Source organism: Psychrobacter halodurans (assembly GCF_017498075.1).
In the GTDB taxonomy this organism is placed as follows: domain Bacteria; phylum Pseudomonadota; class Gammaproteobacteria; order Pseudomonadales; family Moraxellaceae; genus Psychrobacter; species Psychrobacter celer.
The window spans coordinates 1-53,718 of sequence record NZ_JAGBKN010000019.1; the positions used below are offsets into that span (position 1 = coordinate 1).

Genomic DNA, 53,718 nt, shown 5'->3' on the forward strand with positions numbered 1-53,718 from the left:
GAATGTAAAACTGTTATGGATTTAAACGCGCTACTGGTATAAATTTTACTTGCGTGCTGCGTTCCCAGAGGCTGCGCAAAATTCATCCCAGTAGCGCTATGACATTTTTAGAGTGTATCGACTATAACCCATTTAGATGGCTATTGATTGAATTGAAGAGGTGTCCTAGACCAAAAGACGTTACCAAAAACCTGTGAAAGTCGTTTTGATATCACAGTGAAAGAAGACGATGATGGTGAGACAGCGTTTATCTTCAAAGAGTTGACGATATAGATAGTTGGCGACATGAATAAGGAGTCAGACATGCATATCTTAATCAGTGGTGGTTCAGGGTTTTTGGGTCGAGCATTTAGCGACGAAATCATGGCGCGGTATCGTGAGCGAAAAAAGGCACTACAAGTCACTTGGCTAACGCGTGATAGTAACCAGGCGCACCCTGACGATATCGCTATGATGACTTATGATGAGCTTACAAAGACTGATAAACGCTTTGATGTGATAATAAACCTAGCGGGGGCAGGTATTGCCGACTCGCGCTGGAGCGATAGTCGCAAGGAGCAGCTGATGGCGAGCCGTATCCGGCCTACTGAGGCATTGTTGGCATTTATCGCTCGCAGTCGCAGCAAGCCCAAGTTATTGATTAGTGGTTCAGCGATAGGGTGGTACGGCACACAAGGCGATAAACCATTGACAGAAAGTAGTGGTTTTGAGACAGATTTTGCTCATAAATTATGTGATGACTGGGAGCAGTTTGCGCTTAAAGCCACTGAACATGGTGTGCCTGTGGCAATCGTGCGCACTGGTGTGGTGATTCATCCTGATGGCGGGATGCTTGCCAAGCTTTTGACCCCATTTAAAATGGGCGTTGGTGGACAATTGGGCGATGGCAAGCAAATCATGAGCTGGATCAGTCGGGCAGACTGGGTCGGCGCTGTGATATTTATCATTGAGCAGCACCTTGCTGATTATAACAACAGTCAAACCACAAATGATAACTCACTAAAAACCACAAATGATACGCCAGCCATGGTCTATAACTTGACCGCGCCTACTCCTGTGACCAATCATGCTTTTACCAAAACCGTAGGTACATGGCTACATCGTCCAACATTCTTTACTTTACCAGAATTTTTACTAAAGCTGATATTTGGTGAGATGTCGACACTACTAGTTGATGGTCAAAAAGTATTGCCACAGGCGTTATTAGCGGCGGGTTATGAGTTTCGACATCCTACGCTCATGCAAGCCTTAGAGGTGAAATAGCGCTAAATAAAAGAACGGTCTACGGAGTTGTTTCATGTGAAACAAATACAACCCGTTCACCATCCGCCTTGATATGATAAAACTGGTGCTTAATTATGGCTGTCAAAAAAAGCAAAGACTCAAGTATCACACTAACAAAACAGTACGCTCGCAAGTCTTATCCGTGGTTAAGGATTGTTGTCAGCTTTGCGCTACTTGGTGGGTGGATCGGGGCCAATGCGATGAATTTTATATTGTTTTTGCTGGCCGGCGCTTTACCAAGAAATATGCAAGGGTTTGATTTTCAGTACTTCATAGCACACATGTTCGAAGGTCTTGGTTTTAAGATGATAGCGGGTCTATTTCCTGCTTTGATAACTGCAGGTGTCGTTATATATTTTAAGCTGCATCTTAAAACAATCAAAAGCTGGCTTGCGTTAGGAGTATTGGGATTTATGGCGACTGTTCCGTTTAGCCTCATCGTAATGCTGATAACGGAGTCGGTAGATCTTGAGCTCTTTTATTTGGCGACATTGGTGGGTATGTCAGGGTTATGTAGCGCCATCATAGTAGGCGGTTTAACGATTCCCAAATCGTAGTGCTAAACGAATGGATATATTTGACTTTGCTGTGAGAAGTTTTAATTTAGAGTTGTTTCACGTGAAACCATATAACTGACTTATACCGGTTACGCGTTTAAATGAATAGCCACGTTACTTTGAGCGACCCGAGCGCCGTGCAGCTGGTTTATTTGGATTCGACTATATAGTCGATGCACTCTAAAAAGCGCATAGTGCTACTGGGATGAATTTTGCGCAGCCTCTGGGAACGCAGCACGCAAGTAAAATTTATACCAGTAGCGCGTTTAAATTTATATAACAGTTTTATTTTCAACTGACTATATGAGGTTTTATGTAAAAAGCGTGAAGCATTGATGAAAGAGCGTCTAAAGGCCAAAGTCGGCTCGCTTTTCGCGTAACATAGCTCCACCGTTATTTGATTAGATTTTACTATGTGGGTATTTATCGTTTTTACGCAGCTGCTTACCTTATTGACCAGCGCGATACTTTATTGGTTTATAAGACCGTATCGCAAGGTTAATAAGGCTGCGGTGCTCGCCGCGGTCTTTGTTGTCAATAATGCAGCGCTGATATACGGGTTGACGGAGTTTTGGTATGAGCGCTTTCATGTATATCTGGTTATTAGTATATTTCAAGGGTTTATGCTCTATGCCGCTGCATTAACGGCGGTAGGCTGGCTGCTAAACGCCCAGCTATTTAAGTACGTATGGCAGCCAAAACAGGCACGAGGTGCGGCGAGTATGATGTATGTCTGCATCGTGGGGCTGGCGGTATTTAACGCCTACTCGCCAGTCGTCCATCACCTAACGGTTATGACCGACAAACCACTTGCTGAGCCAATGACGATAGCACTGCTATCAGATACTCATCTGGGCAGATGGTTTGGCAATCGCCAGCTCGATAAGCTGGTGCGCCTAGTCGATAGCGAGCAGCCAGATGTGGTGCTCATCGCTGGCGATATTATGAATGATACCACCATCGCTTATGACCATCATAATATGCATGAGCATTTATCAAAGCTCGACGCGCCGCTTGGCGTTTATGCCACGTTGGGCAATCACGATTACCGCGGCTATGATAAGCAAATCGCACAGGCGGTAACGGCTGCTGGTATCACCGTGCTTGATAACCAAAGCGTGCTATTAGATGATTCGGTGTGGCTCATCGGCCGCTCGGATGATGTGGATCAGAGCAGACTGTCAGCGCAGGCGCTACTGACTCAGGTAGATACCGATTTGCCTATTGTCTTTTTAGAGCATCGCCCATCTATGATGGACGAAATCAGTTCTTTACCGATAGATTTGCATGTAGCAGGGCACACGCATGGCGGCCAGATATTTCCATTGACGTTATTGATGCGCGGGCTTGCGCCCCTACATTATGGCGCTAAGGTGGTAGGGGAGACGCAGTTTTTGGTGACATCGGGATATGGCTTTGGGCCGGTACCGTTTCGACTGGGGACGCGCTCTGAGATTTGGATGATTACCCTGACGCCCAGTGATGCCGTGGCTGAGCCGTCGTCACAGTCAGCGCGCTAAGGCGGTCAGTCATTAGGCTGCCAATTGCCCCTGCTCACGAATGACCTCACGGACAAAACTGGCAAAACCGTGGATGATTTTGCGGGTTTCTAATCCTAGCCCCTGATGAATGCTCATAAAGTGAATAAAACCATGCGGCGCACCAAGTACCGTATAGTTTCGCACCGATACACTATGTGTCTTTAGTTGCTCTGCATACGCAAACGCTTCATCACGTAAGACATCCAGCTCTGAGGTGACGATATAAGTGGGACAGACGTGGCTGTTGTCCCCCAGCATAGGCGAGTTGAGAATGTGTTGCCGCGGTAAGGGGCTGTTTTTTAGACATGCCGCGTCAAACACCGCCACATCGGCATGATCTAACAACAAGCCTTCGCCGTATAGCTCCCAGCTTGGATAATCTGTCTCGATATCGGTAACAGGATAAAGCGGCATTTGCGCAAGCGGCTGAGGCAGACGCTCTAACAGTGCAAACATATCTTGCCCCGCTTCACCTAGGTCTGCCCAAGCTTGTTTGGCAGGGGCGGTGAGCTGCTGAGCAATAAGGGTCGATAAGCCGCCACCCGCGCTGTCACCTGCCAAGACGATACGTGAAGGCAGCGCGCCAAACATATGACAATGCTCGGCCAGCCAAGCATAAGCGCTGATACAGTCTTTTAGCGCGGCTGGGGCGGGATGCTCAGGTGCCAATCGATAGTCGACACTGACGACAGGCCAGCCAGTCTGCTGGCTCAGCGCATGACAAAATTCGTGATGTGTATCGATACCGCCGATACAAAACCCGCCACCATGAAAAAACAGCAACACGGTCTCATCAGGATTGTGCACGCTGCCTTTTTTGATTGTCTTTCTATAAGTGCTAGCGTCTGGCTGATAGCAGCGAATGGTCATATCGCCATCATCAGCATTTGCAATCACCTTATCAGTCCAACGAACGCTGACCTCACCTTTTTTGCGAAAGCGCTTTATATTACTCATCAGCGTATCGCCCGTCTGTTGCCAAACCTTTGGGGATTGCATGGCCACAGCATCGGCAGCGAACCTCTCACGCAGCTTAGGCATCGGCGTCAGCTCAAGCGGGGTTTTTAGCTTACTATTTATCGCCAAAATCAGCCGCAGATGGGCATCGGCATGCAAGTATTGCTTAGAAGTGGGGCCGCCAAGGCAGCTGACCAAACTTTCTAATAGCGGCAATGGCAAATAACCCAGCCCTTTCATCGCATAATGCAAGGTATGCGCTTGATGATTAACGACTTGCTGATAACCCAAACACGTATTTTTTAACGCACAGCATTGACGCACAGCGCTATCTTTTGGTACAGCTTCTATCTCAGGCGCTAGCTCGTTCTCAGGCGCTAGCTCGTTTGAGCGCTTTAGATTGATCAACGCTCTATTTAATAAGGTGTTGAGCGATATGGTTGAGTGAGACATAACACCTCGGATATATGATGGTTAGTGTTTGAAATAACAGATGTTTTTGGCCATAGTAAAGTAAAAGAAAATAAAATTGAGTATATTTTGGTAATGGATTGAATGAAAACAGTAAAAATTTTGGAATAAACCAAGGGTTTGGTAGCGGGTGTGAGCTATAAAGGTAAATCAATACCAGTAGGAGGGTACCTCTTGCAAAATAGATTGGCTAGATTTGCCTGTTTGTTCCAACGTTTTATTTCAATGTTTGGCCTCACCGTTTATGTCATTGTCATCACCATGTCTTTAGAGGTCCCACGCTCGTTGGTACAGCAATTGTTGTAAATGGGAAAAAATCCTCAGCTCAAGGCTTGAAATTTGTCCTCATCACCTTTATCAATCAGCTATCAAAGCATATTCGCAAAAAATCAGTGATATCTGTTGATTATCTAATAAAAGCGCAGACTAATAAGAGCACAGCACGACTTGCTGCCAGCAGGTTTGTTGTGCCATACCTCAATCGTCATTATTAAAATTCTAAGGAGCTATCATGAGCGAGCAAAACAATAACCACAAATCCCCTGAGCACAATGTGGCGCACGACAATGTCGAGCATAATGACAGTATTTTAGAAGAAACCATGCAAGAATTTGATCCAAAAAACAATTCAGCTGAAAACGTCACCATTGACAACGAAATTGATATCGACACTTTCAAAGCACGTATTGCTGAGCTCGAAGGCGAGGTCAAGCACGCCCGTGAGACCACCGCCCGTGCCAATGCCGAAGCTTACAATGCGCAAAAACGCATGGAGCAAGAAGCTGATAAGAGCAAAAAATTTGCCCTACAAAAATTTGCCAAAGAGCTATTGGAAGTCGTCGATAATCTAGAGCGTGCGATTGAAAACGCAGACGCCAGCGATCCGGTTGCCGAAGGCGTGCAGCTGACGCACAAAGCCCTGCTGTCTGTCCTCAACAAAAACGGTATCGAAGTGATTGACCCACAAGGTGAAAAGTTCAATGCCGATGTCCATGAAGCGGTGGGTATCGATGCCGATGCCGACGCTGATGTGGTCGGTACAGTGCTACAAAAAGGCTATAGCCTAAATGGTCGCCTACTACGCCCAGCGATGGTACGCGTGGGTCAGTAGGATTTTTTACTTGATTTTAAGCGTCTAAACCTTACTTATATAAAGGGTTTTGACAAAAAATCACACAAAAGACAATTTTTGCTTGATGATTGCCTTGAAAAAACCGACAGGCAAACCGATATATAGCAACAAGTGACCGACTATGGTCTGAAGATATAAGTAGTTATATTTAAAATATACATTAGGAGCATTTGATTATGGGTAAAGTAATTGGTATTGACTTGGGTACAACCAACTCATGTGTGGCAGTGATGGAAGGTGACAAAGTCAAAGTCATCGAAAACGCTGAAGGTACCCGTACCACACCTTCTATCGTCGCTTATAAAGACGAAGAAATCCTCGTTGGTCAATCGGCTAAGCGTCAAGCGGTCACCAACCCAAAAAACACTTTGTTTGCGATCAAGCGTCTGATCGGTCGCCGTTTTGATGACAAAGTGGTACAAAAAGACATCGGCATGGTGCCATACAAAATCGCCAAAGCGGATAACGGTGATGCTTGGGTAGAAGTAAACGGTAAAAAACTAGCGCCACCACAGGTTTCTGCTGAAATCTTGAAAAAAATGAAAAAAACGGCAGAAGACTATTTGGGCGAAAAAGTAACAGAAGCGGTCGTAACCGTACCTGCTTACTTCAACGACTCACAGCGTCAAGCCACCAAAGACGCCGGTAAAATTGCCGGTCTTGATGTAAAACGTATCATCAACGAGCCAACTGCCGCCGCGCTTGCTTATGGTATGGACAAAAAGCAAGGCGATAGCACAGTTGCCGTATATGACTTGGGCGGTGGTACATTTGACGTATCAATCATCGAAATTGCTGACGTCGATGGCGAGCAGCAGTTTGAAGTACTAGCGACCAACGGTGACACATTCCTTGGCGGTGAAGACTTTGACTCAGCATTGATCGATTACTTGGTCGATGAATTCAAAAAAGAGCAAGACGTCAACCTAAAAGGTGACTCACTTGCGATGCAGCGTCTAAAAGAAGCAGCCGAAAAAGCAAAAATCGAGCTATCAAGCGCTCAAAGCACTGAAGTGAACTTACCATACATCACCGCTGACAGCAGTGGTCCTAAGCACTTGGTCATCACTATCAGCCGCTCTAAGCTTGAAAGCCTAACCGAAGATCTGGTGCAGCGTACCATGGGTCCTTGTAAGATTGCCCTTGAAGATGCTGGCCTAAAAGTCGGCGACATCAACGACGTGATCTTGGTCGGTGGTCAGACGCGTATGCCACTTGTGCAACAAAAAGTACAAGAGTTCTTCGGTCAAGAGCCACGTAAAGACGTAAACCCTGACGAAGCAGTAGCAGCGGGTGCCGCGATTCAAGGTGCGGTATTGTCTGGTGACAAAACTGACGTTTTATTGCTTGATGTGACACCATTGACGCTTGGTATTGAGACGATGGGCGGCGTAATGACCCCAATCATCGAGAAAAACACCATGATTCCTACCAAGAAATCGCAAGTGTTCTCAACAGCAGAAGACAACCAGCCTGCGGTAACCATTCAGGTTTATCAAGGCGAGCGTAAAATCGCTAACCAAAACAAACTGCTTGGCCGCTTTGACTTAACAGATATTCCACCAGCGCCGCGTGGTCTGCCACAAATCGAAGTGACTTTCGATATTAACGCTGATGGTATCATGAACATTTCAGCGACTGACAAAGGTACTGGTAAAGCGCAAAGCATCCAGATCAAAGCAGACTCTGGCTTGTCGGATGAAGAAGTTGAGCAAATGGTACAAGACGCTGAAGCCAACGCAGCTGAAGATGAGAAGTTTGCAAATCTGGCGCAAGTGCGTAACGAAGTGGATGGTCGTATCCATGCGGTACAAAAAGCGCTAAAAGAAGCGGGTGATAAAGTCACTGAAGAAGAAAAATCATCAGTAGAAGCGGCAATCTCTGAGTTAGAGACAGCGACTAAAGAAGATGATCATGACGACATCAAAGCCAAACTTGAAGCGCTAGACAATGCTTTCTTGCCTATCAGCCAAAAAATCTATGCTGATAGCGGTGCAGGCGCAGAAGGTATGGATCCAAGCCAGTTCCAGCAAGGCGCGGATGCAGCAAGTAACAACCAAGCCGACGATGATGTTGTCGATGCTGAGTTTACGGAAGTAGACGACAAAAAATAAAACGGCTGATAAGCTGACCGTTGATTAATGTGACATAAAAACGCACCTTTCGAGGTGCGTTTTTTTTATGGCAGTTACTCATTTGATCAACGACCGATATTTGGTTCAACGATCGATATTTGGTTCAATAAGCTGGGCGCTAATAATCAGTGCTTCATAAGTGAGTATGACACCAGCATCTATCGCCGAAAACTGCTGCCAGTAGCGCCGCTCAAATTGCTGTAAGCTCGATTTGTTCCAAATGAAAGCCACGCGCGGGCTGGCTTTGTTTTGCGTTTGATTGGTCGATACACCAGTGAGTTTCATGTGTTTGAGTACCGCATAAGGACTAGAAAACGTCACATCAAAGCGCCGTGTCGATAGCGCAATATTGTCAAACCCAGCGTGATGCAATGCCAAGCGCCATTGCTGCATATCAGGATAGTGAAGACCTTGGCCAGTCAGGGCTTTGATTTGCAAAAAATTATTGGGCGTAAAGGTGCTAAAGGCCAGCTGGCCACCTGCTTGGAGGCGAGAGGCAGAATGGGCAACAAAACTGAGAGGATCATCAAACCATTGTACGGCGTTGGCACTGATAATCAAACTATGTTTACCTTTGAAGTCGATAGTTTCGGCGTCGCCGATGGCGATCTGAGCATTTGGCAAAATGCCTTGCAGGGTAGCTGTTTGCTCGGCGCATAGCTCATTGATCAGCCAGTGCTGGCTTTGAATGTGCTCGGCCAATAGGCGGGTCATTTGACCTGTACCTGCGCCAATCTCTAAGACGCTGTCTTGCGTTCTTTTGGGGATGGTCGCCAGCAAGTCGTGACAGATCTTTTGCTGGATAGTGGCGTGCTCATCATAACGACTGGCATTGGCAAAATGGCGCGCGATGGTTTGCTTTCTGTGATCTAGCTTGAGTGCGGCTGAGTGTGTCATCTATGCTATTACATCCTATCTGTCGGCGAGCCATTTTTCCTAAACCATATCATCGTCTTTACCTGATCGTAAAGTACCTGTACGTCAGTCATCGCCAGTAGCGATTCAACCTATATTTAAGACAACTACAGTTGCTGAATTAACCGCTCACAGTCATCATAGGTTAGTTTGGCATTCATCACGAGACGAATGCGCGCGCTATTGGCAGGCACGGTAGGCGGCCTAATAGGCAGTGCATAAAACCCAGCGGCCTGTAGCTGCTGGGCTTTGGCCAGTGTGCGCGCATTATCGCCCAATATATAAGGGACGATAGGTGAGGTATAGGCGCTGCTGGCTGCGCTGGTAGAGTATTTGAGGGCAATGGCCTCGCTCAGCTCGGTAGACAGTAGCGCCAAATGCGTCCGTGCCGACGTCAAGCTTGGCATTTTGGCCAACACAAAACGTGTCCAAGCATGGTTGATGGGCGGCAATGCGGTACTAAAGATAAGTGAGCGCATGTGATTGACCAGCCAGCGCTTGATGGTTTCATCGCACATGATATAAGCGCCAACGGAAGCAAATGCCTTGCCAAAGGTACCAACCAAATAATCAATTTGCCCGAGTGTCTGCGTTTCCTCTGCCAGCCCAAGCCCTGTCTTACCTAAAACTCCGATGGCATGAGCCTCGTCAACATACAGCTCAATGCGCGCATCTTGGGCTTTTATTTGTACCAGCTGTTGTAAGTCTGCGCGATCACCATCCATACTAAACACGCTTTCGGTCACGATAATGATGCGCCTGATATCGTCATCGGCTTGCTCGATAAGCCGAGCCAGATGAGCATAGTCATTATGACGATAACGGCGATAGCCAACGGTTTTGTTTTGGCTAAGGCGCAGCCCATCGATGATACTGGCGTGCACCAGTTTATCTGCTAACACCAGCGTTTTGATGGGTAAGGCGGTCAGCGCAGGCAAAATACCGATATTGGCATGGTAGCCGCTGTTAAATACCAACACAGATTTTGGCCTACTCAAATTGTTAGGACTATTAGAGGCATCTTCTTGACACACTGCCGTTTGATACCACGCTTGCATCTCAAGCTCTAATGCTTGTAACTGCGTGTCGTCTCCTGTGAGTAGCCGTGAGGAGGTGGCACTCATTTTAGGATAATGCGTGTCAGCCAACTGACCCATCTGCTCAAAAAACGCCCTTTGTAGCCTACTGTCGCTGCCCAAACCCAGATAGTCATTACTGGCGATATTTAGTAAGCGTTTGCCTTGATAAACAACATAGCGCCCATCATGCGCCAGCGCCGGTATCTGTCGATACTGCTCATTTTTCTTTAACGTCTGTAGTGCTTGCTCCAGCTCGTCCTTGAGGGTCATCATCTATTTTTTCCTGTTATTTTGATAAAACAAAGCGATTTTTTGGCCCTTTTCGGTCTCTTTGTCCCTTGCGGCTAGGGCCTGTCTTTTATTCAATCGATAATCGTCTAACTAGGTGAAACATGAGGATATGCTCGGTAAAACCTAGTGCTCAGACACACACGCTGCCTTCGCTTTCAATGAGATAAGTAGGGATTATTGCACAAAAACGGAGATTGTAACAAAAGATTTCATATCTTTGCCTTTGTAACCCACGCGCTGATAAATACTTGCAAAACTTAACTCTCACACCATCAAACACTGACAGAGAGTTTGAAATAGTTTGTTACTATATATTCATCGTTAGCAAACAAGGCGATAAGGCCAAAAGCCTATATAAATAGATAACTTGTTTGTCACAATTTTAAGGAGCTTATCATGAATACTCTACAAAAAACCCTACTTGCGCTAGCTACTGGTTCATTGTTGACAGTCAGTGCTCAAGCTGCGACGACTTATAGTAACGGCTACACAGGCCAACCTTATGTGGGTGTAAAAGTCGGTCAGTTTGACTTAGATATCGACAATGCTGATGACCCAACAGCTTACGGTATATACGGTGGCTATAACTTTGACCAAAACTTCGGTATCGAAGCAGAATATGTTGGCTCAGACGATGCTGACTACAGAAATGGTGACCTAGATGCCAAAACGTATGGTGCTTATGGTACGGCTCGCTATCAGTTTCCAAATACGGGTTTATACGCCAAAGGCAAACTAGGGGTAGCCAAAACTGAGGTTGAAGGCGACTACACGGTTGGTCCATTAAAAGTGTCAAACTCAACCAGTGATACTGGTATCGCAGGTGGCGTGGGCCTTGGTTATTCAGTGAACCCAAACTTTGGGGTTGAAGCCGAGTATGCCATGATGGATAGCGACGTTGATGCCAAACTATTAACAGTGGGCGCTCATTTAAAATTCTAAATCGATGATGAGATGACTAAAAGTCTACCGGATTAGGAATTTATAAGAGAAACACAGTCATAAATAGTTATGCAGTCATTGAGAAACGACAGTTGTCTATCTCGTTTCTCAAACAAATACTCTATATAAGATTGACGAACTACACTATCTTAGGGGAATATTATGAAAACTTTACAAAAGACACTATTGGCTTTAGCGGCAGGTTCACTACTCACCGTAGGCGCGCAAGCAGCCGTCACTTACGGTAATGGTTACACCGGTCAAGCTTACGTCGGTGCCAAAGTCGGTCAATTTGATCTAGACGTCAATGGTGCTGATGATCCAACGGCTTATGGTATCTATGGAGGTTATAACTTTGATCCTAACTTTGGTATCGAAGCTGAGTACGTCGGCTCAGATGATGCAGATTATCGCGGTGGTGATATTGATGCTAAGTCTTATGGCGCTTATGGTACTTACCGCTATCAGTTCCCAAATACAGGGTTATACGCCAAAGGTAAATTAGGTGTGGCAAAAACTGAGATAGAAGGGGACTATACGCGCAGTATCGGCGATACTGAAATCAGAACCGAGACGTATTCGGACAGTGATACGAGCCTAGCTGGCGGTGTTGGTCTTGGTTATTCAGTAAATCCTAACTTTAGCGTTGAAGCTGAATACGACAAGTTGGGAAGTGATGCTGATCTAATGACTGTTGGCGCTCAGCTGAAGTTCTAAGACATTGATTGATTACAATTTATATTTATATATCAGACAAAAAACGATCGCTTTGGCGGTCGTTTTTTTATGTGGCAAAGGTTATTCGGCGCTTTTTGATTTCATCTAAGGTATGGGCGCTGTGTTATGAGTGGTGTATATTGATGATTTTTAAGAGGTTATAAACGCTCAAAGTATGCTACATTGAAAGCTAGGATGATTCAGACAGGGTGGGTGGCAATGATGGAGATGTTTTTGATGATTGAGCCTTGGCATTGGTTGGTACTGGGCTTTTTGTTGCTGATTGTTGAAATGTTTGTGCCGACATTCGCCAGCCTGTGGTTTGGTGCCGCGGCCATTATCGTCGCAGCATTGGCTTGGCTCTTGCCGATTTCTCTTTTTGTGCAAGTTGTCATTTGGTTGGTGCTGTCGGCGGTGTTTTTAGTCGCATGGTTTAAGTTTATCAAGCCTTTATCAGTGGACCGTACCAAAGCTGGATTGGGCGGTGGTGTGATCGTAGGTGAGACAGGGATGATTGTGCTATCACCGCAGCCCGAGCGTGCAGGTATCGTACGCTTTAGTGTCCCTATCGTTGGCGCGGCAGAGTGGATGTGCCGCACCACAGGAGAGGAGATTGCAGTTGGTGAGCGGGTGGTGGTGACAGATATCGTGGGCAATGAGCTGATCGTCAGAAGTATGCAATCGCCTACGCTGAGCCAAAAAAATAGGCAAGTTTGACTGCCAGTCAAATACAATTATCAATTATAGGGATGAATTATGGAAAGCTTTAGCATTGTGATGGTGGTGTTGATTGCGCTGGTAGTCTTTACCGTGTTTAAAGGGGTGCGTATCGTACCGCAAGGTTATAAGTGGGTGGTGCAGCGACTGGGTAAATATAGCCAAACGCTAGAGCCTGGTCTCAATCTTATTATCCCTTATGTCGATGATGTCGCGTATAAAGTCACCACCAAAGACATCGTACTCGATATTCCATCACAAGAAGTCATCACCCGTGATAACGTGGTAATCATCGCCAACGCGGTGGCTTATATCAATATCGTCCGCCCCGATAAGGCGGTCTATGGTATCGAAGATTATGAGTATGGTATCCGTAATCTGGTACAGACCTCCTTGCGCTCGATCATCGGTGAGATGGATTTGGATAACGCACTATCTAGTCGCGAGGAGATTAAAACCAAGCTCAAGCACGCCATCTCAGAAGACATCGCTGATTGGGGTATCACACTCAAAACAGTCGAGATTCAAGATATCAACCCCTCAGATACGATGCAAGCATCAATGGAAGAGCAGGCCGCAGCAGAGCGTCTGCGCCGTGCGACAGTGACGCGTGCCGATGGACAAAAACAAGCCGCTATCTTAGAAGCAGATGGCCGCCTAGAAGCCTCCCGTCGTGACGCTGAAGCGCAAGTGGTGCTGGCCAAAGGCTCTGAGGAGTCCATTCGCCTGATTACCGCCGCGATGGGCGATGAAGAGATGCCGATTGTTTATCTGCTCGGTGAGCAATACATTAAGTCGATACGTCAGCTTGCAGAGTCCGATAACTCAAAAATGGTGGTACTGCCTGCCGACATCTTGAGCACGGTCAAAGGTATGGTCGGCGACAAGTTTAAGGTGTAACAACGCTACGGTTGAGCGCTCATATTGACATAACAAAAGACCTCAAAAACGAGGTCTTTTTTGTGCATAAAGTATTTTTTTAAGTACGTTAAATCACTTTAGAAAAGCGGTTTTTGTGCTTTTTGTCCAAATATTCATCAAACACCATGGCGACGTTGCGAGCGAGTAGGCGGCCTTTTGGCAGCACACGGATACCAGCGGCATCCATATCGATCAGTCTGTCCTCTTGCATCGCGCCTAACTGCGCAATCTCATCAATAAAATAGGTGATGGCATCGATACCAAATTTTTGATTGACGTCTTTAAAGTCGATGTAGTCGTGACACAGCAGATTCATGATCACATACTCGCGCAAGCGATCTTTGATAGAGGTTTTGATCACTTTGACCGCAGGCATGATGGCCAGATTGTGCTGCGCGGCATCGATGGTCGCTTGATAAGCTTGCAGGTCGGTATCGTTTTGTAAGATATAGCGGCTATTGGCATTGGCGATTTGACTGATCGATGAGACCCCAAAGCCGAGCAAATCACAGTCGCCCATGATGGTATAGCCCTGAAAATTGCGATGCAATTTACCCTCGCGCTGTGCCACAGCCAGCTCGTCATCGGGCTTGGCAAAGTGGTCGATGCCGATGTATTGATAGCCTGCCTCGGTGAGCGTGTTAATGGTATTGCCCAGCATGGTCAGTTTGGCCGCAGGGCTAGGTAAATCCGCTTCTTTGATTTGACGCTGGGCTTTAAAGCGCTCTGGCAGATGCGCGTAGTTAAACACCGACAGCCGATCGGGCGCCATCTCGATGATGCGGCGTACGGTTTGCTCCAATGTCTCAGGCGTTTGATGCGGCAGACCGTAGATCAGATCGATATTGATAGAATGAAAACCCAATTCGCGTGCTTCAGTAAGTACGTTTTCGATCAACTCTGCTGAGTGTACGCGGTTGACGGCGATTTGGACGCTCTCATCTAAGTCTTGTACCCCTAAGCTGATGCGGTTAAAGCCCAGATCGCGTAGGACCTTGAGGGTGTTGCCGCTCAGCTCACGCGGATCAATCTCGATAGAGTAGTCGCCTTCATCATCACTCAAAAATTCAAACTGCGTCTGTAAAAACTGCCAGAGCTGAACCATCTCTTCATCACGCAAAAAAGTTGGCGTGCCGCCGCCTAGGTGTAGCTGCTTGACGACAGGCTTGCTACTGCCCTCTGGCGCCGACAACAAGCGGCGCTTGTGCGTAATCTCTTTGATTAAGTACTGTAGATAGTCGCCTGAGTCGCTGTTTTTTTTGGTGATGATTTTATTGCAAGCGCAGTAATAGCAAAGGTGGCGACAAAACGGAATGTGAAAATACAAAGACAGCGGCGCCCGCGCTTCGCGATTTTTTAGAATTTTGGTCTCTAACTCTACAGCTATCGGGGTAAACTCCAGCGCTGTTGGATAAGAGGTATAACGTGGCCCTGAGCGATTGTATTTTTGGATCATCGTTTCATCAAACGCTGGCAGCTGTTTGCTGGTGATACTGCCGCGCGTACTGGCATATGGGTTGTCAGGCTGCATGACAGGGCGCGTGGTCGTCGGCTGCTCGTCAGCGCGGTTGTAGGGCTGCTGAGTATCTGGTTGTGAGTATTCTGTCATACGGCATTCCTCGGGTTGACCATACAGGCTGCGGTTTTGGGTATCGCTTTTGGTTGTATAGAGATGACTGATTTACTGCCGCTAGTATAACAAATCCCTACCAGTAGTGGGGAGACGACTTATAGCAGAGGGGTAAGGACTTGGATGTGGAGAGGTAATAGTGGGGGGTTAAAGGCTTAGAATTGCTACGCTCTTGAAACGGCGCGCTCAGCAGAAAAAAGACCTCAGCGGTGTGATCTGAGGTCTTTTGATAAGGTTAAATAGCAGTTGGTTTTACTCGGTTAATTGCAGCGTATCGTCCACCGCTTGAGCTGCAATCTCACCGGCACTAAACGGCAGGCGAATCCAGTCTTTTGCAGCGTAACGCCGCGTCTGGTCACGGTGATAAGGGCGTGTGCTATCCGCGGATTGCGAATACGCCAGTAAGGCGTTGACCACAGGGCCTTTGTCATCAAACGTCACCGCTTGCATATATGTCGGGCCGTTATTGATAAAGGCATACTCACTGGCATCGGCGTTTGGTGCTGGGCCGCGCGCTACGTTAAAGACGCCTTCACGTCCTTGGCCACCATGCATCGGAATACGCTCGTTGTTTTTGCTGGCATCAAGGGTGTATTGTAGCTCGCCCAATGTGGCATCGAGCGCCACGCCATTGTTTTGAAAATAGGCAATCGCATCTGCCAAGGCGGTACGGGTGCCCGCTGTGATTTTAAGATCGCGCGGTGTGTTGATAGGGTCAGACTCATCAAACGGCACAGCAAAGGCATCATCAGTGGTTTCGGTAAAGTCGACATTGCGCCAAAACTCTCTAAAGACATGAGCGCCCCTACTGCCTAAGTTATTACGGCGGTCCCAATTGCTCAGCACTGTGCAGGCTTGGGTCGCGTCGATACTGCCACCGCTCGATAACGTCAGCACCGGATTGGCGACGCAGTCAGCGAGGACATCGTCAAGCACTAGCTCCGCGACATAACTGCGGTTGCCATAGACCACTTGTTGGAGGTTTTCTAGAGTAAAGGTGTCGCCGCCTAACCCATCTGAGTTGTCCAAACGGTCAAATATTTGCTGAAAACCCATACGCGTGCGCATCAATAATGGTACGCCATCTGGTAGATTGGCCGAGATAAAGGGGGCTAAGCGCCGACGCAGTAGTGGTGAAAAATCAGTCAATGGCTGGTTTGGATTGCTAAACCAATAGCTGTCATTGGAGTTGGCCACATAATCATCACGTATCAAAAAAGGTAGGTTTGATGCGCCAAAAATCCCAGCTTGCGGCGAATCTGCATCATTGCCCCATTCACAAGCGGCCTTACTACCATTGAGCGCGGGTAAATCAAAACTGACAATGCCTTGTAAAAACGGCTGTCCTGCGATGCAGCTCTTTAGCTTGTCTGCGGTCACATGAGGGACGGTTGAGATATCAGCGTACAAGGCTTTGCCATGTCTATCCGCAGCGATGGTATTAACAAACCCAAGCCCGACGGTGTCTTGCATACGCTCTTTTAAATCTTCGACACTATCGGCTTTATTCATACTAAGCCATTGGTTAAGTGAGCGCGGGTTTTCTGAGGCAGCATCACGAATGGTAAAGGCCAGATTGTTACTGCCCCATGCTGGCAGGAGACCATTGACGGTGTTGACCGCGAGCATCGGGCCATAGTGCGACAGATAGATGGGCTGAGTCAGGCTGTCGTTGTCAGGCAGCTGGATTGTCACATCGACTTTTTTGATGTCGCGCTTCTCAACAGTACCTTCAGTGTTTTCATAGGTATATTTCATCGGATTGCCATCGACTAGGTTAAGCTGATAGAGCGTAAAGCGTTTGGCGGTAGAGACGGTATGACTCCAAGCGACGTCTTTATTAAACCCAATATTGGGAAATGGCTGACCTTGCTGAGCGGCACCCATGACGTCTAGCTCGCCCGGCAAGGTGAGATGAAATTGATAAAAACGCTGTACGCCATCCCAAGGCTCGTGCGGATTGCCATAGAGAATGCCGCGCTGGGTGCCGGTGACCTCACTGCCCAAGGCATAAGCATTACTGCCGCCATCCATCACATTGATGGTGGTCATATCAAAATCAAAGCCCGCCGCCAGCTCTGATGCTGAGGCCGATGAAGATGAGGATGAAGATGAAGAGGAGTATAGCGATGTCTCTGATGCCGCACCTGAGCTGGTAGGCAGCCTACGGCTCGTCATAGCAGTATCTACTGCAGGCGGGGCTGCAGCGATGATGGGCGCAACAAAATTGGCAAGACCGCCGCGCAAGTTGGCCTTGCCATAAAGCGCAAGCAAGTCATCGGTATCGATTTCTTGTACCCATGGCGCGCCTGCACATTCAGGGTCGATGTTGTCCACCCCTGTATCGCGCAAGTAGCGGCTATAGCCTGCCGCATAGCCTGCTACGGCATCAAGTACTTCTGGCTGTTGGGCAGTCAAAAACTGCTGGCGTTTGGCAGGCGAGTTGTACCAGGTATAAAACACGTCGCTGGTGACATCACCGTCCTCGCCCAGATAGAGCATACTCTGACCACGAGCGACCACGATTTCGCGGGCCAGCGAGCAGATATTGTCTTCGGCAAAGGCATAACCAACGCCGTATCCTAGGCTTTTATAATCTTTTGCGGTGATATGCGGGATGCCAAACTCGGTGCGCTGGATGTCCACCTCGTAGGTGGTCGTGGGCTGGGCGGTATCAGCGTTATTAAAACTATTGTCACTATCCGAACAACCGAATAGAGCTAAGGAGACGGCCACTGTCAGTAGCGTAAGGGTCGGCACACGCCGATTAAGCGCATTGATGCTCATAACTTATCCATCCTTGGTTGGTTAAAAAAAGCGTGGTACATAAAGCTCGACTCAGCCGGCTTTATGAGGCAATAACATCCTTTTATTGCTCATGCGTTTAAGACTAGGGTTGAGATTAAGACGCATCTATTCATCATATAACAATATAGAAGCGTGATGCTAGCGCTTACGCCTTATTTAATGCATCAGTATTGAGTGATATTAAAACCGAAGATGAAGAGAGTGAAACACGACATTTGCGCACTGATAAATAATGTTTTATTATCGATTGATTCCCTATGTTAGGAAGTACTGATGTCGTTTGCCCAAGTCTATACCCGCTCAGTCGTCGGACTGCATGCCCCCAAGGTCATCATTGAGGTGCATTTATCGCAAGGATTGCCTGCACTCACCATTGTGGGTTTGCCAGAAGCGGCCGTCCGTGAGAGTAAGGATCGCGTACGCTCCGCCATCTTAAACTCGGGCTTTCAGTTTCCCAATCGTCGTCTGACCATCAACCTAGCGCCAGCGGACCTGCCAAAAGATGGCGCGCGGCTGGATTTGCCGATTGCGATTGGTATCTTAGCGGCGAGTGGTCAGATCGAACCTGAAGGCTTGTCCGCGTTTGAGTTTATCGGCGAGCTGGCGCTAAATGGCGAGCTGCGCCAAGTCAGCGGCAGTCTGGCAGTAGCACGGGCGATAAAAGCAGAGGGGGTAACGGCGCGGTTAGGGCAAATGACCACGACAGCTGACCCAAAAGGCGGCGCGCAAAAACTGCCGCAGTTGATCGTGCCCATGGATAATGGTGCTGAGGCCAGCCGCGTCGAGGGTGTAAATGTATTGGCCGCCGAAAGCTTACAGGCAGTGTGTGAGCACTTACAGTCACTGACTGACCCAAGCGCGACCTCTCAGCGTTTGCCCATTGTCACGCCCAGTACCGTGCAGCGGCATGTCGGCTATCAGGTAGATTTGGCTGATGTCAAAGGCCAACATCATGCCAGACGGGCATTAGAGATTGCGGCAGCAGGCGGTCATTCATTATTATTTACAGGGCCGCCTGGCTCTGGCAAGACGTTGATGGCATCGAGATTGCCGACCATCTTGCCAGATTTGAGTGATGAGGAGGCGCTGGAGGTAGCCAGCACTTACTCGGTGGCAGACAGTGATTATGACTATGGTACACGGCCCTTTCGTCAAGTGCATCACACCATATCGGCGGTGGCACTGGTGGGCGGTGGCTCACGTCCGAAACCTGGTGAAATAACACTTGCTGATAAGGGGGTTTTATTTCTCGATGAGCTACCAGAGTTTGATCGTACTGTGCTCGAGGTCTTGCGTCAGCCGTTGGAAGCCAAGCAAATCACCATCAGCCGTGCCAACTCACAAATGACCTTTCCGGCCAGCTTTCAGCTCGTAGCGGCGATGAACCCTTGCCCATGTGGCTATGACGGTGATGGCTCGGGCCGCTGCCGCTGTCGACCTGAGCAGATCAAGCGCTATCAAGACAAACTCTCAGGGCCGCTACTCGATCGTATTGATTTGCACATCACTGTACCTGCACTACCCATCGCAGACTTGCAGAGCGCGCAGACAGGCGAAACCTCCGCCCAAGTCCGCGAGCGTGTCGCCGCCGCGCATCAACGTCAAATAACGCGGCAACACAAGGTCAATAATGCACTGAGCCCAAGCGAGATCGATAAGTATGTGCCACTGGGCGAGGGCGAGCAGCAACTGTTGCAGTTGGCTCAGCAGCGACTTAATTTATCGGCGCGTGGCTATCATAGAGTCTTACGCGTTGCTCGCACCATTGCCGATCTTGCCGCTAGTCAGGATGTCACCAGCGCTCATTTGTCCGAGGCGCTCAGCTATCGAGGCAAAGCATAACAGCAAATCAGGATCGCTTAAGTTAAAGTCTTATAGGCTGTGTTTTATTGCTTACGCATCGTTTTGCAAGATCCATTGCACCAAGGCGGCAAAGTCATCGAATGCATGGGTGGGATTTAGCTTACGAATATCTTGTCCATAGTTGTAGCCATAAGACAGCCCCAGCGTGTCCATACCGGCGTTTTGGCCGGCCAAGATATCATTTCTAGAGTCGCCTATCATGATGGCTTGTGCTGGCGTGACGCCCAGCGTTTGGCAGACATGTAGCAGCGGCGCGGCATCTGGTTTTTTTTGCGGTAAGCTATCGCCGCCGAGCACGGCACTAAACAGCTCTTGCCAGCCGAAAGACTGTAAGATTTTTGGGACAAAACCAATGGGCTTGTTGGTGACCAAAGCCAGTGTGTAGCCCGCTGCTCTTAGTTGTTTGAGACCATCATCGACGTCTGGATAGGCGACCGTTTTGCTACCGCTAATGTCTTTATAAGCCGTAAAAAACACCGCTTCGGCGTGATCTAGAGTGTCTGTATTCAGCTCGTCTTCTAGCACCTCTATTTTGCCGACCAAGGCACGTGCCACCAGCATGCGTGAGCCGTTGCCGACCCAATTACGTATGGTATCAATAGGGTAGGTGTCCTTGCCAAGTGTGCTCAGCATGGCGTTTACGGCATCGGCCAAGTCTGGTACGCTATCGATGAGCGTACCATCAAAATCAAAAATCAACAGTTGCTTATCCATTATTCCTCTCGGTTCCGTGTTGCTATAGCGGATTTAAGATAGCTTCGATGTCAAACAATACCAAACAATATAAGGCAAGGCAGGCAAGCGACAGTGTGCAATGAGTTGGGGCGCTGCAAGCGAGCCAAGCGCTGTATCGATTTTATACAAGGATAGCTATCTTGATCGTCTGTGCTACCATAGCACAGCTAAGCTTTTGCACCCACTTTTATGCAGGCTTGAATACCGCTAGTCGACATCTTTATAGCGCTCGCGGTGTGCTTTTTTCATTTGTAGATAGGTGTCATTTTTACGGCACGCGTCCCATTTTTGCTTAAAAATACGAGCGGACTCTGCTTTGATAGGGTCCTCTTGCTGCCGCGGTAACGCTTCGCGGCCATGCGCGCCGCTTTGGCCTTTTTTATCGTCAGGTACCGGCCCTTTGTATTTTTTGCCGCCCTTGTGATTGGCGTAGCGCCGCGCGCGTGTGTAGCCCATTTGGATAAACTTGCGCGCCATGTCAGCACCGACAAAATCATCCTTTGCCAAGTAATCCAAAAACATCTGATAAATCGTCTCGCTGCTTTGCTTGGCAACCTCAGGAGTGGCAAAGCGCCAGTATGGCAAAATCTCAGACTTATAAGGCTCGACCAACAGCACTCCTTGCTCGCCGCGCCCGACTCGGTATAGCTCAGGCTGCGCGCGCAGGTCTAGGTTTTTATAATCTAAGTCATAATCAAACTCTCGCATCGTGTGCCCTTATCCTTTGTATGATGTTTACGGCTACTATCGAGTATACTGAGCGCAGCTGTCTAAAAAACAGCGCAAAAGTGTTATACAACCGTGACAGTGAGTGATTACTATATGAATCACCGCTGCTGGCTTTATCGCTAAGGGCAGCATTAGATAGCGTTTGATGATTACTGAGTAGGTCAAAACCATGACAATAAAACGTATAAAACCATGTGGCATCACCTCGATTTTATGTTCAAAATACAGGTTGGGTGTCGCGGCGCTACTCATCAGTGTACTCAGTACCACGGCGGCATATGGCGCATGGTTTGAGCGTTTTATCCCGCAGGGTGAGACCTATACCGTACGAGAGATAGACCGTGACTTGGCCTTTGTGATTGATGGTTTTATCTATGATGCGCGCACGTCGTGTTTTTTGGCGGTGGGGGATCGGGTGGTGTTTTTTGAGGGGCGTCATGGTATTGATTACCGCGCGACGGTGTATGATTTGGATTCACGCGAGCGCTGTGAGCTGTTATTGCGTGATAGGCTATACCAGCGTTAAGTGAGTATTAATCCATAAAAGTTAGCCATAAAAAAACCCCAAACATTTCTCAATGTTTGGGGTTTTAGAATCTAGTAAACGAATGGTGGCTCGAGGCAGGATCGAACTGCCGACACACGGATTTTCAATCCGTTGCTCTACCTACTGAGCTATCGAGCCGTCTTCGTTGAGGCGCTATTAAACTAAATATCGCCGCTGCTGTCAAGGGGTTTTTGCATTATATGTGATAAAAGTCTCTATATCCGTCAATATAAGCGAAATAATCGGGTTTTGTCTTGATATAAGTGATTGGTTTAGTCTTTAACGCGCAGCAGCTCATATTCGCTCATGATACGATGAATAGCATCATCGGCAGGGACGAACTCTCGCACGCCTTTTTTGACCTCGGCATCATAGACCAGTTTGATAAACTTGGCATCAATCGCGCGTTTGCGGTTTTCTGGATGTACGGTGAGGTACTGCAGGCGTTTGGCATTGGTTTGCCCGTCGTCGAAGCAAGCCACCGCAGCGATGGGCTTATCATTAAACATACCGACGTATAGATATTGCCCACGGCTAAACCCTTGCTCAACGAGCCGAAGCACCTCTGCACCACTAGGCTGGGTCTCATCGCTGTCATATAGTGCCGCCAAGCGCTCGGCCAGCTCATTGTCGCGTGCAGGTTTTTTGATCAGCGGGGCGTCTAAGCGGTTGATGGCAATGGCTTCTAAAGGCATGGCAGTTGTTCCTATCAAAAATGGAATATTATAAATAGACAGTGATAAGGTCAGGTCGGTATAAACAAGATAGCACGCGGCATCACAGCGTCACAGCATTGATGATTGATAAAACTCAATGCACTATTTTAGCAGAATGTGCAGATTTTGTGCGTGGTTTGGCGCTTGGCCGTGGCGGTCGTGGTTAGGGTTTGCTATGATGCAGGTAGGCCGCGTATTGTCTCTGGCAGACAGACTGCATTTAGCTCATGCGCGCCAGCCATATTTTAGTCTTTTTTAATCTTTTGTAATTGACAGACTTTGTTGACACCGCTCGCAACGTACGAGTGTTTATTGGACGTTTATCGTCCTATTTTATTGAGCACATTTTATTGACCGCTTTTATTGATAGAGAGTAGCCATGACAGCCAATTCGACCACCCATACCCCTGAACAATCCCTGCCACAAACCCCAAACCTACATGGCCGTCCAGCGCGCACCGCCACCGTCGAGCGCAATACCGCTGAGACCCAAGTCAAATGTACGGTCAATCTCGATGGCACCGGTCAAGGCATCGTCGACACAGGGGTGCCGTTTTTGGATCATATGATCGATCAAATCAAGCGTCATGGCTTGTTTGACTTAGATATAAAATGCACAGGCGATACCTATATCGATGACCATCACAGCGTCGAGGACACCGGTATCACCCTTGGGCAGGCATTTGCCAAAGCGCTCGGCGACAAAAAAGGCATTCGTCGTTATGGGCATTTTTATGCGCCGCTCGATGAGTCATTGACTCGCGCGGTCGTCGATCTCTCAGGGCGTCCAGGTCTGCATATGGATATTCCATTTACCCGCTCACATGTCGGCAAGTTCGATGTCGATCTGTTTAGTGAATTCTTTTATGGCTTTGTCAACCACTCATGGATGACCGTGCATTTGGACAATCTTAAAGGCAAAAACAGCCATCACCAGATCGAGTCGACCTTTAAAGCCTTTGCTCGCGCCCTGCGTATGGCCTGTGAATATGATGAGCGCGCGCTAAATACCTTGCCGTCGACCAAAGAGGCGTTTTAAATGCAGCGATCTACAACCCTTGTATTAGCTGTCATTACAATGGTTGTCGCCAATACTGGCTTTGCTCAATGTCCAGTGATCCAGCACAGCAAAGTGCCTGCTATTACTGATCTAAGCTATCACGATGCTAGAACTTCACTGCTAAGAGCAGGCTGGCAACCGTTAAATAGTATTGATTATAACGATACTGATGATTCAGATATCCGCTATGGTAACGAAGCAATATTTTGGAATAAAGGTTATAGCGAAACTGAAACCTGTGCGGGAACGGGGCTTGGTCAGTGTATATTTAACTTTGCTGACATCTATGGTAATAACCTCAAGGTTGTCACCATAGGCGAAGAATCACCCGAATATAATAGTTATGCAACGGTTAATCGTTATTGGTTAGTATGTGAGGAATTATGAAAGTAGCACTATTAGATTATGGCATGGGTAATTTGCACTCAGCTGGCAAAGCATTGTCAGCGGTAGGGGCAGACGTCTCTATCACCAATGACCCAAAAGTCGTCGCTGCTGCCGACAAAATCGTCTTCCCCGGTGTCGGTGCCATGCGCGATTGCATGGCTGGTATGGCCGCTGCGGGTATCGATGATGTCGTACGCGACGCGATCTTTAACAAACCCGTGATGGCCATTTGTGTCGGTATGCAAGCGCTGTTTGAGCAATCGGCAGAAAATGGCGGCACAAATTGCCTAGGCATCCTAAACGGTAGCGTAGAAGCTTTTGATCCCATGTGGACAGACAAGCAGGGTTCGACGATTAAAGTGCCGCACATGGGCTGGAATACCGTTAGCGGTATGGACTTTCACCATCCATTGTGGCGCGGTATCGATGATCATGCGTATTTTTATTTTGTGCACAGTTATTACTGCGCGCCTGCCGATAGCGCACAAGTGGCCGCTGTCTGCGACTATGGCCAGCCGTTTTGTGCCAGCGTGATCCAAGACAACTTGTTTGCCACCCAGTTTCACCCCGAAAAAAGCCATACTGCAGGCTTGCAGCTATTAAAAAACTTTGTGGAGTGGGATATATAGCCTGACAACGCTGTCTTTTTCATCAGTAGTCACGCTGAACAGATATCAGTTTGAAAGGCGAGTCGACGGCGTTGCTCATTTTTTATTGGCCGCAGCTATTGCTTGCTGTTATATACGGAAAACACCAGTGGATTTTACCGCCTTTAAAATCAATATCATCGACGTCACAGGCCTAGCCAAAGATGCGCTGCACATCTATGTCGGTGTTGGTGTCTATCTGCTGTGCCTACTGATACTGCGCCCTCTTATCAAAAACCAAAATCTCAGAGCTTTTATGGCACTGCTGGTGGTGGTGAGCGTGGCGCTGCTCGGGGAGTATCTGGATAATCGCCATATCATCATTCCAAAAGGGGTGTTTGCGCTGGGAGTCTTGGATATCAAAGCCAGCCTACACGACCTGATAAACACCTGCCTGCTGCCCTTGGTGCTTTATGCGGCCAATAAATGGCTAAAAATATTTCAGCCCACCCCCCATACCAAAGCCTTACTCAAGCGCCATAAAAAAATGGACGGCTAGCTTTTGCTGTCGCCCGTCACTATAGTCAATCCGATATAAAAACGATACAGCGAGAAGACACGTGGTTTCTCGTAGCCTTGAGCGGCGCAGGCACAGCACGCCAGAAAAATTGTGCCAGTTGCAGGCTCATAAGCGGCCTTATCTTTACAAAGCTTACGAAACATAAAAAGTCTCGTCTATTTCACGTCTCCTTATTTTGCTACTTTACAGGTGTCATCTTTTTTGATGAGGCCAATACAAGTCATAAAACTATAAGTAATAAAAAAGGAAGTACGATGAATATCCAAGACCTATTAGACAAAGCCAAAGACAGGTTAGACAAGGCCAAAGACACCTTGGGGTTAGAGCCGCAAGAGACAGAGGCAGGCATTTTTATACCCTCCACATCTTCGCTAAAAATAGCCGCGCCGAGCAAGACCAACTACGATCATACCGAGTACGACGACCCCTATACCGGTGATAAAAAAATCATGATGGTCTGTACCCAAGAGCAGTATATGACCATGGAAAACGGTAATAAATTTAAGACCGGTAATCACCCTGTAGAGATGATGGTGCCGTTATTACACTTTAAGCAAGCAGGCTTCGATGTCGATGTATTTACCCCAACCGGTGAGTCTGTAAAAGTCGAGCAGTGGGCGATACCAGAGGATGATGACGACGTCAAACAACTCTGTAGCGAGTACGAGTCCAAGTTTGAGAGTCCAAAAAGTATCGCGGATTTTGTCAAAAATGACATGGCTGATAGCGATGCCAGTGATGACTATGCAGCGATTTTTATCCCTGGTGGTCATGGCGCGATGCTCGGCCTGCCGGAGGATAAAAACCTTGGTGAGTTGCTACGCTGGGCGTATAAAAACGATTTGTTTACCTTAGCGATTTGTCATGGACCAGCGGCGTTATTGGCGGCTAATCTGGATAGCCCTGACCGCTCTGATAAAAAGGCAAATCAAGACGATGCTGGCAGTCGCGACTTTATCTATAAGGGCTATAAAATGGTGGCGTTCCCTACTGCGATGGACAAGCAAATGCCAAAAATTGGTTATTTGCCGGGTGATTTAACGTGGTACTTTGCGGATAAGTTAGAAGATTTAGGCGTTACCATTGACAATAAACTGGCCTCGGGGCAAACGCATCAAGATCGTAAGCTAATCTCAGGTGATGGGCCGCTCGCAGCCAATGACTTTGGTAAGATAAGCGCCAAAGCGTTGCTAAACGCGCTTAATTAACAGGTTTTGATGCGTTTAATCCAAAAAAAACGGACTATTTATTAGTCCGTTTTTTACATTCAAAAAGAGCAGGTTTTACTTAGCCTCATCATATAGCTTTCGCACCACCTCACCAATCACCGCAATGCCTTTGGCCAACGTGTCCTCATCCGCCGCGATACTCATGCGAATACACTCATGCGCGTGTTGATAGTCACTGACATCGACACCAGGGAAGAAATACTGACTTGGGACGATAAGCGTGCCTTTTTCTTTTAGGCGCTCGTACAGCTCAAGTGTGGTAATCGGCAAATCCTTAAACCACAACCAAAAGAATATCGCTCCCTCAGGCTTATGAATCATCAATGGATAATCACCCAGCTCGTTCTTTAGTAGGGCAACCGCGGTTTGTGCTTGCTGCTGATAAAACGGCTTAATCTCGTTATCGGACAAGTCTTTAATCGCATCGTTTTCGACTAGAGGCGTGGCGATAGACGCCCCAAAGCGCGTGGGCGAGAGATTCACCACCGCATTCATGGCGCTGACTGCTGCGATGACCTCAGGCGCGGCCACGATAACTCCCGTACGCACCCCCGGCAAGCCAATCTTGGACAGGCTAAAACACAAAATGGTATTGTCATCCCAATTGAGCGTGACGTCTGAATAAATAATATTGGGGAAGGGCATACCGTACGCGTTATCGATGATCAGTGGTACCTCATAGCGACGCGCAATCTTGGCCAAGCGCGACATCTCTTCATCGGTCAAGACGTTACCGGTTGGGTTGGTCGGGCGTGAGCAGCAAATCGCGCCAATACGGCCTTCGGTCAGCGCAGGCAAGCTCTCTAACGCCTCAAAATCCACGCGATATTTAAAGAAGCCTTCTTCGCCCTCATGCGTCACTTCTTCAATATGCGGCAATACAGCGGTAAAGTGCTGACCCTCTATATGCACGTCACTATAGCCGATATATTCAGGCGTCAGCGGCAATAAAATGGATTTATCGCTAGACGCGTTTTTTTCGTCAACGAAAGCGCCGCCAAACAAATTAAACAAAAAGAAAAACGCATTTTGTGAGCCATTGGTCAGCGCGATATTGTCCGCCGTGAGATTCCAATCATAATGGCGATTAAAAAACCCCACCAACGCCTCGATAAAGGCGGCATCGCCTTGCGGATTGGAGTAATTGGCCATACTGATGATTGAGGTACTATTTGCTTCGCCTGTATCGTTATCATTGCCAAGCTCTCGATACGTCTGCAAAAACAGCTCGTTGACCGCATCGATCCGCGCCGGATTGCCACCACCGAGCATATTGACTGGCTGATCGCTTTTGAGCGCATCGCCTAGATCGTCCATAAGCTGAGAGATGCCCGTCGGCTGGGTAAATTTCTGACCAAACTTGGAGAATTTCATAAGGTTACCGTGCTGTTTTAGAGAAGCGTAAGGGAGAATTTAATCGATAAAGTTAGGCTAGTATAGCAAAAGGTTTCTATAAAATAAGCAATCTGCGCGGCTGATATTGGTTTATATAATTGTGCGGTAAGTAAAAAACGCCCACTATATCCATAGTGTGCGTTTTGGTTTGAGGGTTTAGGAATTCAGGGATTTGAGGCGGAATTCTTGCAAAGCTAAAATTGAATACAGTTTTTTAACGCTTCTCAAACCATCGCCCGCACTCGAGCCATAATCCCGCGTCCAATCACCAAGCGTACATAAATGATCGCAATACCAAATAACAAGGCAACTAATGCTGCACCGCCAATGCTTAAGCTCATCCACGGCACACTATAGCGTAAGTCAAACCATTGGGTAATCGCAAACCACGCGCCAACGCTGGCGATAACCACCGCAAATGTCGCCGCACTAATCCCAAGCACGCCAAGCTCTAAGATATTGAGCATATATAAATCGCGCTTTTGCATCCCCAGCAGGCGAAATGAGGCGCTCTCGGTCATACGGTCCTGTGAGGTGGACAGCAGCGAGCTGATCAATACCATGACGCCTGTTAGCAGTGCCAGTAGGGTGAAGACATAGACCAAGCGGCTCATTTGCACGACCAAATCTTGGACTTGCTCGGCGATAGCGGTACCGTCAATGGTGGTGACAGCAGGGAACTTGCGTACCACCTGACCTTGTACCTCGGCGATACGGTCCTCAGGGATATGCGCGGTGGCAAACTGGATTTGCGGCGCGCTGGACAGCACCGATGGCTCAAACAAAAAATAAAAATACGGACTCGGGCCACGCTCGAAGCGCGAGCGGATACTGGTGATTTGCCCGACGATTTTGATCCCTTGGATATTAAAAATGATCTCGTCGCCCATGTTGACATTGAGCAAACTGGCGGCCGTATCCAAGATAGATAGGGGCGCTATGGTCTGCGCGGCGTTGTTATTATCGGTATGATCGGTGGTGATAGGCGCATAGAGCGCGTTTTTTTCTAGAGAATCAGTGATGAACTCAGTATCCATCACCGTGTCGGCGTAGCTTAAATTAAACACTCGCGCCGGATCATCAAAACCTTCTGTAGGCTCGATATCTTGTACAGGCACGCCGCCTGCTGCCACCACCCGCGCCCGAATGACTGGGTAGTAGCTCACTGGCGCATCGATAATGGTGCCGATCGCCTCATGCTGCGCGCTTTGCACATCGAGCAAAAATATATTGGGCGCGTCTGCAGGGTAGGTGTTGATAAACTGCTCGTTGATACTGTGATTAAGCGTGGTGATAAGTGTTAGGACGGCGACCGACAGCGATAAGGTGACAAAAAACAGCGCCGATTGGTTGCCTTTGCGCGCCAAATTATGAATGGCGATACGCTGCATCCAGCTGATACGACGGCGCGAGGCCAGTTGTGCCAAGAGATATAGCCAGCCACGAGCAAGCAGCCAAAATATCGCGACAAAGCCAATCAGGCCGATCAGCAGCTGCGCGCCCAGTAGCCACGAGCCCACTTCATAAGCAAAAAACACATACAGACTTGTTAGCATCAGCCCGTACCATAGTATAGGCAGGCGTCGATACCATGGCAGGTTTTGATTGGACTGACTTGCGCCTTGATTGAGCAAGGTGGCAGGTTTGGTGTGGTTCAGCGGGCGTAAACCGCGCTGGGCGATGACAAAGCTCAAGAGCAGCGCGATGATGATGGTTTTTAGGATGCTAATGGGGTTGATCGCTAGCGCCACATCGGCAGGTAAGATAGCGCCAAGGTAGGGCTGACTGACCTGTAGTAAGCCGGCACCAAGGATACTCGCTGCGATACAAGCGATGACGGTGGTCGTAAGTAGTAACTGGTAGTAGCTGCGTTTGAGCGAGGCAAGCGGCTCACCTAAGGCGAGGCGAATGGCGTTGTTTGGCTGCTCTTTGCTGACAAAGGCACTAATCACCCCATACATCGCCACCGCCGAGAGCAGGAGGACGGCGATGACCAATAGCTTTAAAAACATCAAGACATTATCAGAGATACGTGAGACAGACGTATCCGCTGACTGAGCGTCAGACAGCTCGATATCAGGATGGCTTACGAGTAGCTGCGCAAGCGTTGCGTGCTGCGCCGCTATTGTCTCGGCATCTCCTGCCATCTCGATACGGTAGTTGACACGGCTGCGCTGCCCCAATAGGTTGGTGGCTGCCAGCGCTTGTTGCTGCATCAAGACCCGCCCGCCAAAGCCAAAGGCACTTAAAGGGCGATCTGGCTCTTTGGTCAGTACATCACGGATGGTAAAGCGTCCATCACCGATGGTGACGACATCGCCGACGGTAGCGCCAAGACCATTTAGCACCTCTGGCGCGACGATGATGCTATCGGCTGTCAGCTGTTGCCACAGCGGCTGTTCAGAGGCCAGCTCGACGTCGCCATATAATGGATAAGCAGGAGAGACGGCTTTGAGCTGCGTCAGCAATGTCTGCTCTGCGCTCACCACCATCGCACTAAACTGATGGTCGTAGACGACTTGGCTGGCAGGCAGGGTGTTGACTTGTGCCATGACCTCGCTTGGCCAGTCTTGTTTGCTGTTGAGTATCAGATCGCCGCCGACCAGCGCTCGCTGATTATCAGTGATGTAGCGATCGACGGACTGCTGGATAGAGTCCAGAGTCAGATAAGTGGCCAGCGATAGCGTCAGCGTCAGTAAAAACAATACCGGATACACCCAGCGTCGCCACCAGCTACGGGTGAGGGCTTGCGCGCCTAACGTGCGAGTAAACAGCGGACCTATCAGGCCATGAGGCTGGGTTGTAGCAGACTGAGTTGTAGCAGCGCTTGGTTTATTTTTCATCAGCGTTTGACCCATCTATCATACCGTCATGCATGGTGATGACTCGATCGGCCATGTCAGCGAGTGCTGGATCATGCGTCACGACGACCAGCGCCGAGCCTGTCTGCGCACGCAAATCTAGCAATAGCTGCATGACCTGCTCGGCGTTTTGCTCATCCAAGTTGCCTGTCGGCTCATCGGCAAAGACAATTTTTGGCTGGGCGACCAGCGCGCGCGCCACCGCTGTGCGCTGCTGCTCACCGCCGGATAGTTGACTGGGTAAGCTATCACGTCGATGGCCGAGCCCGACTGCTTCGATTAAGGCATCGACCCGCGCAGGATCAGCACGCCGCGCGATATCTAGCGGAAAAGCGATATTTTCGCACACACTCAAGGTCGGCAGTAGATGAAACGCCTGAAAGACAAAGCCCATCTCGCGCTGACGAATCACCGCTAGCGCATCTTCATCAAGCGCGCTTAGCGTTTGTCCAGCCAGCGTAACCGAACCACTATCGGGATAATCTAGCGCGGCCAGTAGACCCAGTAAGGTGGATTTACCTGAGCCTGATTTGCCCATAATCACCACAAATTCGCCGGCATCGACATGGATGCTGACGTCTTTGATGATGGCCAGTGATTGCTCACCGACTTGCACGGTTTTATGTAAATGCGCGGCACTGAGTATGGCGTTACTGGTAAGTGTGGCGGTCATGGGACAGTTCCGGTTGGTTGGTTTAAGGCCATAAGGCATCGAAGTGAAGCAGCTACAGATAAGCGCCTTTAATTACGCTCACTTTCGACTATTTTTTCTAGCTTGGGCGTGAGCACTGGCAAAACATTTTCATTAACGATCATGCGATAGCCCTCTTTAGTCGGGTGAATGGCATCCGCTTGGTTGAGGGCGGCATCACCGCCCACCCCGTCCAAAAAGAACGGAATCAGCGTAACCCCCGTGTCTTCGGCGATGCGCGGATAAATCGCGGCAAACGACTCTACGTAGTCTGCGCCAAGATTGTCATAAATCTGCATACCGCCCAAGATGACTTCGCTGCCACCTGCTTGCAAGCGTTTGATGGCGGTACGGATGTTATTTTCGATAGTGGCGACTTCTATACCGCGCATGGCATCGTTGGCACCGATGGTCAGTATGGTGATATCAGGTTTGGTCTGTAGCACCCAATCCAAGCGATTGACCAGCCCTGTGCTGGTCTCGCCGCTCAAGCCGGAATTGACGACAGTGATATTGGGATAGCCCATCTGTTTTAACTGAGCTTCTAGTTGGGCAGGGTAGTTATCTTCAGGCGACACGCCCAAGCCTTCGGTCAAGGAGTCGCCCAGCGCCAAGATTGTCAGCGCTGCTTGCTGCTCATCCAACCGTGAGGTGGATGATGTGTCGGCAGTCTGGCTGGGTTGAGTAGTTTGGCTGATAGGCGGGGTTGATTGTATGCTGTCGGCTGGCGTGGTATCAGCATTATCAGGCGATTTTTGACAACCAGTGGCGGCCATCACCATGGCTGAGAGGGCCGCCACCGATAGGTGCGAAGTCAAACGAGAAGATGGTTTCATAATACGTAGTCTGTCCTATAAGCAATCAAACCAGTGTAGCAAAATAAGATTGCGACCAATATTATGATAAGGTTACCGTGATTTAGGGTTAAGCCGATGTTAAGCGTGCTTACCATCGACCATGATTGGGCGACTGACCAGCCACGCCATCACGACGTTGATGATCATCAAGATCAGCAGCATAAACAGCGCCAGGTCCCAGCTGCCTGTGGCATCATGGATCCAGCCAGTACCAAGCGGACCAAAAAACGCCAGCAGATACCCCACCGCCTGCGCCATACCAGACAGCTCACTGGATTGGTTGGCGGTATAAGTGCGCATCGAAAACAGCATCATACTTAAGGTAAAAATCGCCGAACAGCCCATGCCCATGAGCCCAGACCACAGCCAAGCAAGGTCGGTCGATAGGTACATGATGCCCAGTACACCAAACACGTTTAAGGCGGCGGCAAAGACGGCCAGTGCCTGAATCGGTCGACCGCGATTGACCAGCCACGTCAGGCTCAAAATCGCCACCGGTGCCATAAACTGAAACACCGATCCCATTTGTCCAGCACTCACCGCAGACAGCCCCTTACTGAGCCAAATCGATGGTAAAAAACTGGCAACGGTATAAAACAACAAAGACTGCAGACCCATAAACACCGCAATCTGCCAAGCAAATGCTGAGCGCCATACCGAAATGTCTGATGAGCCGGTAGCGAGCGGCGCCACCACCCGTGTCGATGAGCCTAGCCGCACCCGCAAAAACACCCACAAAACCAAGGCAAAAAAGCCCAAAAGCGCCCAACCGCCAAGCGCCCATTGCCAACCAAACTGCTCAGATAACGGCAGCACCACGCCGGCGACGATGCCTGCAGCGACGGTCAAGGTCAAGCTAAAGCAGCCTGTCACTAGCGGTATGTGATTGGGCGTGCGCTGTTTGATGACAGGCGCGGCCAAGGTATTGGCAAAACCAATGGCCAGCGTCAGTAATACCGTCCCGCTCAAAAAGCCAATCCAAGTCGGAATTACCGAGCGGATGACCATGCCAATCGTTAGCAGGGCAATCATCGCAATCAAGGTATTCTCAAGCCCAAAGCGCTTACCGATGGCAGGCGAGATAAGCGCGCCCAAGGCAAAAGTCAGCATCGGCACTGCGCCCAGCCAGCCAAGCTCAGTCTCAGAGATACCGAGCGCCTCTTGCACCACAGGTGCGATAGAGCCAAGTGCCACGATAGGCGCGCGCATATTGGTCGCGAGTAATACGATCGCGCATAGCACCAGCCAAAAAGTAAAGCGTGATGATGGCGGGATGGAGGATTTTGACGCTTTTGTTTGAGAAGCAGACAGATTTGCAGAGGTAGACATGGCAGCACGACTATTATATAAAATAAAAAACACGTCATTAGATAGCGCCGCCGCAGCACCGCTTATCAAATAACACCGGAAAAGTCTCATTAAAACGATGAGTTAGAAAAGCCGTTAGAGCTTTACAACATAGGCAGAAAGCCTGTCATATGAACTTGCTGCCCTATCAATCAGGGCAAACTTAGTATATGGATGATAACGATGAAGGTTTGATTCTAGCTTTATAAAACATCAGCGGCTTATAAAAGCTATCAAAACGAATATGGCACAAGAAAAATAGCGCCAACTCTATTTTGTAGAGTTTGACGCTATTATAAGAACAATTGATGACTAAATACTACCAGCGTATGGTAACAAACGTGGTATCTATACCTACTCTAGACAGATTTGCCTAACTGAGCGGCTTTGAGCGCGGTTTCTTGCTGCTCGGCGATGAGTGAGTCGCACTTATTTGGGTCATTGCCACAAAATGAGCAATGCTCGTCGCCCATCAGTTTGGCCACCCCGCCGCAAGAGCCTTTTAGGGGCTTTTTTTTCACCATATATCCAATACCCATAAAGACAAAAAATAGCACAAATACGGTAAAGGTAATCGCAAGCATGGGGAGCAATTGAGTAAACATAGAGGAAACCTCGTATTAAAAATAGGGCTGTCATCTATAAAGACAACACCTTTATAGTATAGCAGATTTTTGCAGGTGCCGCTTGAGCGTATCAAGATGTTTGGCGCATGCAACTGGCAGTTTACAAGGGTTTGTCGGCGCGTAATGCTTGCATCGCTGGTGTCTGTACCACTTGCCATTTCCCAATATTGTCAGTGTTTTTAGTGGTTTTTTTATCACTATCACGATCGGTATCGGCTAATACCACAAACATCGCCGCTAGGTTTTGTTTTTGAGCGACGTCTAGCGCTTGCTGATACGGCATGGCAGTCAGCGCCGTTGCCCACGCATCGGCCAGCGCCACAGACTCTGCGGCGACAGTGACAGAAGGCGCGCCGCCCGCGATGGGAATGCCAGTGGTGGGGTCGATGGTATGGCTATAGCGCTCGCCATCGAACACTACAGAGTTGCGGTAGTTGCCAGAGGTCGCCAGATGCATTTGATTGGCCGTGCTGATGGGTTGGCGAATCGCTGATATGGTCTCGCGCTCACTGACAGTGCTGTCTTCGATAGGGGCGTCGATAGCGATTTGCCAAGGCTGTTTTTGTTTGTTGACACCAGAGGTCGCAATCTCGCCGCCTATCTCCACCATATAGTTTTTGATTTGATAGTCGTCTTTGAGCACATCAGCGATGACATCGACGCCATAGCCTTTTGCCACCGCAGAAAAATCCAGCCCCACGCCTTCTTTGGTTTTGTAGATGTTTTGCTGTTCTTGTACGATACTATCAAAATCGACCAAGGCTTTTGCTTGAGCGATCTCGAGTGCAGTGGGCGGACTTTGTAAGCGCTCGACGGTCATGGTACTACCAAACCCCCACGTCTCTACCAAGGGCATCACTGTCGGATCAAAGGCACCGCCGGACTGCTGATAGACGGTGCGCGATACCTCAAGCACATGCGCAAAGTCGGCATCGATCGCTATGGGCGTGTCTTTTCCCAGCTGGTTGAACTTAGAGATGGTAGAGTCAGATTGATAGGTCGACATGCTGTCATTGATCTGTCGCAGCCGCTGATCAATGGCTGCTTGTATGGCCGCTTCATCCGCCCCTGCTGGTAACTGATAGCTAATATGATAGCTGGTGCCCATCGTTTCACCGCTTAGATAGTCATAGTCAGGGAGCTGCTGGCAGGCACTGAGGCTCATTACAGTGGCTACCGTGGTCATCGTCAGTAAGGTCGGGCGTATGGATTGAGACGCGGCAAAAAACGCGGCAAAAAATGAGGTTACATTTGTCATATGAGTCATCACAGCTTGATAAAGCAAAGGGGTGAATGGAGCGTCAACGAATAACGGCGCTAAACCTCTCCTATTTTACACCCCTTATCACTTATAAGGCCAATAGCGTTGCCTCAGGTTACAGTTCAAGTTTTAAGTCAGTGTTTTTCTTAGCGGTCAATTTTTTGACAAAAAAAAGAGCCTCGCTTGAGACTCTTTTTTTAATATCGCTTTTAGTGTTGCTTTTTTACTTAACCACCGAAGTCATCAAGTAAGATGTTTTCATCCTCCACGCCCAAACTATGGAGCATGTCGATTACCGCCGCGTTCATCATCGGTGGCCCGCACATGTAGTATTCACAGTCTTCTGGGTTTGGATGGTCTTTTAGGTAATTTTCAAGCAGGACATTATGGATAAAGCCGGTCGGACCATCCCAGTTATCTTCTGGTAATGGATCAGATAGTGCCACATGCCACTCAAAGTTATCGAACTCTTCTTCGAGCTGATCGTAGTCTTCGACATAGAACATTTCACGAATCGAGCGCGCACCGTACCAAAAGCTAATCTTACGCTTAGAGTTCAGACGTTTTAGCTGATCGAAGATATGCGAGCGCATTGGTGCCATACCAGCACCGCCGCCGACGAAGATCATCTCAGCTTCGGTATCTTTGGCAAAGAACTCACCATACGGGCCTGATACCGTCACCTTGTCCCCAGGTTTTAGGCTAAATACCCAAGACGACATCTTGCCCGGCGGGATACCTTCAGGACCACGCGGCGGTGGACTGGCGATACGGATGTTAAACTTAATGATGCCTTTTTCTTCTGGGTAGTTGGCCATCGAGTACGCACGAATAACAGGCTCATCAACTTTTGAGACGTATTTGAAGACGCCGAACTTTTCCCAGTCTTCACGGTACTCTTCGCCGATATCAAAATCTTTGTAATGTACTTCATGCGGCGGCGCTTCTAGCTGTACATAGCCACCAGCGCGGAAGTTGACTTCCTCGCCTTCTGGAATCTTAAGTACCAGCTCTTTGATAAAGGTTGCCACGTTATCGTTAGAGACAACTTCACATTCCCATTTTTGCACATCAAAAAACTCAGGGTCGATCTCAATTTTCATGTCTTGCTTGACAGCTACCTGACAGGCTAAGCGCATGTGATTGCGAATCTCGCCTTGTGTAAAATAGCCTTCTTCGGTGGGCAGGATAGAACCGCCACCTTCAATAACGCGGCAACGACACTGCGCGCACGTACCACCGCCACCACAAGCTGAAGATAAGAAAATACCTTCGCTTGCTAGGGTTTGCAGTAGCTTACCGCCCGCTGGTGTCACAACGTCATTATCGGGATTATCATTGATATGGATGGTAACATCACCTGAACTGACCAGTCTTGAGCGCGCCGCCAAAATAATGGCGACAAGGCCCATGATGATCAAGGTAAACATAGCAACGCCACCAATCGCCGTAGCATAATCCATGATATGTATCCTTAATCTATGGAGTAGGGGAGTAACAGGACGCCCAGCGTCTACTGCTACCCCTACCGAATAAATGAATTAAATAGGTCAAATCGCTAACTAGGCTTTTCAGCGTAGCGGTTTAGATTGACATACCGCCAAAAGACATAAAGCCAAGTGACATCAGACCAACCGTGATAAAGGTAATACCAAGACCACGCAGCGGTGCTGGGATGTCTGAGTATTTGAGCTTTTCACGGATGCCAGCCAATGCGGTAATCGCCAATGCCCAACCAAAACCTGCGCCCACGCCATATACGACCGATTCGCTAAAGTTGTAGTCACGCTCCACCATAAACAGAACACCACCCAAGATGGCACAGTTGACAGTAATCAGCGGTAAGAACACCCCAAGCGCGTTGTACAAGCTTGGAACGAACTTATCTAAGAACATCTCTAGAATCTGTACGGTCGCAGCAATCAGACCGATATAACTGAGTAGGCCTAAGAAGCTTAGGTCAATATCAGGAAAACCTGCCCATGCCAGCGCCCCACTTTTTAGGATAAACTGAAACAACAGATTGTTTAGCGGTACGGTAATGGCCATCACGACAATGACCGCGACCCCAAGGCCTATGGCCGTTGAGACTTTTTTGGACACTGCCAAAAAGGTACACATACCTAAGAAATAGGCCAGCGCCATATTCTCGATAAAGACTGAGGTTATAAATAAACTAACATAGTGTCCCATTAGTGACCGCCTCCATGTACCATGCCTTTAGATTGCGGCTTCATGACAAACTCAGCGTCTTCAACTTGTTCTGGTTTCCAGATACGCACGATGGCGATAAACAAACCGATGATAAAGAACGCTGACGGTGGTAGTAATAACAAACCGTTTGGAATATACCAGCCGCCATCAGTGACAGGCTGCAAGATGGTGATACCAAACCAGGTACCGGCACCGAGTAGCTCACGGATGGTTGCAACAAATAACAATACCGCTGAATACCCAAGACCGTTACCGATCCCATCCAAAAAGCTAGGGACAGGCGGATTGCTCATGGCAAAGGCTTCGGCACGGCCCATCACGATACAGTTGGTAATGATCAAACCAACGAAGACCGATAGACCTTTACTCACATCATAAGCCACCGCTTTTAGTACCTGATCGACCAAAATAACCAACGAGGCAATAATCGTCATCTGGACGATGATACGGATGCTCGATGGAATTTGCTTACGGATGATAGAGATAAAAAAGCTCGAAAACGCCGTTACCAGTGTCAAGGCCACACACATCACCATGGCGTTGGCCATGCTGGTGGTGACTGCCAATGCCGAGCAGATACCTAGGATCTGTAGGGCAATGGGGTTATTGTCAAAGATAGGCGTGGTTAAAATACTTTTGGTGTCAGCCATGTTATGCCTCCTTGCCGTTTACTACTGGCGCTGCCAGTTCGGTGTTCGGTTCAGCTGTCAGCGTCGCTTGACTGGCTTGCGTGTCTGCATTGTCAATCGTTTGACCACTGTCTTGGCGCAGCTTATCTAGATAAGGCTTGTAGCCTTGCTCACCCAGCCAAAACTGAATCATATTGCTGACACCGCGACCCGTTAAGGTTGCACCGCTGATGCCATCGACCCAGTTGTCTTTTGGTGTGCCAGCTTTGGTCACACCAGTGGCCACATTGCCATCTTCGTCATACGACTGGATGCCACTCCATTGGGCGCGCCACTCTGGCTCTTCGATACGAGCACCGAGCCCTGGGGTTTCTTTATGCTCATAAAAACTGATACCTTTGATGGTATTCATGTCGCTCTCGAGCGTTAAGAAACCGTAGATCGTGCCCCATAGGCCATAGCCTTGAATCGGTAGCACCACCATTTCAGGATTGCCAGCGTCGTCGCTTTTTACGTAGACTTTGGCATATTTTGGCTTACGGCCAATACCAGCAGGATCGTTGTTGCCTAAGTCTTCACTCAAGGCTTGGTTTTTGGTTGCTTGACTGGCGTCATAGGCGTTGCGATCAGGGATGCCAGCGGCTTTTAGCGCGTCATCATCGAGATAGTCGCCTTTGTTTAGGTCGATGATCTCGACATCAAAATCTTTAAAACGCTCAGCCACATCACTTGCTGTATCTGACTCAGCATTGTACATGCCAGCGGCAACGAGGATGTTTTTGTTACGGTCTAAGCGAGCGTTTTCGATTTGTGCTGGTTTTAGACCCACAGCAACTGCCGAGACCAATACAGAGCACACCAAACATAGTGTCAGTGCAACGCTGATGGTTTTTGCGTTATTACTTTTGGGCTTGGACATAACGAACCCTCCGAGCAGTTTGGCGTTTGATGTTTGCTTGGGTAACAAAGTAATCAAACAATGGAGCAAATAAGTTGGCGAATAAAATGGCCAGCATGATGCCTTCTGGGAAGGCTGGGTTGACGACGCGAATCAATACGGTCATAAAGCCAATCAAGATGCCATACGCCCAGCGGCCTTTATTGGTATGCGCAGCAGAGACAGGATCGGTTGCCATAAATACCGCACCGAAAGCGAAGCCACCGATGACCAAATGCCAATAAAACGGCAAGTTCATCATCAGATTGTCTTCTGAGCCGATCATGTTAAAGACCAGCGAGGTGGCGATGAGGCCGACCACACAGCCTGCCATGATGCGCCAGGAGGCGATACGCGTCCACAGTAGTACGACCGCACCCATGAGGATAGCGAGCGTAGAGACTTCACCAATACTGCCTTGCATGTTGCCCAAGAACGCATCACTCCAAGTGATGGCATTGCCATAGACATCGACGAAATCTTGTGGAGAGACGCCAAGTGCTGCAAGACCAAGCGGTGTCGCGCCAGAGAAGCCGTCCACCGCCGTCCAGATTGAGTCACCAGACATATAGGCTGGATAGGCAAAGTAGAGGAAGGCACGACCTGATAGGGCAGGGTTTAGGAAGTTTTTACCCGTACCACCGAAGACCTCTTTTGCCACGACCACACCAAAGATGATACCCAAGGCGACTTGCCATAATGGGATATCTGGCGGTAGACAAAGCGCAAAGAGCACTGAGGTCACAAAGAAACCTTCGTTGACTTCATGTCCGCGCACCACGGCAAAGATAATCTCACAGAGAATACCAACCGCGAAGGTGACGATATAAATGGGTAAGAACTGCATGGCCCCATAGACAAAGCTGGCCCAAATACTATCTGGGTTGTAGCCTGCCATGCTGGTGATAACCGTGCGCCAGCCTTCAGGCTGCAAGCCTAGCTGAGCGATGGCGGTTAATGCTTGGTGGCCGATATTGTACATACCCCAAAACATCGCAGGGAAAGTACAGAGCCAGACGGTAATCATGATGCGTTTTAGATCGATACCATCGCGCACGTGTGACGAGGCGTAGGTAGTGGTACCTGGCTGACGTAAAAACGTATCGAACATCTCAAAGATGGCATAGTACTTTTCGTGTTTGCCACCCTTGATAAAAGACGGCTCCATACGATCGAACATATTGTGTAAAAATTTCATCGTGGTTAGCCCTCCAGCTCAATGCGCGTTAAGTTATCACGCAAGATATCACCGAATTCATATTTGCCAGGAGAGACGAAGGTGCATAATGCCAAATCTTCTTCGTCCAATTCGAGTGCGCCCAAATCAACGGCGCTAACGATGTCCTCAACAATCAAGGCACGTAGTAGCTGTGTTGGCAGATAATCTTGCGGCATGACTTCTTCATAGACACCGATGGGTACCATCGCACGCGGTGAGCCGTTACTGGTGGTGGTGAAGTTGTATTTTTTACCACCAAAAAACTGCGAGATATAGATCGGCAGTTTAGAGAAGCGGTTTTTACCAGCGGTAAAGAAGTGAAATGCGGGGCGCTCACGGCCTTCAGGTAGGGCGCTGACTTGGTTGTGAAAGCGGCCAAGATAAGCGATGTTGCTAAACACCTTGCGTCCTGACAGCACTGAGCCTGAGATGACACGGTTTTCACCAGCGGCCAGTTGGCCTTTGGTCAATGCTGTGATGTCAGCACCGCGTTCGGTTGCGATCAGATGTGGAGTATTGACTGCAGGGCCTGCCAAGCTAATCATACGGCGCGTATACAAGCGGCCAGTGGTAAATAGCTTACCGATAGCAATCACGTCTTGATAGCCAATCGTCCAGACGGTGACACCGCGCATGATTGGATGCAAAAAGTGAATGTGCGTGCCGGCCAGTCCTGCTGGGTGCTTACCTGCAAAACTATGATACTCAGTGACGTTGCTTGCCGCGGTTTTTGCAACGGACGTCAGGCTAGCATCACCATGATGACAGACGAAAGTCTTAGGGCTGAGGGTAGATAATACTGCGAGACCGTCATTGAACGCTTGCAGCTCCTCATTGATCAGCAGCATCGGGTCAAACGCAAGTGGATTGGTATCCATCGCGGTGACAAAGATGGCATGCGGACGGGCACCGATTTCTGGTGCGCGGCTATAGGGGCGCGTACGAAACGCAGTCCATTCGCCAGAGGCCAGCAGTTGGGTTTCAACGACCTTCGAGTCTAGGTCAGCAAGTTGCTGGGAGTCATAGCGCTCGAAGTCTACTTCTTCACCGTTTGGGTCGACCGCAATCACAAGGCTTTCAAACACTCGGCGCTCGCCGCGATTGATCGCGACGACTTTACCAGCAGCAGGGGCAGTGTAGATAACACCAACACGTTTTTTGTCTTCAAAAACGGGCTGGCCTTTAGCTACGACATCACCTTCTTTGACATTCATTGTGGGTTTCATACCCACATAATCATAGCCAATGACTGCTACATGTGTTGGTTGGTGCTCAGATATCTCGCGGGAGGGTTCACCGGTGATGGGCAAATCCAAACCTTTTTTGATGGTAATCATAAGCGAAAACTTAGTCCATAGTCTAAAACGATACCAGACGTCCTGTTTGGTATATCGGCAGCATGAACATCTGCGTCATTTAATAAAGCCCTCAACTCGCTATTCCTATAGTAGGATAGAGATACATAAGGCTTTGAAAACAACGCAAGAATATCACTGCTAGTAAGAGTATTAACGCTGACCTTAGACTCCTTAACAACACGTTAATGTCTTATTCGAATTACCAAAGTTGGCGACTGGCTACCAAGGTGTATGCTAAAACCATCAAACCAAACGCACTCACTTTGGGCGTTGGCCAAAAGCGACTGCATTGATCGTAAACAGCTCCATCATACGTTTCATTGAAAATTAAAACCTGTAAACCAGCACGATTGTCGCTTTATGAACTGGCTTTTTGTTGCAGAGCCAATGACATAAAAACGCAGCCAAGTAATCTACAAAGATAGATAAACTGGTCGAAGCCACACTAGCCCTGCCGCTGGTAGACATACTGTGTATGACCATCTGCCGCTGGTAATCTAGGAGTGACTTTCTAAGGCGTTATCTCATGATAGGGATGTAAGGGAGATATATAAAAAGACGTCTCAAGGGTAATGGCGCAGCGCAGTCTGCTCTCAGACTGGCATTGAAGATTGTTACGTTAACCCTTTTAGCCAACTGTCAGCCAATATTGTACTGGTTCATTTAGCTGTTGCTCGATTCATCCTGACCGCCATGAGCACTTCAGTGATGGTTAACTGAAAAAAGTGTGGCGCATGGTTGCTATCATATAGAAACAAATACAAATTTACCTAGGATTATACGCTAAATTGACCTAAAATTGCCAGCCGGTAAGTGAATTTACCTAATGTTGCCAGTGATTCCATCTACTAAAACTTATGGTTATGATTGTTAAGTTTTTGGCATTATTTGTTGTTTGAATTATTCAGATTTGAGCCAACACGAAGAGAATTTACTGATACTATATTCTGACTGATTTTGTTAGCCACTGATTTCGAAACGCTCTGCGGTATAGCTCTGTCATCAGCGATATATCAAGTGGCTGTCTAGATGGTATTTCGATATCAGTGATATATTGATTCAGTGATATATTGATTACTTATTTTATTTGTGCGTTATAAGGAATGTCCTATGTGTGCTGTGCCTGTCATTATTCCGGCGATTGATTTAAAAGATGGTAAATGTGTGCGCTTAAAGCAAGGCCGTATGGAGGATGATACGGTGTTTTCTGACGATCCTGTGGCCATGGCGGCGCGCTGGGTAGAAGAAGGTGCTCGCCGCTTACATTTGGTGGACTTAAACGGGGCGTTTGATGGGGTACCAGTACATAGACAAGTGGTCAATGACATCGCCAAGGCTTACCCAACCCTGCCTATCCAGTTGGGCGGCGGTGTGCGTAATATGAACACCATCGAGCAGTACATCACCGCAGGCTTGACGTATATTATTATCGGCACCAAAGCAGTCGAAGATCCCGACTTTGTTACTGAGGCTTGCCGTGAGTTTGCAGGGCATATCATCGTGGGTATCGATGCCAAAGACGGTATGGTGGCGACCCATGGCTGGGCAAATGTCACCGATACTCGCGCCACCGAGCTGGCCAAGCGCTTTGCCGATGTAGGCGTATCGTCAATCGTCTATACCGACATCGCCCGTGACGGCATGATGCAAGGCGTCAACGTCGAACAGACAGTCAATCTAGCTCGCGAAGGTGGCTTGCCTGTGATTGCCTCAGGCGGCGTGACCGACATAAAAGACATCGAGCTGCTAAAACCCTATGGCGACTGTATCGAGGGTATCATCACCGGCCGTGCCATCTACGAAGGCACACTCGATTTGCGTGCTGCTCAAGCATACCTAGACAGCTAAGCTTACCTAAAATTTGCTAAAAAATTACTCGCTAGGCTCTTACTTGCTGGGCTTAGTGCTCAATGGTGAGGATAGGCAACGCGCTACGGCTATCTGTTTGCTGCGCCATAGCGGCGGCGTCAAGCAAATAGCCGTATGTTTGCTTTATAGTAGATAGACTCACGCCTAGCTGCTAAGCTAAGACAAAGGGCAGGGACCACGCTTGCATGAGACCTTGAGGTTTTGGCAATGATGCAACAAGCAAAGGATGCTTATGTCGATTTATCTAACGCAAAAAATGCCCACCATCATCCGCCGTCTGGCCAGTATATGCGGTCAGCTGCTGTTGCTATTGGCGCTGCTTTGTTCGCTGCCAGCTCATGCAGCTATTGAAGACGCTGCCTCCATTAGCGCTGCGCTCAGTGGTGACAATGTTGACAATGTAGAAGCGCTTGATGAAGACAATGCCGAGCCAGCACCTGCTACCTCTGACAGCGTAGCTGAAACGCCAGAGATCATAGAGCCATCATCTGAGCCTGACCCGCCGCCTATCATCAGTGGTGAGAGCACCAATAACGCGCAAATCGAGACCACGCCGACTCCGCAAAAAGACAACGATATCCGTCAACGTATCACTGGCATATTTTCAGAAATAGACGGGTTGCAAGCGGTCAATGTCAGCGTGACGCAAGGGGTGGTTACGCTGACGGGAGAGACGCCCAATGAAAAAAAGGCGCAGCAAGCCATTAACTTGACCAATCGCTTGACAGACGTGGTCACGGTCGAAGACCGAATCAATCGTACCCTCGATGTACAAGACAACGTCACCACTGTCTATCAAGGCCTAAAAGCACAGGTGACCAATCTAGTGAAGGCGCTACCGCTACTATTGGTCGGTATAGTGCTATTTGCCTTAGTGACTTGGTTTGGCAGCTGGCTCTCTAATCGCAAAAACATGTGGCAACGTCTGACGCCAAATCCATTTGTGGCAGAGCTACTGGCCCAAACCATCAAAGTCATTTTTATCATTTTTGGTCTGATCTTGGCGCTGAGTCTGATCGGCGCAGAGACTGTTTTGGGAACGCTACTTGGCGGGGCAGGCGTGATCGGTATCGCGGTTGGTTTTGCGGTCAAAGACACGATTGAAAACTATATTGCCTCACTCATGCTTAGTATCCGGCAGCCGTTTCGCGCACGTGACCACATTGTCATCAATGGGCAAGAGGGTATCGTCGTGCGCCTGACATCGCGAGCGACTATTTTGATGACCTTAGATGGCAACCAGCTGCGCATTCCGAATGCCGAGGTTTTTAAAGGTACTATTCTAAATTACACCAAAAACCCTGAGCGCCGCTTTACTTTTGAGCTGGGTGTGGACGCCAACGATGACCCACTGGCAGCCATTAAGGTTGGGCTAGATGCGATACACCAGTTGGCGTTTGTCTTAGATGAGCCAAAAGCGATTGCTGTCATTACCAATGTCGGCGACTCAAATATCATTTTAGAGTTTCAGGTATGGGTGGATCAATCCGAGACCGATTTTTCTAAAGCGCGTAGTATCGCCATTCGCGAAACCAAGCACGCGCTAGAAAATGAAGGCTTTAGCTTACCTGAGCCCATTTATCGACTGCGTTTTAACCATAAATTAGAGCAAGCTTTTGAGCAGATGCCACAAAACAACACCACCTCGGGTGCTACCCTTACGACCACCGTGCCCAGCGCTACCTCAAGCAATCAAGTGCCAAGCTCCACCGATGATAAAGATAAAGAGCAAGCAAAAGCCCGTGCCAAAACTATCCTGCAAGGCCGCAGTGGCAGCGATGTCCTCGATGCCCGCCCCGATGATAAGCTGATGGAAAAGGTCGAGCAAGAAATTGCCGAAAACTCAGATGAGACTGATTTGCTAAATAACAATAGCCCGCAAGAATAATCAGCTTAGCGCCTGTCCTCAACTCAATAGATAGCCACCTAAATGAGTGAAAAATGGCTAAATCTGGCCAAACAGGGCCAAATAGCTGACTAATATCTCGAGATTATCTGTGCTATCTTCCTTGTTTAGTGGCAATGTTTAGTGGCAATGTTTAGTGGCAATGTTTAGCGGCAGTTTATCTCATTTTTATCATCATTTTTGAAATGCGAACACGCCCTAAAAAACGGCATAAAAAGTGCAACAAAATAGATATTTGATGACTATCTAGAGACGAGACACTTTTATGCAAATGAAACATTTGATTATCTTCGCACTTGTGGGCATGGTAGCATTATTGGGTTTTAATCTGATAAGCGGGCATCAGCGTGATAAGCACAGAGAGGTACTAGTAAACAATAATAGCGCTGAGTCGGCTGCTGCGACAGATACAGGTGCAAACACTGGCGAAAATATTGCCAATCAGCCGTTAGGTCAGCAGCCCAAGGCCCTCTTGGATGATGCCACCACACAGATAGAGCAAGCACAGCGAGCCGAGCAGCAGCGAGTCGCGCAAGTGGCTAATGCCCAGTAGCGTAGCGGGCACAAAAAAAGGCTAACACTGGGTTAGCCTTTTTTATCAATACCTTTTTATCTACCACCTCTTATGTGGCTTAGCCTTTTTTGCTTGAGCCTTTGCGGTTGCTGCTCTTTTTAGCTGGTGATTTTTTGGCTGGTGGTTTTTTAGCTTGGTCTTTTTTGGTTTGGTTCATCTCACTGGCTTGTAGCTTGGCTTGTAAATCAAAGTCAATTTGTAGCAAGTCCATATTGACGCCTGCGACTTTGACTTTGACCAAATCGCCCAGACCAAACAGCGTGCCTTTGTCTTTACCGATGAGCTGCTGCTGCGTCTCATCATAGACAAAGAAGTCATCGCCGACGTTTGAGATATGCACCAGACCGTCGATATACAAGTCAGTTAAGGTGACAAATAAGCCAAAGCTCGTCACGGTGGTCACCACGCCATTGAACTCTTCACCGACATGATCTTTCATGTAGTGACATTTGAGCCATGACTCCACAAAACGCGAGGCTTTTTCGGCGCGGCGCTCGGTATCTGAGGTTTGCGTGCCAGCACCTTCGAGTGAAAAATCCATCACTGGCTGCTTGCTACCCGTGACTTTTGCCTTGATCGCACGGTGTAGCATCAAATCAGGATAACGGCGGATGGGCGAGGTAAAGTGACTGTACTCGTCATACGCCAAGCCAAAGTGACCGATGTTGTCCGGCGCGTAGTTGGCCTGCATCATCGAGCGCAGCAGCATGCTATGGATACTAATGGCATCAGGTCTGTCTTTGGTGGCTTCGATGATACGCTGATAATCGGCCTGCGTTGGGCTTTCTTCTGGGAAGCTCAAACCAAAGTTTTTGGCGTACTCATGGATACGCATGGATTTTTCGCTATCTGGCTGATCGTGGTTACGATACAAGACAGGCAGTTCATGCTTGAGAGCAAAGTTTGCCGCACAAGTATTGGCCAGTAGCATACATTCTTCGATCAGCTTTTGCGCATCGCCGCGCGTACGTGGCAATATTGCTTCGATGCCACCTTTTTCATCAAACTTAATGTAGGTCTCTACTGTCTCAAACTCCATCGCATGGCGCTCTTCGCGTTTTTTCAAAAGCAGCTCGTAGAGTTGATGCAGTGTATCAATTGATTTTTTGACGTCTTTATTGCCTGTCAAAGAATCAGGCACGCTTTTGTCTTTTGGATTGTCGAAATACGCGTTGACTTGGTTGTACGTCAAGCGTGCTTGTGAGTGCATCACACCTGGATAAAAATCATAGCCTGTGATTTTACCAGCGCGCGATATCTTGATATCAGCCACCATACATAGGCGATCAAGATCAGGGTTTAGCGAACACAGACCATTCGACAATACTTCAGGGAGCATCGGAATCACACGATGCGGAAAGTATACTGACGTACCGCGCTCATACGCGTCTTTATCTAACGGCGAGTTTGGCGTGACGTAGTAGCTGACATCTGCAATAGCCACTAAGACGCGGTAGTTACCACCTGAGCGTTTTTCGGCATATACCGCATCATCGAAGTCGCGTGCGTCTTCACCATCGATGGTGACTAAGGGCAAATGACGTAAGTCAGTACGGCCCTTTAGGTCTTTGTCAGTAGGCTCTTCGTAATCATTGGCTTGCTTGAGAGCCGCATCACTAAATTCTGATGGAATATCATAATTGAGCAACGTCGTTTCGATGATCAGCTCGCGGTCGTTATCATCGGAGAGGACTTCAGTGATTTTGCCAGTAGCAAACTCGTGCTGGTTTGGCCAATCGATGATGTCTATTTTGACGGGCGCGCCTTGCTTGGCGTTTAGAGCCTGTACGTTGTCATCAGTGACAGTAATGGGTTGGTGATGGTTTGGACTACCAAGCTCGACACAGTAGCCTTCATCATCACGTGTTAGCGTGCCGATGAAGTTGTTTTGACGACGCTCTATGATATCGACGATGCGGCCTTCGGTGCGACCGCGATTGTCTGTTGAGGTGCCGATCGCGGCTACCGTATCGCCATTAAATACCCAGCGCATTTGTTTTTCGTGCAAAAACAAATCGGGCATGTCTTCTAATAATACAAAGCCAAAACCTTTGGGATGCGCCGACACAGTACCGGTGACCACATCTTGTTTGGTCACTGTCCGATAACGATAAGGACGACCTTCACGGTTTACTTGACCGTCGCGTGCCATGGCTTTTAGGCGATTGCCCAGCGCATCAAACTGATCTGGGTCTTCAATCTCAAAGATCTGCGCCAGTTGCTTGTGAGTGACTTCGCCATGCTCATTAATCGTGCCCAGTATCAGCTCGCGACTAGGGATAGGATTGTCATATCTTTTTGCCTCACTTGAGGCGTTTGGATCGTTCCAACTCATAAATTACCGTATCTATTTTTAAAATTATTAATAAGGGCTATCTTAACACGAACGACGAGGCAATATCTTGCGTCAATCGCCTAATCTGTATTAAGTCGCAACAAGCTGTCTGCTTTTAAAGAAGACAGCTGAAAAAAACCATCAAATATCGATATCCACCGCACTAGACTTATCGGTGATTTTTTTGCTGTCTAATTCCTTTGAGACCTCTAGCACCGTGGTCTGATTGGATTTGTCGAGATACTTTTGTGCTTTATCGACCTCAGTGGTCAAGGTATTGACCGTTTGTTTCATGTTCTCTAGCGCTTCAATTTTATAATTGCTGATCATGTCCATCGTATCATAGACATTATTGAAGGCGTTTTGCAGTTTATCAAGCTCGATACTGCTGCTGGTCGCCTGCTCATGGATCTCGCCCGATTGGCGTTTGAGCATCGCAGAGGTCGATTCGATCAAACTGCTCGTAGTTTTATTAAGCGCAGTGATTTGATCAAGTACCAGTTTTTGATTGGTCATCGCTTGTGCGACCACCACCGCCGTGCGGAGCGCTGAGATGGTCGTCGTGGTCGCGCGGTCGACACCTTTGATCAGCTCCAGATTATTTTTGCGAATGGTATCAAGCGCCAAATAGCCTTGGACGTTGACGGCCAACTGCGTCAAAAAGTCGGTGTTTTTTTGGCGCACATAAAATAGCATCTCTTCTTTGATGATGCGCGCTTTTTCTGGGTCAGCCGCCTCGATGGCATAGACTTTTTGCTCCAACTGCTCATCGATTTTTTTACCCACGTAAATGTACTGACGAATCGATTGCATCAGCTCCCACATATTGACTTTTTCTTGCTCGATCATGGCATTGTCTTTGAGCAGCTCGTCTTTGCCGTTATAGAGACTGGTCACGACAGCATTGATATGTGACTGCGCTGACTCGTATTGACGAAAGTAATCTTGAACCTTATTGCCAAAAGGAATAAGGCCAAACAGCTTGCGTGAGCTGGTCAAATCTTTTTTGCTAGGGTCCAAATCTTCGACGATACCACGCAGCTCTGTCAGAGATTTGGCGATAGGGGAGTTATCAAACAGATTGTCGTTGATGCTCTTTGCTGGCAGCTCGAGCATACGATTAGAGACTTGCGCGGACTCACGAATCTCTTTATTGCCTAAGTTATGTATGGACTGGACGTTTTGCTGAAACTCAGGGCTATGTACAGAGTTGGTGATGACATGATCGACAAAAGCATCAACTTTAGCATCGAGCTCTGGTATTTGGCTTTTATCGAGAGTCACCATCTGGTCGGCTTCACTTTTTTGTACTTCTTTGACGGGCTCAGGCGGCGTCAGTGAAATGCTTGGCGCAGCGGCGTTTTCTGGTGGCGTCAATTCTTGCATAAAGTTTCCTATAATCTCTAAAGGGACAAAATCAGTAATACATCATCCGTGCGGTTTATGTAGTGTCGACTATATCGGGTATTGTTTTATTTAAAAGACAAGTCGCGGCCTGTATGTGTCATAGCCTGTGTCTTATATAAAGCCGAATAAATACAAAGGCGAATAAGTACAAAGGCGAATAAGTACAAAGGCGAATAAGTACAAAGGCGAATAAATACAGAGCCATTGAGCTTTAGACTAACTGGTAATGAAAAGCTTGAGAAGAGAGGTTTTGTAAAATAGCGTCAGCTTGTGATACCAAAAACAGCGTTTAAAACGCTATAACTGATAAAAACTATAGGTGATAAAAGCCATGGCTAATAAAGGCAGTATCGCTGCTTATGATAAAGAGGCAGGAAGCCTATATACAAAAAAACCATCAATATCCCGTAGCATATTGATGGTCAACAGTATAAGTATCCATATTAATCAATATCGACATTATCTAACATCGACGGATTAGCATGCCGATTGACAGCCGCCACTAACTAATAGCAATCTGGTTAGTCGATCACTTTTTCTTAGTTGGGCCGAGCAGCATACCCATCTGACGACCTTCCATCTTAGGATATTGTTCGACGTTTGAGATATCAGCGGTATCTTCAATGATGCGGTCAAGTTGCTTGCGACCAATATCTTGGTGCGCCATTTCGCGTCCACGGAAACGAATACTAATCTTAACCTTATCTTGAGCTTCCAAAAAGCTGATAATTTTACGCAGCTTAACTTGATAATCCGCCTCTTCAGTACTGGGGCGTAGTTTCATCTCTTTAAGCTGAGTCTGCTTTTGGTTTTTCTTAGCTTCTTTGGCCTTTTGTTTTTGATCATATAAGAAATGCTTGTAATCCATGATCTTACATACAGGCGGTTTTGCTTCAGGAACCAATTCGACCAAATCTAAGTTTTCATCACGCGCCGCTTTCATCGCGGTTTCGATATCGACCACGCCCATTTGTTCGCCGTCTTCTTTAACGAGTCGGACTTCTTTGACTTTGATATCTTCGTTGATGTTCAAACGGTTGGACTGTTTAATAGGTATTACTCCTCATCTGTTTTTGGGGTCTGTCGGCCTTTTTTACCGACAGCGGTCTGTACTAATGCCATAAAGTCAGAGATACTCATCACGCCAAGGTTTTCGCCTTCACGCGTCCGGACATTGACGCTGCCCGTTTCAATCTCTTTATCCCCTAATACTAGCATATAGGGGATACGTTCTAATGTTTTCTCTCGTATCTTAAATCCAATCTTTTCGTTACGCAAGTCGCTAACGGCTCGAATACCGACGTTTTTCAGCTCATTAACCACATTTTCACAAGCCTCTGCTTGCTTGTCAGTGATATTCATCACCACCACTTGCTTAGGTGCAAGCCATACTGGCATCCAACCGGCATAGTGTTCGATCAAAATACCGATGAAACGCTCGAACGATCCTAAAATAGCACGGTGTAGCATGATTGGGGTTTCACGCTCGTTTTGTTCGTTGACAAACTCTGCATCAAGACGCTCAGGCATATTGGGGTCGACCTGAATGGTACCGCACTGCCAGACGCGGCCTAGAGAGTCTTTTAGACTAAATTCAATTTTGGGGCCATAAAACGCGCCTTCACCTGGCAGATATTCCCAATCGAGACCTGAGCTGTCGAGAGCATCGGCCAAAGCTTTTTCGGCAAAATCCCAAGACTCATCAGAGCCGACACGCTTTTCAGGGCGGGTGGAGAGCTTCATGATGATGTTATCAAAGCCGAAGTCTTCGTAGACTTTTAGGGTCAGTTTAATAAAGTCAGCGACCTCTTGCTGAATTTGTGCTGCGGTACAGAAGATATGCGCATCATCTTGCGTAAAGCCGCGTACGCGCATCAAACCATGCAAGGAGCCTGAGGGCTCATTACGGTGACACGAGCCAAACTCTGCCATACGCAGTGGCAGGTCACGATATGACTTTAGGCCTTGGTTAAATACTTGCACGTGACACGGGCAGTTCATTGGCTTTACCGCATAATCACGGTTTTCGCTGGCAGTGGTAAACATATTGGTGGCATAGTTACCCCAGTGGCCTGAGCGCTCCCACAAGCTACGATCGACGATTTGCGGCGTTTTAATTTCTTCATAGCCGTGATCGTGTTGGACTTTGCGCATATATTGCTCAAGCACTTGATAAATCGTCCAGCCATTAGGGTGCCAAAACACCATGCCCGGCGCTTGCTCTTGCATATGAAACAGATTGAGCGCTTTACCAATTTTACGGTGGTCGCGTTTTTCCGCTTCTTCAATACGCTGGATATAGGCCTTTAGGTCTTTTTTATCAGCCCACGCTGTACCATAGATACGTTGCAGCTGCTCGTTTTTGGCATCACCGCGCCAGTATGCACCCGACATTTTGGTCAGTTTAAATACTTTTAAGAAGCGCGTATTTGGCACGTGTGGACCACGGCACATATCGACATATTCTTGATGGTGATACAGACCAAAGGCTTCTTCACCCGGCATATCATTGATCAGTTTCAGCTTATAATCTTCGCCACGCTCTTCGAATATCTTGATGACTTCATCGCGCGGTGTCATTTTTTTGATAACATCATAATCTTGTTTGATCAGTTGCATCATGCGTTTTTCGATGGCTTCCATATGCTCAGGGGTAAACGGCGTCTCGCTATAGATGTCGTAATAAAAACCATCTTCGATGACCGGTCCGATGACCATTTTTACCTCTGGGTAGAGCTGTTTTACTGCATGACCTAACAAGTGGGCGCAGGAGTGGCGAATGATATCGACACCGTCAGCGTCTTTTGGCGTCACGATTTCAACTTTGGCATCATGGGTGATCGGATCGTGTGCATCGACTAATTGACCATCAACGCGCCCAGCGACCGTCGCTTTGGCAAGTCCTACACCAATACTCTGCGCCACTTCCATGACGGTTGTATTGCCTTCAAAGTTTTTTACGCTACCATCTGGTAAAGTAATCGCTACCATAATCTATTCACCTTTTTGGATCCGTTGGCAGTGATGATTGCAACCATCAATCATATAACCGTAAGACCGCATCAATTATATCTAACTGCTGTGATATGTTAAGAAAAGTACCACCCAAAAAACTAAGTTGAGACGATATTAATAGCAGGCTTTTGGCCACTTTATCTAAAGGCTCACTTTAGCATTGCAAGGTAGTGTCATAAAAGCCACTATTATAGCAAACACTGCCTAGCAACACTAGGTTGGAGACTATAGATACAAAGTAACAAAAGTGTTATGACAAGCGACGTCAGCACGGTGATTGTTTAAGTATCGATGCAGCACTTGATGCTTCAAAGTTATCTAATTACCGATGCTATGAAAAATAACGTTTCATCTCGCTGTATCGTGTTCATATCAGATTGACTATATAAGTATCTGTTAAGTAGATTTCAATAGCTAATAGATAATGCCAATTTTGCTACCTCTATATAACTAATGAAGTGATGATGGTTTAAGTCGCAGCGCCGTCCTAAAAAGTTTTTTCGTTAACATATTGAAAACATTAATCTATTTTATGTTTGTCGAAATTAATTAAAAAACTTATCAAAAAGCAGTTGACACCCGTCAGAAACTCTCTATAATACGCACCTCATCAGGACGAGCTAAGCATTACTAGGGTAAATTACATAGTAACAACGCAGCGAACCTTGAGAAACAAATTAGATAAAA

Annotated in this window: 44 protein-coding genes and 1 tRNA gene; 19 read left to right on the top strand and 26 right to left on the bottom strand. The window is 48.0% G+C overall.

The features are described 5' to 3' along the window. Positions 1 to 303: 303 nt before the first annotated feature. The 3 genes from J3491_RS09030 (at position 304) to J3491_RS09040 (ending at position 3,361) form a co-directional block, all read left to right on the top strand. Positions 304 to 1,263: a TIGR01777 family oxidoreductase gene (locus J3491_RS09030; RefSeq protein WP_207969931.1), complete on the top strand. Its 960-nt coding sequence runs from the start codon at positions 304 to 306 to the stop codon at positions 1,261 to 1,263. 95 nt (positions 1,264 to 1,358) lie between these two features. Next, positions 1,359 to 1,841: a hypothetical protein gene (locus tag J3491_RS09035; protein ID WP_207969933.1), complete on the top strand. Its 483-nt coding sequence runs from the start codon at positions 1,359 to 1,361 to the stop codon at positions 1,839 to 1,841. Positions 1,842 to 2,254: 413 nt separating this feature from the next. Further along, entirely contained in the window at positions 2,255 to 3,361 is a 1,107-nt protein-coding gene (locus J3491_RS09040; RefSeq protein WP_207969935.1) for a metallophosphoesterase, read from the top strand. Positions 3,362 to 3,373: 12 nt separating this feature from the next. Here J3491_RS09040 and J3491_RS09045 read toward each other — a convergent pair whose 3' ends face one another. After that, a complete protein-coding gene (locus tag J3491_RS09045) occupies positions 3,374 to 4,792 on the bottom strand; it encodes an alpha/beta hydrolase (protein ID WP_207969937.1) in 1,419 nt (472 codons plus the stop codon). Between the two features lie 529 nt (positions 4,793 to 5,321). Here J3491_RS09045 and grpE point away from each other — a divergent pair. Next, positions 5,322 to 5,921, top strand: coding sequence for a nucleotide exchange factor GrpE (gene grpE / locus J3491_RS09050; RefSeq protein WP_100748584.1), 600 nt, complete (start codon positions 5,322 to 5,324; stop codon positions 5,919 to 5,921). Positions 5,922 to 6,118: 197 nt separating this feature from the next. Continuing rightward, positions 6,119 to 8,056 (top strand): molecular chaperone DnaK, encoded by a 1,938-nt coding sequence (gene dnaK / locus J3491_RS09055; RefSeq protein ID WP_207969943.1) that lies wholly within the window; start codon positions 6,119 to 6,121, stop codon positions 8,054 to 8,056. A gap of 105 nt (positions 8,057 to 8,161) precedes the next feature. On the opposite strand, the gene bioC is transcribed toward dnaK, so the two are convergent. Next, a complete protein-coding gene (gene bioC, locus J3491_RS09060; protein ID WP_207969945.1) occupies positions 8,162 to 8,974 on the bottom strand; it encodes a malonyl-ACP O-methyltransferase BioC in 813 nt (270 codons plus the stop codon). Between the two features lie 125 nt (positions 8,975 to 9,099). After that, positions 9,100 to 10,341 carry an 8-amino-7-oxononanoate synthase gene (locus J3491_RS09065; RefSeq protein ID WP_207969985.1) on the bottom strand — a complete coding sequence of 414 codons (1,242 nt, stop codon included), beginning with the start codon at positions 10,339 to 10,341 and terminating at the stop codon, positions 9,100 to 9,102. Between the two features lie 417 nt (positions 10,342 to 10,758). On the opposite strand from J3491_RS09065, the gene J3491_RS09070 reads away from it, so the two are divergent. The 4 genes from J3491_RS09070 to J3491_RS09085 all read left to right on the top strand — a co-directional run bounded on the left by J3491_RS09070 (position 10,759) and on the right by J3491_RS09085 (position 13,638). Beyond that, positions 10,759 to 11,304 carry a porin family protein gene (locus J3491_RS09070; protein ID WP_207969947.1) on the top strand — a complete coding sequence of 182 codons (546 nt, stop codon included), beginning with the start codon at positions 10,759 to 10,761 and terminating at the stop codon, positions 11,302 to 11,304. A 162-nt stretch (positions 11,305 to 11,466) separates the two neighbouring features. Next, positions 11,467 to 12,021, top strand: coding sequence for a porin family protein (locus J3491_RS09075; protein WP_100748580.1), 555 nt, complete (start codon positions 11,467 to 11,469; stop codon positions 12,019 to 12,021). Between the two features lie 219 nt (positions 12,022 to 12,240). Further along, positions 12,241 to 12,738 carry an NfeD family protein gene (locus tag J3491_RS09080; protein ID WP_058025274.1) on the top strand — a complete coding sequence of 166 codons (498 nt, stop codon included), beginning with the start codon at positions 12,241 to 12,243 and terminating at the stop codon, positions 12,736 to 12,738. Positions 12,739 to 12,777: 39 nt separating this feature from the next. Next, on the top strand, positions 12,778 to 13,638 hold the full coding sequence (locus tag J3491_RS09085) for an SPFH domain-containing protein (protein ID WP_075101278.1): 861 nt from the start codon (positions 12,778 to 12,780) through the stop codon (positions 13,636 to 13,638). Between the two features lie 88 nt (positions 13,639 to 13,726). On the opposite strand, the gene hemN is transcribed toward J3491_RS09085, so the two are convergent. Continuing rightward, positions 13,727 to 15,190: an oxygen-independent coproporphyrinogen III oxidase gene (gene hemN / locus J3491_RS09090; protein ID WP_424108355.1), complete on the bottom strand. Its 1,464-nt coding sequence runs from the start codon at positions 15,188 to 15,190 to the stop codon at positions 13,727 to 13,729. Between the two features lie 351 nt (positions 15,191 to 15,541). Then, the gene (locus J3491_RS09095) at positions 15,542 to 18,076 is read right to left on the bottom strand and encodes a penicillin acylase family protein (protein ID WP_207969950.1); all 2,535 of its coding nucleotides are present in this window, start codon (positions 18,074 to 18,076) and stop codon (positions 15,542 to 15,544) included. 294 nt (positions 18,077 to 18,370) lie between these two features. On the opposite strand from J3491_RS09095, the gene J3491_RS09100 reads away from it, so the two are divergent. Then, complete coding sequence (locus J3491_RS09100) at positions 18,371 to 19,939, top strand: YifB family Mg chelatase-like AAA ATPase (RefSeq protein ID WP_207969951.1); 1,569 nt, start codon at positions 18,371 to 18,373, stop codon at positions 19,937 to 19,939. A 51-nt stretch (positions 19,940 to 19,990) separates the two neighbouring features. Here J3491_RS09100 and J3491_RS09105 read toward each other — a convergent pair whose 3' ends face one another. Further along, the gene (locus J3491_RS09105; RefSeq protein ID WP_207969952.1) at positions 19,991 to 20,674 is read right to left on the bottom strand and encodes a phosphoglycolate phosphatase; all 684 of its coding nucleotides are present in this window, start codon (positions 20,672 to 20,674) and stop codon (positions 19,991 to 19,993) included. Between the two features lie 228 nt (positions 20,675 to 20,902). Further along, positions 20,903 to 21,403, bottom strand: coding sequence for a DUF4385 domain-containing protein (locus tag J3491_RS09110; protein WP_207969953.1), 501 nt, complete (start codon positions 21,401 to 21,403; stop codon positions 20,903 to 20,905). A gap of 190 nt (positions 21,404 to 21,593) precedes the next feature. On the opposite strand from J3491_RS09110, the gene J3491_RS09115 reads away from it, so the two are divergent. Beyond that, positions 21,594 to 21,950: a hypothetical protein gene (locus J3491_RS09115; protein WP_207969954.1), complete on the top strand. Its 357-nt coding sequence runs from the start codon at positions 21,594 to 21,596 to the stop codon at positions 21,948 to 21,950. Between the two features lie 83 nt (positions 21,951 to 22,033). Here J3491_RS09115 and J3491_RS09120 read toward each other — a convergent pair. Together J3491_RS09120 and J3491_RS09125 are read right to left on the bottom strand one after the other, a co-directional pair. Next, positions 22,034 to 22,109, bottom strand: a tRNA-Phe gene (locus J3491_RS09120). Positions 22,110 to 22,243: 134 nt separating this feature from the next. Beyond that, complete coding sequence (locus tag J3491_RS09125) at positions 22,244 to 22,666, bottom strand: hypothetical protein (RefSeq protein ID WP_207969955.1); 423 nt, start codon at positions 22,664 to 22,666, stop codon at positions 22,244 to 22,246. A 400-nt stretch (positions 22,667 to 23,066) separates the two neighbouring features. Here J3491_RS09125 and hisB point away from each other — a divergent pair, with 400 nt between their 5' ends. From hisB to J3491_RS09150, 5 genes are all read left to right on the top strand, one after another. Continuing rightward, the gene (gene hisB, locus J3491_RS09130; RefSeq protein WP_243456282.1) at positions 23,067 to 23,726 is read left to right on the top strand and encodes an imidazoleglycerol-phosphate dehydratase HisB; all 660 of its coding nucleotides are present in this window, start codon (positions 23,067 to 23,069) and stop codon (positions 23,724 to 23,726) included. After that, a complete protein-coding gene (locus J3491_RS09135) occupies positions 23,727 to 24,134 on the top strand; it encodes a hypothetical protein (RefSeq protein WP_207969957.1) in 408 nt (135 codons plus the stop codon). It abuts the gene before it with no gap. Then, the gene (gene hisH / locus J3491_RS09140) at positions 24,131 to 24,763 is read left to right on the top strand and encodes an imidazole glycerol phosphate synthase subunit HisH (protein WP_207969958.1); all 633 of its coding nucleotides are present in this window, start codon (positions 24,131 to 24,133) and stop codon (positions 24,761 to 24,763) included. The genes J3491_RS09135 and hisH overlap by 4 nt, the downstream gene beginning before the upstream one ends. Positions 24,764 to 24,890: 127 nt before the next feature. After that, complete coding sequence (locus tag J3491_RS09145; protein WP_100748571.1) at positions 24,891 to 25,280, top strand: hypothetical protein; 390 nt, start codon at positions 24,891 to 24,893, stop codon at positions 25,278 to 25,280. Positions 25,281 to 25,555: 275 nt separating this feature from the next. Further along, positions 25,556 to 26,509 carry a DJ-1/PfpI family protein gene (locus J3491_RS09150; protein WP_207969960.1) on the top strand — a complete coding sequence of 318 codons (954 nt, stop codon included), beginning with the start codon at positions 25,556 to 25,558 and terminating at the stop codon, positions 26,507 to 26,509. 75 nt (positions 26,510 to 26,584) lie between these two features. On the opposite strand, the gene J3491_RS09155 is transcribed toward J3491_RS09150, so the two are convergent. The 13 genes from J3491_RS09155 to J3491_RS09215 form a co-directional block, all read right to left on the bottom strand. Further along, complete coding sequence (locus J3491_RS09155; protein WP_207969962.1) at positions 26,585 to 27,904, bottom strand: valine--pyruvate transaminase; 1,320 nt, start codon at positions 27,902 to 27,904, stop codon at positions 26,585 to 26,587. Between the two features lie 245 nt (positions 27,905 to 28,149). Then, on the bottom strand, positions 28,150 to 30,768 hold the full coding sequence (locus J3491_RS09160) for an ABC transporter permease (RefSeq protein WP_243456284.1): 2,619 nt from the start codon (positions 30,766 to 30,768) through the stop codon (positions 28,150 to 28,152). Beyond that, on the bottom strand, positions 30,758 to 31,459 hold the full coding sequence (locus tag J3491_RS09165) for an ABC transporter ATP-binding protein (protein ID WP_207969964.1): 702 nt from the start codon (positions 31,457 to 31,459) through the stop codon (positions 30,758 to 30,760). Before J3491_RS09165 ends, J3491_RS09160 begins: the two co-directional genes overlap by 11 nt. A gap of 68 nt (positions 31,460 to 31,527) precedes the next feature. Beyond that, positions 31,528 to 32,316, bottom strand: coding sequence for an arylesterase (locus J3491_RS09170; protein WP_424108356.1), 789 nt, complete (start codon positions 32,314 to 32,316; stop codon positions 31,528 to 31,530). Positions 32,317 to 32,412: 96 nt separating this feature from the next. Further along, on the bottom strand, positions 32,413 to 33,753 hold the full coding sequence (locus J3491_RS09175) for an MFS transporter (RefSeq protein WP_207969968.1): 1,341 nt from the start codon (positions 33,751 to 33,753) through the stop codon (positions 32,413 to 32,415). A gap of 287 nt (positions 33,754 to 34,040) precedes the next feature. Beyond that, positions 34,041 to 34,286 carry a (Na+)-NQR maturation NqrM gene (nqrM, locus tag J3491_RS09180; protein ID WP_075101264.1) on the bottom strand — a complete coding sequence of 82 codons (246 nt, stop codon included), beginning with the start codon at positions 34,284 to 34,286 and terminating at the stop codon, positions 34,041 to 34,043. 121 nt (positions 34,287 to 34,407) lie between these two features. Continuing rightward, positions 34,408 to 35,493, bottom strand: a complete 1,086-nt coding sequence (locus tag J3491_RS09185; protein ID WP_424108357.1) for an FAD:protein FMN transferase — start codon at positions 35,491 to 35,493, stop codon at positions 34,408 to 34,410. 302 nt (positions 35,494 to 35,795) lie between these two features. Further along, entirely contained in the window at positions 35,796 to 37,031 is a 1,236-nt protein-coding gene (nqrF, locus tag J3491_RS09190; protein ID WP_075101262.1) for an NADH:ubiquinone reductase (Na(+)-transporting) subunit F, read from the bottom strand. A 121-nt stretch (positions 37,032 to 37,152) separates the two neighbouring features. Beyond that, complete coding sequence (gene nqrE / locus J3491_RS09195; RefSeq protein ID WP_075101261.1) at positions 37,153 to 37,761, bottom strand: NADH:ubiquinone reductase (Na(+)-transporting) subunit E; 609 nt, start codon at positions 37,759 to 37,761, stop codon at positions 37,153 to 37,155. Beyond that, positions 37,761 to 38,432: an NADH:ubiquinone reductase (Na(+)-transporting) subunit D gene (locus J3491_RS09200; RefSeq protein ID WP_075101260.1), complete on the bottom strand. Its 672-nt coding sequence runs from the start codon at positions 38,430 to 38,432 to the stop codon at positions 37,761 to 37,763. Before J3491_RS09200 ends, nqrE begins: the two co-directional genes overlap by 1 nt. 1 nt (position 38,433) lies before the next feature. After that, complete coding sequence (locus J3491_RS09205; RefSeq protein ID WP_207969972.1) at positions 38,434 to 39,330, bottom strand: Na(+)-translocating NADH-quinone reductase subunit C; 897 nt, start codon at positions 39,328 to 39,330, stop codon at positions 38,434 to 38,436. After that, positions 39,311 to 40,546, bottom strand: coding sequence for an NADH:ubiquinone reductase (Na(+)-transporting) subunit B (locus J3491_RS09210; protein WP_207969974.1), 1,236 nt, complete (start codon positions 40,544 to 40,546; stop codon positions 39,311 to 39,313). Before J3491_RS09210 ends, J3491_RS09205 begins: the two co-directional genes overlap by 20 nt. Positions 40,547 to 40,551: 5 nt before the next feature. After that, complete coding sequence (locus J3491_RS09215) at positions 40,552 to 41,904, bottom strand: Na(+)-translocating NADH-quinone reductase subunit A (protein WP_207969976.1); 1,353 nt, start codon at positions 41,902 to 41,904, stop codon at positions 40,552 to 40,554. 1,131 nt (positions 41,905 to 43,035) lie between these two features. Between J3491_RS09215 and hisA the strand changes: the two genes are divergently transcribed. The 3 genes from hisA (at position 43,036) to J3491_RS09230 (ending at position 46,253) form a co-directional block, all read left to right on the top strand. Then, complete coding sequence (gene hisA, locus J3491_RS09220; protein ID WP_192995118.1) at positions 43,036 to 43,773, top strand: 1-(5-phosphoribosyl)-5-[(5-phosphoribosylamino)methylideneamino]imidazole-4-carboxamide isomerase; 738 nt, start codon at positions 43,036 to 43,038, stop codon at positions 43,771 to 43,773. Positions 43,774 to 44,026: 253 nt separating this feature from the next. Then, positions 44,027 to 45,682 (top strand): mechanosensitive ion channel family protein, encoded by a 1,656-nt coding sequence (locus J3491_RS09225; protein WP_207969977.1) that lies wholly within the window; start codon positions 44,027 to 44,029, stop codon positions 45,680 to 45,682. Positions 45,683 to 45,965: 283 nt separating this feature from the next. Continuing rightward, on the top strand, positions 45,966 to 46,253 hold the full coding sequence (locus J3491_RS09230; RefSeq protein WP_207969979.1) for a hypothetical protein: 288 nt from the start codon (positions 45,966 to 45,968) through the stop codon (positions 46,251 to 46,253). Positions 46,254 to 46,332: 79 nt separating this feature from the next. Here the strand turns inward: J3491_RS09230 and rnr are convergent, their stop codons facing one another. The 4 genes from rnr to thrS form a co-directional block, all read right to left on the bottom strand. Further along, complete coding sequence (gene rnr / locus J3491_RS09235; protein WP_207969981.1) at positions 46,333 to 48,609, bottom strand: ribonuclease R; 2,277 nt, start codon at positions 48,607 to 48,609, stop codon at positions 46,333 to 46,335. 141 nt (positions 48,610 to 48,750) lie between these two features. After that, positions 48,751 to 49,995 (bottom strand): toxic anion resistance protein, encoded by a 1,245-nt coding sequence (locus J3491_RS09240; RefSeq protein WP_075101253.1) that lies wholly within the window; start codon positions 49,993 to 49,995, stop codon positions 48,751 to 48,753. A 550-nt stretch (positions 49,996 to 50,545) separates the two neighbouring features. Next, complete coding sequence (infC, locus tag J3491_RS09245) at positions 50,546 to 51,049, bottom strand: translation initiation factor IF-3 (RefSeq protein WP_075101252.1); 504 nt, start codon at positions 51,047 to 51,049, stop codon at positions 50,546 to 50,548. Positions 51,050 to 51,072: 23 nt separating this feature from the next. Further along, positions 51,073 to 53,007 carry a threonine--tRNA ligase gene (thrS, locus tag J3491_RS09250; RefSeq protein ID WP_207969983.1) on the bottom strand — a complete coding sequence of 645 codons (1,935 nt, stop codon included), beginning with the start codon at positions 53,005 to 53,007 and terminating at the stop codon, positions 51,073 to 51,075. Between the last annotated feature and the right edge of the window lie 711 nt (positions 53,008 to 53,718).

Excerpts from the sequence above, each read along its gene's own strand:
- J3491_RS09030 (WP_207969931.1), top strand. The coding sequence starts at position 304 with ATGCATATCTTAATCAGTGGTGGTTCAGGGTTTTTGGGTCGAGCATTT.
- J3491_RS09035 (WP_207969933.1), top strand. The coding sequence starts at position 1,359 with ATGGCTGTCAAAAAAAGCAAAGACTCAAGTATCACACTAACAAAACAG.
- J3491_RS09040 (WP_207969935.1), top strand. The coding sequence starts at position 2,255 with ATGTGGGTATTTATCGTTTTTACGCAGCTGCTTACCTTATTGACCAGC.
- J3491_RS09045 (WP_207969937.1), bottom strand. The coding sequence starts at position 4,792 with ATGTCTCACTCAACCATATCGCTCAACACCTTATTAAATAGAGCGTTG.
- grpE (WP_100748584.1), top strand. The coding sequence starts at position 5,322 with ATGAGCGAGCAAAACAATAACCACAAATCCCCTGAGCACAATGTGGCG.
- dnaK (WP_207969943.1), top strand. The coding sequence starts at position 6,119 with ATGGGTAAAGTAATTGGTATTGACTTGGGTACAACCAACTCATGTGTG.
- bioC (WP_207969945.1), bottom strand. The coding sequence starts at position 8,974 with ATGACACACTCAGCCGCACTCAAGCTAGATCACAGAAAGCAAACCATC.
- J3491_RS09065 (WP_207969985.1), bottom strand. The coding sequence starts at position 10,341 with ATGACCCTCAAGGACGAGCTGGAGCAAGCACTACAGACGTTAAAGAAA.
- J3491_RS09070 (WP_207969947.1), top strand. The coding sequence starts at position 10,759 with ATGAATACTCTACAAAAAACCCTACTTGCGCTAGCTACTGGTTCATTG.
- J3491_RS09075 (WP_100748580.1), top strand. The coding sequence starts at position 11,467 with ATGAAAACTTTACAAAAGACACTATTGGCTTTAGCGGCAGGTTCACTA.
- J3491_RS09080 (WP_058025274.1), top strand. The coding sequence starts at position 12,241 with ATGATGGAGATGTTTTTGATGATTGAGCCTTGGCATTGGTTGGTACTG.
- J3491_RS09085 (WP_075101278.1), top strand. The coding sequence starts at position 12,778 with ATGGAAAGCTTTAGCATTGTGATGGTGGTGTTGATTGCGCTGGTAGTC.
- hemN (WP_424108355.1), bottom strand. The coding sequence starts at position 15,190 with ATGCAGCCTGACAACCCATATGCCAGTACGCGCGGCAGTATCACCAGC.
- J3491_RS09095 (WP_207969950.1), bottom strand. The coding sequence starts at position 18,076 with ATGAGCATCAATGCGCTTAATCGGCGTGTGCCGACCCTTACGCTACTG.
- J3491_RS09100 (WP_207969951.1), top strand. The coding sequence starts at position 18,371 with ATGTCGTTTGCCCAAGTCTATACCCGCTCAGTCGTCGGACTGCATGCC.
- J3491_RS09105 (WP_207969952.1), bottom strand. The coding sequence starts at position 20,674 with ATGGATAAGCAACTGTTGATTTTTGATTTTGATGGTACGCTCATCGAT.
- J3491_RS09110 (WP_207969953.1), bottom strand. The coding sequence starts at position 21,403 with ATGCGAGAGTTTGATTATGACTTAGATTATAAAAACCTAGACCTGCGC.
- J3491_RS09115 (WP_207969954.1), top strand. The coding sequence starts at position 21,594 with ATGACAATAAAACGTATAAAACCATGTGGCATCACCTCGATTTTATGT.
- J3491_RS09125 (WP_207969955.1), bottom strand. The coding sequence starts at position 22,666 with ATGCCTTTAGAAGCCATTGCCATCAACCGCTTAGACGCCCCGCTGATC.
- hisB (WP_243456282.1), top strand. The coding sequence starts at position 23,067 with ATGACAGCCAATTCGACCACCCATACCCCTGAACAATCCCTGCCACAA.
- J3491_RS09135 (WP_207969957.1), top strand. The coding sequence starts at position 23,727 with ATGCAGCGATCTACAACCCTTGTATTAGCTGTCATTACAATGGTTGTC.
- hisH (WP_207969958.1), top strand. The coding sequence starts at position 24,131 with ATGAAAGTAGCACTATTAGATTATGGCATGGGTAATTTGCACTCAGCT.
- J3491_RS09150 (WP_207969960.1), top strand. The coding sequence starts at position 25,556 with ATGAATATCCAAGACCTATTAGACAAAGCCAAAGACAGGTTAGACAAG.
- J3491_RS09155 (WP_207969962.1), bottom strand. The coding sequence starts at position 27,904 with ATGAAATTCTCCAAGTTTGGTCAGAAATTTACCCAGCCGACGGGCATC.
- J3491_RS09160 (WP_243456284.1), bottom strand. The coding sequence starts at position 30,768 with ATGAAAAATAAACCAAGCGCTGCTACAACTCAGTCTGCTACAACCCAG.
- J3491_RS09165 (WP_207969964.1), bottom strand. The coding sequence starts at position 31,459 with ATGACCGCCACACTTACCAGTAACGCCATACTCAGTGCCGCGCATTTA.
- J3491_RS09175 (WP_207969968.1), bottom strand. The coding sequence starts at position 33,753 with ATGAGACTTTTCCGGTGTTATTTGATAAGCGGTGCTGCGGCGGCGCTA.
- nqrM (WP_075101264.1), bottom strand. The coding sequence starts at position 34,286 with ATGTTTACTCAATTGCTCCCCATGCTTGCGATTACCTTTACCGTATTT.
- J3491_RS09185 (WP_424108357.1), bottom strand. The coding sequence starts at position 35,493 with ATGACCACGGTAGCCACTGTAATGAGCCTCAGTGCCTGCCAGCAGCTC.
- nqrF (WP_075101262.1), bottom strand. The coding sequence starts at position 37,031 with ATGGATTATGCTACGGCGATTGGTGGCGTTGCTATGTTTACCTTGATC.
- nqrE (WP_075101261.1), bottom strand. The coding sequence starts at position 37,761 with ATGGGACACTATGTTAGTTTATTTATAACCTCAGTCTTTATCGAGAAT.
- J3491_RS09200 (WP_075101260.1), bottom strand. The coding sequence starts at position 38,432 with ATGGCTGACACCAAAAGTATTTTAACCACGCCTATCTTTGACAATAAC.
- J3491_RS09205 (WP_207969972.1), bottom strand. The coding sequence starts at position 39,330 with ATGTCCAAGCCCAAAAGTAATAACGCAAAAACCATCAGCGTTGCACTG.
- J3491_RS09210 (WP_207969974.1), bottom strand. The coding sequence starts at position 40,546 with ATGAAATTTTTACACAATATGTTCGATCGTATGGAGCCGTCTTTTATC.
- J3491_RS09215 (WP_207969976.1), bottom strand. The coding sequence starts at position 41,904 with ATGATTACCATCAAAAAAGGTTTGGATTTGCCCATCACCGGTGAACCC.
- hisA (WP_192995118.1), top strand. The coding sequence starts at position 43,036 with ATGTGTGCTGTGCCTGTCATTATTCCGGCGATTGATTTAAAAGATGGT.
- J3491_RS09225 (WP_207969977.1), top strand. The coding sequence starts at position 44,027 with ATGTCGATTTATCTAACGCAAAAAATGCCCACCATCATCCGCCGTCTG.
- J3491_RS09230 (WP_207969979.1), top strand. The coding sequence starts at position 45,966 with ATGCAAATGAAACATTTGATTATCTTCGCACTTGTGGGCATGGTAGCA.
- rnr (WP_207969981.1), bottom strand. The coding sequence starts at position 48,609 with ATGAGTTGGAACGATCCAAACGCCTCAAGTGAGGCAAAAAGATATGAC.
- J3491_RS09240 (WP_075101253.1), bottom strand. The coding sequence starts at position 49,995 with ATGCAAGAATTGACGCCACCAGAAAACGCCGCTGCGCCAAGCATTTCA.
- thrS (WP_207969983.1), bottom strand. The coding sequence starts at position 53,007 with ATGGTAGCGATTACTTTACCAGATGGTAGCGTAAAAAACTTTGAAGGC.